Genomic DNA, 48,938 nt, shown 5'->3' with positions numbered 1-48,938 from the left:
TTTAGATAAAGATGCAGCAAGTTTTGTAGCTGGGTGGTTTAGTGATGTGGCATATAAAAGTAATTTTTTAGCAGCTGATAGAAATAACGATGGAGAAGTAGATAAAAAAGAAATTAATTATACTATAGGAGCATTTTCTTTATATATAGAGCCAACTAAAGATGGTTCAGGACAAGCTACTAAAGTTGCAAGTTATGTTCCAAGTCTTTTTGCTATCAATAAAGATAATGCAGGCAGTATTAGCAAAGCACTTGATAAAACTATTAGTATGGATAAAAATCTTGATGGTTATATAACAATTGCTGAAAAATATGATTTTAAAGATATTGTTTATGAATACGGAGTGTTTTTTGATGATCAACCTTTTATGAGTATTCCACTTCATAAACAAGCTGATGTTGATATAGCTGAAGAAGAAATTAAAAGAGTAAAAGAACAAGTCAAACTAAATAATATAATTGAAAAACTTAAAAAATCACAATCTTTAGATAATAACGAAAAAGAAATATTACAAAAATTTAATATCCAAAATATAAGCAATGAATTAAAAATAAGCGAAGATAAATTAAAAGATTTGATTAATAGCGATAAGCTGGGAGATTTTATATCTTATACAAAAGACTTCATAAATGAACTTAGCGACACAAAATTGCTTGATATAAAAGTCTAATTCAAATTCTTAAAAAATTTAAAAGAATTTGAATTAGGAATTAAGATTATTTTTGAGCTTCACGCCACTCGTTTAGCACTTTTACTTCTTCATCACTTAAAAATCCGCTAAATGCAGAAAATCCACTAAGTGAGTATGCAGGACAATTTATGCTTTCATAATTTTGTTTAGCTTGATTTAGTTCATAGCTAAATATTGAAAATACTCCTTTTACATCTAGTCCGTGTGATCTTGCTGCGCTTACTGCTGCTATACTAGAACCCCCACTTGAGATTAAATCTTCTAACACTACGCAAGTGCTTCCGTGCTTAAAGCTTCCTTCAATCATTTTTGCTCTTCCGTGGGTTTTGTTCTTTGATAAGATATAAATTAAAGGTTTGTTTAAAATATCAGCAACCCAAGCTCCGTGAGCAATAGCTCCTGTAGCTGTCGCTGCTATGTAATCAACATCTTTTACTTTTTCTTTAATTAGATTTGCTAAATGATTTGCTATTATTTTTCTTTCTTTTGGATAGCTAATTAATACACGATTATCACAATATATAGGGCTTTTAATACCGCTTGAATATGTGAAAAACTCTTTTGTATTAATAAAAATCGCTTCACAATCTTTTAAAATCTTTACAACTTCGCTAGCTACTTCTTTATTCATTTTCTTCTCCTTTTAAACATTGAAAATAAGCTCTAATAGGATTAGTGCTTTTTGTAATCATTCTACCAGCTACTATATAATCAATATTATTTTCTAGTGCAAATTTTGGCGTTGCAACTCTTGCTTGATCGTTTGCATCAGTGCCTTTAAATCTAATGCCAGGTGTAAGGCTTTTAAGTCCTTGAGATTTTACAAACTCTGCTTCATAAGCGCTACTTACTATGCCATCAAGACCTGCGATTTTGCAAATATTTGTGCGTTGCTTTACGCATTCGCTAATTGAACCATTAAATCCTAAATCGCTCTTAAACTCAGCTTCGCTAAAAGATGTAAGAACGCTTATTCCAAATAATTCGCACTTACTATCAAGTTCATTTTTAGCATTAACAGCTGCTTTTAAGGCTTTTTCGCCTGCAAAAGAATGAAGACTTAAAATATCTATATCGTTTTTTAAAAGCGTTTTAGTAGCGTTATAAATTGTATTTGGAATATCAATTAATTTTAAATCCAAAAATATTTTAAAACCTAAATCTTTAAGCTCTTTTAAAAAATCATTTCCTGCAGTGTAGTATTGCCACATACCAACTTTAAGATAAGGCATAACGCATTCATAATTATGCTCTTTTGCGTAATTTTGTAAATTATCAAATGAGATTTGTTTTACAAAATTTCTGCTCTCTTCTAAACTATCAAAATCTAAGGCAATTATTGTTTTCAATTTTTCTCCTTTAGTTGTAAAAACTTATCATATTTTAATTCTTTTAAACTTAGCATAATACAAAAACTTATAAGGTATAAAGCACTCAAAAATCCCATAACCACTACAACACTTCCGTATAAATCAAGTAATATTCCAATAATTACTGAGCTAAAGCCCCCAACAGCACGACCTGTGTTTATTATTAGATTATTTGCACTTGAGCTTACATTTGCAGGATATAAAATATTTACTAATGCACCATATCCAGCAAACATTCCATTGCTAAAAAATCCTATGATAAAACCTATTATTAAAAGCTCTGTGTAATTGCTAACTAAGCCAAATGAAAACACTAAAGCAGCTGAGCCTAATAAAAACACTGCATAACTAAGTCTTGGTCCAAATCTATCAAAAAACTTACCAAATACCCACATTCCAACGCTCATTCCAAAAATAGTGCTAACCATCCAATAACTTGCACTTGAGCTTGTTAGATTTAGGCTAGTTTGAGCCATTTTAGGAAGCCAGTTCATCATACCAAAATACCCTGCGATTTGAATACTTGCCATAATGCTTAGTGCAATGCTTAAATAAATATTGCTTTTAAATGCTTTAAGAAATTCTTGTTTGCTTGATTTTTGAATCGGTGCTTCATCAAGTTTTAAGCGAATTACAACTGCTAAAATAACAGGCACAAGACCGATTAAGAATAAATATCTCCAACCGAAAGCTAGCAGCATTCCTGCTAAGATTGCAGCCATTGCAGCACCGATTTGACCAAAAATAGCAATAATGCTTGAGTATTTCCCCATATTTTTATTGCCAAATTCATCTTTAATAAGACTCATTCCAATGCCGTATTCTCCACCAGCACCAAGTCCTGCTAAAACTCTAAATAAAATTAACCAATAATAAGTATTTGCGAAGAATATTAGCCCCGTTCCAACAGCAAAGAAAATAATTGAATATGAAAATACTTTAATCTTACCATATCTATCAGCTAAAAAACCAAATATAAGCCCACCTGCTAACATTGCTAAATTCGTTGCAGTTGAGATAAATCCAGCTTCTTTACCGCTAAGATTAAACTCATTCATAATAGAGCTAAGTGCATAAGCAATAAACATAATATCCATCATCTCAAGACACATTCCAAGAGCTGACGAAGTTATGATTGCAACTTGTCTTTTTGTATAATTTTTAAACATTTTTTACCTTTCTTATCGTGAGTTTTAGAAAAGTAAAAGGCCTTTGTTTTTCTAAGTTTCGCTTAAGCTTATTTTTAAGCACAAACTTTTTATTTTATCTTTTTTAAAATTAATTTTAGCTTAAAATTTATATTTTTTATAAAAAATCTTAAATTGTGTTTAATTTTTCTACATTTTTAAAAAAATCAATAAGAATTTGAATTCGGAATTAGATTTTTATAAATGCAATATTTTAAATAAGAACGCTAGTTTATATTAATAAGTAATAATTAAGCCATAAAAGGAGTTTAAGATGAAAAAATTTTTAAGTTTATTTGCAGCTGCTGCAATTCTTTCAACAAGTGCTTATGCAATAGGTGGTGCTAGTGGAGCAAAAACTGATTATACAAAACAAGGTAAAATAGGTGAGGTTGTAATGAACCCTTATAAAATCGCACCTCTTACTGCAGTAATTAAAAATGGTGGGTATAAATTAAGTGATGTTAGTGTTGAAATTGTTCCTAAGAAAAACGGAGTGCCTTTAAAATATAAAGTGGCTAATAAGTTTTTATTAACTCATGGTGGTATTCCTGTATTTGGACTTTATCCTGATTATTACAATACTGTAAAAGTTAGCTATACAAAAGAAGCAAACGGCAAAAGCGAAAGAATAGAAAATGAAGTATATGAAATGTATGCTAGTGCTGTTTATGTTGAGCCTAATGGACTAAAGTTTCAAAAATCAGCTTTATTTAGTGAAGCAAAGATTACCAAGGTAGATCCTGAGTTTAAAGATAGGCTTTATTTTGTAAATAATATTACAGAAAAAAGTGGAGCAGGCTCAAATGTAGTTTGGAATAATCCTACCGGTGGTGCTTTAGAATGGAATTATTATCCACAAAATTTCATAATAGATACAGCAGGTGATGTTCGCTGGTATATGTTCGCAAATCCTATTTATGATTTTGAACAACAATATAAAGCTGGTGTTATGATGGGCTTTAAGCAAGATACTGATGGTGCTTTAGTTTGGGGTTATGGTCAAAGATACGCAAAATACGATATTATGGGAAGAGAGATTTTCAATCGTCGTTTGCCTGCTAATTATGTTGATTACTCACATCAATTAGATGTAGCTGCTAATGGTAATTATTTTTTAAGGGTTGCTAGTGCAAATACCCTTCGCCCTGATGGTAAAAATGTTAGAACTGTAAGAGATGTTATTGTAGAAATTGATAGAGATGGCAATGTGGTTGATGATTTTAGACTTTACGAAATACTTGATCCATATAGAGATATAGCTTTAAAAGTTCTTGATCAAGGTGCAGTTTGTTTAAATATTGATGCAAATAAAGCAGGTCAAACCTTAAGTGCTGAAGAATTAGCTAAGCTTGATAGTAGCGATAAATTTGGAGATATTGTAGGAACTGGAGCAGGTAGAAACTGGGCTCATGTAAATAGTGTTAGCTATGATAAATTTGATGATAGCATTATAATTTCATCACGCCATCAAAATGCTATTGTAAAAATTGGTCGTGATAAAAAAATCAAATGGATTTTAGGCGCTCATAAAGGCTGGAAAGATGAGTTTAGAAAGTATTTATTACAACCTGTTGATAATAAAGGTAAAAAAATAGTTTGTGAAGATGATTATAGCAAATGCCCAGGATATGAAAATGATGAAGGCGGATTTGACTTTACATGGACACAACATACAGCTTATATAATTAATGAAATGAGCAAAAAAGGCATTACTTATATTACGGTATTTGATAATGGAGATAGCCGTGGTATGGAACAACCTGCATTTGCTACGCTAAAGTATTCTCGTGCTGTTGTTTATAAAATAGATGAGAAAAAAATGAGTGTAGAGCAAGTTTGGGAATATGGTAAGCAAAGAGGGCATGAGTGGTATAGTCCTGTAACATCTTTAACAAAATACAATGCTGATAAAAACTCAATTTTTACTTATTCGGCTACTGCAGGAGCTAATTTTGATTTAGCAAATGGTGCATTTACTTCTGCTCCAAGTCCTTATTTAATGGAGTTTAAGTATGGTTCAACAACTCCAAGTGTTGAAATTCAGTTAAAAGATACTACCGGTTATCAAGCTTGGCCTTTTGATTTAAACGAGGCTTTGAGTAAGTAATCATAATTTGATTTCGTATAATTACGAAATCAAATTCCTAATTCAAATTCTTAAAAAAATTTGTGGAATTTGAATTAGGAAATTAGAATTTGTTTTGAGTATCTTTTATTAAAATATTTAAGCGTTTTTCGTAATTTTTATAATCTTTTACCAAGTCTTTGTATAAGTCTAATTTATCATAATATTTTCTTCTTGATAAAAATAATGCTTGATTTGTTTTTTCTAACTCTTTTAAAACATCTTTTTCTTCTATTTTTTTAACCCAGTTAAATGCTTGAGTGATTTTCATCGGCATTAAAAACTCATCTTTTTTAACATATTTTCTAAAAGCATTTAAATCGTATAAAAATAAAGCTACTTCATCTTTATTGTTTTTATCAAGGACATAATTTACAAATTCTTTTGTTTTTTTAAGATAAGAATTAAGGAATTTTCTCTCATCTTCTTTTAGATTTCCTGCTAGTGTTTGTGCATATTTTTCACTTCTACTTGCGATTAGTAATAACATCATATGTTTTTTATCAATTAGGCTAAATTGTGATATTTGTATTCTATCTATGAATAAATCTAAATCAGAAAAAACTACGCCTTTATATAAATTATAAAATGTTGAAGAGATAATATTCTTTACTATATTTTCTAAGTTTAATACATTTTTTGATGCAGCTATGAAATTTGCTTGTTCTAATTCAACAAGTGCTAAGGAATTCTCCTTAGCAAACTTATTAAATTCATTTGAAAAATCTATAATTTCTTGCATTATTTATTCATTGAAATATAGCTATTTAAAGCACCTAAATATGCTTTAGCACTAGCTTTCATAGTGTCTAAATCAAGTCCGTGTCCAATAATAGCACGCTGACCTTCAAAACTAACCTTAACACTTACTTGAGCTAAGGCATCTTTACCTTTACTAACTGCATCAACCTTGTAATCAAGCAAGCTACCATTAACCTTACTTGCTCTATCAATTACTTTAAATACTGCATCAATCACGCCATCTCCAATAGCAGCTTCACGGATAGTTTCGCCATCGCATTCCATTGTAACTGCAGCAGTTGCAAGTGCTGATGAGCAATCGCTTACTTGAAGATTGATAAGCTTAAATTTCTCTTCAATTTTAATTTTATCAGCAGCCACAATAGCTATTAAATCATCATCAAACACTTCTTTTTTCTTATCGCAAAGGTCTTTAAACTCAGCAAATGCACGATTTAACTCTTCAGCTTCTAAGCTAAAGCCTAGCGCTTTTAATTTGTCATTAAATGCTGCTCTTCCGCTGTGTTTTCCTAAAACTAAATTATCTTGAACTAAACCAATATCACTAGCTTTCATGATTTCATAAGTTTCAGGGTGTTTTAATACTCCGTCTTGATGAATGCCACTTTCGTGAGAAAATGCGTTTTTACCTACGATTGCTTTATTTGGTTGTGGATTTACACCGATTATGTTTGATAATAATCTACTTGATGGATAGATTTCTTTATGATTTATAGTGGTGTAAAATTCTCCTAATTCATCAGCTCTAACCTTTAAAGCCATCACAACTTCTTCTAAAGCTGCATTTCCTGCACGCTCTCCTAAACCATTTAGCGTAACTTCAATTTGTCTAGCACCGCCTTTAATAGCAGCAAGTGTGTTTGCAGTAGCTAAGCCTAAGTCGTTGTGATTGTGTGCTGATACTATAAGCCTTCCTTTTGTATAATCACTTATTTCTTTAAATACCTTATATATTTCATCAGGTAATCTATATCCAACCGTATCAGGGATATTAAATGTTCTTGCACCTGCTTCATAGACTGCATCTGCCATTTCTTTTAAGAAATTTATATCACTTCTTAAAGCATCTTCACAAGAAAACTCAACATCTTCGCATAAGCTTTTTGCTAATTTTACATTTTTAACTGCAGTTGCTAAAACTTCTGCCGGAGTTTTTTTAAGCTTATATTCCATATGAATTGGGCTTGTTGCAATGAATGTATGAATGCGTTTTTTAGCTGCTGGCTCAAGTGCTTTACCTGCTTGAATAATATCATTTTCAACGCAGCGTGCAAGCGAACAAACGCTTGAGTTTTTAATAATTTGTGCGATTTTATTAATCGCTTCAAAATCACCTGGGCTAGATGCTGCAAAGCCAACTTCCATAACATCAACGCCTAAACGCTCAAGTGCTAAGGCTATTTGGATTTTTTCTTCTGTATTCATTGAAGCACCTGGGCTTTGCTCACCATCTCTTAAAGTTGTATCAAATATTATAATTCTTTCGCTCATTTTCTTTCCTTTAGTTTAATTTTAGTTATGTTTTAATGTGTGTATATTTTAATTTATTCTAAATCGCCCTTGCTTGGGCGAAGGAGTTCAAGGTAATATGTGCATCTATCATCAGATACTTTTTCTTGATATTTTTTATGTTGTTTTAAAAATTCTTGCATTAATTGTTTAAAATTACTAAAGCCATAGTTTTTAGCTTGAAAATCAGAGTATTTCTTTTGCATTAAAGAATTAATTACTGCATACTCAGCTCTATTTCTTTCATCTATTAGATTTTCAATTATTTGTTCTAATTCGTGCTTTTGTTCTTGTGGAATAGATTTTAATTTATCTTTATCATTTATTTTTGCTTTTTCATTATCTAAATAAAAAAACTCATTAAATGAATTAACATAAGATTTAATAGATTTACTTGTTCCTATTCCTATTGCTAATTTATTATTTTCTCTTAATTTTTGAACTAAACTTGTATAATCACTATCTCCCGAAACTATTACAAAAACATCAATTTGCTTTTCATAAAATATACTTAAAGCTTCGGTTGTAAGATACATATCAGATGAGTTTTTGCCTGATGAGGTTGAGAATTGTTGCATTGCAATAATACCATAATCAAATATTTTTTCACGCCAATTTTGGATATTTTCTTTACTCCAATCAGCATAAATTCTTTTAATAATAACATTGCCATAATTTGAAGCATAATCAAAAATGTCTTTAGCATATTTTGCAGGAACATTTTCAGCATCAATAAAAACTGCAACGCTATTATTTTCTAACATCTCATTCCTTTTTTATCTTTTTCGTGTAAAGATTATAAATTGCTCTTGATAAACCATAGATAACATAAGCACTCATAATTAATGTAAATATTTCTAAAGGAAACAAAAATATTAACGAGCATGCAAAAATTAAAACAATTAATGCTTTTAATATATTTGCTTTTTTAAATTCAATCTTTTTAAAACTAGGATATCTAACGTTGCTTACCATTAAAAATGATAATAAAAATGTAAGAAAAATTATGAAAATTCCCATAAAATGAGAACCATCACAATGGTGTTTATAAAACACTACCCAAACTCCTAAAACAACAGCTGCAGTTGGTATAGGAAGTCCTATAAATACTCTAGGATCATAAGTACCTGTGGTTACATTAAATCTTGCTAAGCGAATTGCTCCAAATATAATAAAAAGAGCCATAGCAAGTGAGCCAAGTCTTCCGTATTCTTGACCTAAATTAAAATAAAATAATATTGCAGGTGCTACACCAAAAGCTATAATATCAGCCAAGCTATCAAACTCAACACCAAATTTTGAAGCCGTATTTGTAAGTCTTGCAACTCTACCATCCATTCCATCGCATATTAAACTTACAATAATTAAAATCATAGCTTTATCATAATCACCTTTAATTGATGCAAGCATACTTAAAACTCCTAAAAAAATAGAAGCCGCTGTAAATAGATTAGGTAAAATATATGCTAGTTTATGAGAATTTTTTTCCATTTTTTATTCTCCAATTCTTGCTATATTAGAATTAGCCAAAATTTTATCTCCAACACCCACTAAAAGTGTGCTATTGTATGGCAAAATAATATCTATTAAGCCTACTGAGAAAAATCCTATCCTTTGACCTTTTAAAGCTTTATTTGTATTATATATTGATTTTATGCAGTATTTAGCAGGTTTAAAAATACAAGATATCTCTTCGTTAAAAGTAATTTTAGTAGCATTTGAATAAAAATTATCATTATATTTTAATCCATTAATTGCTTGCGTTTGAATATTATCTGATTTTATAACACTTCTTATTTCTGATGAGTTAAGAAATAAGCCGCAGTAAGTTTTATCTAAAGTTAATATTATTTTTTGATTTTCTTCATCTATATTAATTTCTATTACTTTTGCATCAATAGGACTTACTATATTATTAATATCATCATCTGTAATTTCTCTTTCTACTCTTTTATAAAATAAATGTAAAAAAACTAAAACTACAAAAAGCAAACAAGAAAAAGAAAAAATCCAAGTAAAAAGTATAAAAATTATCCAAGCTACTAAAACTATTCTTTTTCCACAATTTGCTATTAAATTCATTTTTCAATCTCACTTAATCTTGTTTCTAAGTTGTTTTCTACTTCGTAGTTTTTAATAATATCTCTTACCTCACTACCTTCAATAACTTCTTTTTCATAAAGTCTTTCAACCATAGTTTCAATGGCACCACTATATTGTTCTAATGTGGTAACTACGGCATTAAATCTTTCGTTTAGTAAATTTTTAACATATTCATCTAATTTTTGAGCCATATCATCTGAATAGTCTTTTATGGTTTGACCACCACCTAAGAATTGATTTCTTTGCTTTTCAAGAACCATAAGACCTGCAATATCACTCATTCCATACATTGAAACCATAGCTTTAATAATATCAGTTGCACGCTCTAAGTCATTGCTTGCACCAGTTGATATTTCTTTTATAAATACATGCTCAGCTGCACGACCACCCAAAAGAACATCAACTTCAGCGATTAATTCATGCTTTTGCATTAAGAATTTGTTTTCCTCAGGAGTATTTAAAGTGTATCCAAGTGCAGCTAAACCTCTAGGAATAACTGATACTTTTGTAACTTTTTTAGCACCTTTTGTAGTTTCTGCAATTAATGCGTGTCCGCATTCATGATAGGTTACTATTTTTTTCTCTTTATCGCTAATTCTTCTTGATTTTTTCTCAAGTCCAGCGATTGCACGCTCAACTGCTTCGGTCAAATCGCTTTGTTCTACTTCTTTTTTATTATTTCTACCTGCTAAAAGTGCTGCTTCATTGATTATGTTTGCTAAATCAGCTCCTGCAAGTCCAGCTGTAAGTCTTGCAATATCTTCAACTTTTACTTCTTTAGCAATTTTAACATCTTTCATGTGAACGCTTAAAATATCACATCTTCCTTTGAAATCAGGCTTATCAACTAATACTTGTCTATCAAAACGACCTGGTCTAAGTAATGCAGTATCTAATACTTCAGGTCTATTTGTAGCCGCTAGCACAATAACAGGACTTTCAGAACCAAAGCCGTCCATTTCTGCTAAAAGCTGGTTTAGAGTTTGTTCTCTTTCATCGTGTCCTCCCATGTGAGAGCCTGCAGCACGAGATTTACCAATAGCATCAATTTCATCTATAAATATAATTGCAGGAGCTTCTTTTTTTGCATTTTCAAACAAATCCCTTACACGACTAGCACCAACACCAACAAACATTTCAATAAAACTTGAACCCGAAACGCTAAAAAATGGAACTTCAGCTTCACCAGCTACTGCTTTTGCTAAAAGTGTTTTACCTGTTCCTGGAGGTCCTACTAATAATAAACCTTTTGGTATTTTTGCACCTAATTTAATGTATCTTTCTGGATATTTTAGAAAATCTACTATTTCTTTTACTTCTTCTTTTGCTTCTTCAACCCCAGCTACATCATCAAATTTAACTTTTGGCTTTTCTGAATTAACTAATTTTTTAGAATTGCCAATCCCTAGTATTCCACCACCCATTTTTTTTTGCATTCTGCTTGTAATAAAGCCCCATATTGCAAAAAATATAAAGATAGGAATAATCCAAGTAAATAATAAATTTGATAAAAAGTTATTTTCTGAATAAGAAGTATAATTTACATTTTTTTCATCTAGTAATGTAGTTAGATTTGAATCTCTTACTAGATTTGCTGTATAGTTTGTATTAAAATTACCACTACCCTTTATTTGAGTTTGTCCTATTTGAACTTTTGTAATTTCACCTGACTCTATTTTTTTCTTAAAGTCTGAATAGCTTATTTTATTATTGTTATCAGCTAATCCGCCTTCTTCAAAAAATAAAGAAAACGCACCGAATACCAATAGTGAAAAAATCAAAAATATTACTATTGGATTTTTGTTAGAATTCTTATTTTCATTATTATTCATTTTTCACCTTATAAACTAAAGTTAGCCAATCTCCTTTTAATTTTTCATCTACTAAACACAATGAAGAAAATTGACTTTTAATTCTTTCCGAATAAGTATTTAAAATACCAGAAAGAATTAAAACTCCGTTCTCATTTAGTCTTTTTATTAAATCATTTTTTATTATAAGTATTACATCAGCAATTATGTTAGCCACTACTAAATCATATTTTTTATTAGTTTTATCACAAGAGCCTTGCCATATATCGTTTAAGCTAAGATTATTTAGTTTAAAATTATTATTTGTACTAATTACTGCAAGCTCATCAGTATCACATGCATCAACGCTTAAACCATATTGAGCCATAACAAGAGATAAAATCCCACTACCACAGCCAACATCAAGCCCTGTTTTGCAATCTTTAGTGTATTTTTGTAAGAACTCAACACATGAATTTGTGCTTTCGTGATGACCTGAACCAAAAGCTAAAGCTGGATCTATTTTTAGATTAATACAACCAACTTTAGGCTCTTGCCAAGTAGTATGAATATATATATTATCTATTAGTATTGGTTTTATGTTCTTTTTATATTCGTCTATCCAATCTTTATTTTCTTTTTCGCTAAGAGAATAAGAAAGGTTTATGTTTAAATTACAATCATTAAGTCTTTGTTGTAATTCATCTAAAGCAAAAATTAAATCATCAAGACTTTTATCACTTCTTATTATTAATTCATTGTTTTTTTCTTCAACTGCATCAATATCAAATGCAAATACAAAATCACTAATAAACTCTAAATTATTCGTCTTAATAACTAATTCTTGATAAGTTTTTTGCATAATTATCCTAAAACATCTTCTAGTTTTTCTTTTAAAACTTGTGGAGTAAATGGTTTAACTATGTAGTTATTAACCCCAGCTTTTAATGCTGTAATAACTTCTGCTTTACCACCTTCGGTTGTTACCATGATAATAGGCATATCAGCATATTTTGCTTCTGCTCTTACTTTTTTAACAAGTTCAAGACCATTCATTTCAGGCATATTCCAGTCAGTTATTAAAACATCAATATCACTATTTGCACATAATAACCCCCAAGCTTCTACACCATGTTCTGCTTCTAAAACATCTTCATGACCTAATCTTTGTAAAGTATTTTTAATAATTCTTCTCATTGTAGAGCTATCATCTACCACTAATAATTTCACTTTAAAATCCTTTTAATATTATTTGATGGTGCGTTTAGCGAGACTTGAACTCGCACACCTGCTGGCACTACCCCCTCAAGATAGCGTGTCTACCAATTCCACCATAAACGCAAAAAAGGCTACCTATAAGTAGCCTAACTATTATAAAAATGGATTACCGTATAGTAATAATAATCCTATAACTAATACATAGATAACTTGTGCTTCAATTAATGCGATTGCAACGAACATTGTTGAAGTTAATTTACCACCTAGGCTTGGGTTTCTTGCGATTCCTGCAATTGTTGATGCAGCAACATTTCCCATACCAATAGCACCACCGAATGCTGCTATACCAAGTCCTATACCAGCAACTAGAACAGAATAAGCTTTAATAAGCCCTTCAGCACCTACTTCACTAGCATAAGTAAAGCCAGTTAAAGCAAATAATAAAAATAAAAACTTTTTCATAAAAGTCCCCTAAAATATATTTAATTTTCCTTTCGGATTGCGTATCCCCTACTAGAAAAATTATGGCTTATATTCTATTAAGCTAAAGTAAATAAATTAAGACCTAGCAAAAAAACTAAGTGTAGTGTTGCCGAATTTTTTACTTTTAAATAAAGTGTAATTTCCTGATTTAAATTCTACTTTGCTAGAATGCTCAATTATTACTATATCGCACCCTGAGTTTTCAAAAAGTTCTTGGATTTTAAGATAAACATCGCTAAAACCATCTCTTATATCAAATGGCGGGTCAAGATAAAGAATAGTTTTTTCATTTTTTAAGTTTTTAATGATTGTTGGTAAAAGCTTAAAAGTATCATCGTTAAATACTTCTATATTTAAATCTTTTGTATTTTTTAATGCACTTTTAAAAGCAGCTTTATCAATTTCTACCGCATAGGCTTTTTTAGCATAATTGCTAATCGCTTCTATTGCCATACTAGCACTTCCACCAAAGGCTTCTATAAAAATATACTCTCTTAATTCATCTCTTAAAACATTAAAAACACAAGATTTTACAATACTTTTTGTAGCTCTTGTTGTTTCTTTTGATGGATTTTCTAAGGCTTTTCCTTTTAAAAAGCCGCTTTGAACTCTTAAAACATTATTTTTCATACATTAATTGGATTAAATCATATTTGAATTTATTAAGTAAATTATCAAGTTTTTCTTCAAAACTTAAAACCTTATTATCATCTTGATTAATTGTGCTTGAAAACTCATATAAAGCTTCAATTAATTGCTCTTTGCTAAAAGGAAGCTTTAAATGAGCATTTTTAAAACCTATTATAAATTGAGGTTTTTTTGCGTGCATAAGTTTTTCGTCAGTTATTAAAAAATCGCAATCTTTTTTATTTACTAAATGTTCTTTTAAAAATAAAATCAAAGTTCGCTCTAACAAAACATCTTTACACGCAATAGATATTTTCATACTAAGCTAACCTTTAATTTATGATTTTTTAAACTTGCTGGAATAATTCCATGTGTTAATGAAATAAACTCAGCTGCGTGCAAAATATAAAAATCACTAAAATCTCTATTTGAAACTCTTTGTAATTCATTGCTTAAAGTATCAAACATTTTAAAGCTTGAACTATCAGCTACAACTAAAAAATCAGCTCCACTATCATAAGCATCTAAAACAATTTTTGCTGCTTTTTTATATGCTAATTCTTCGTCTAATTCTAAGTATCTAATTCCGTTTTCAAATTCTTGAGTTTCAAAATTAACTAATTTTGCCTTAGTTTTTGATAAAAAATGTAAAAACAAATCAATAGTAAAACCACGATAAACAGCAACGTTAAAACCATTAAAATCGTTTTTGATTTCTATATTTTGCAAATCTTGAATTACACAAGCTGTGTTTTTATAATTTTTCTTAGCATAATCAAGTAAGCTAACATCACAAATTAAGTTTGTTTCGCCCATACAAGCATCAAATTCTTTTTTATATTCGCTTGGTTTGTATTCTTGTTTTGTATATAAAGATTTTACATAAGTTTTTCTAAAATCACCTTGAAGTAGATTTGAAAAATTAAAATCATCATTAATTAAAGTTATCATCTAATCTCCTTTTGATGCTTTAAACTATTTTTAATTTCTTCGTAAATTTCGTAGTCTTTGTATAAAAATGGCTTTAAATTTACAGCATAATCAATTCCACCTTCTTCATCAAAAACAATATCTAAAATTTCTTTTCTTTTATCAGGATATTTTTCAAGAAGTTTTGCTGCAAAAACAAAAGCACTATCTCCTAAATAATTTTCATTATATTCACGAACATCACTTGCGTAATATAAAAATTTATAAGATTTATAAAGCTCAAAATCACTTTCATCACAAATATTTTTGAATTTTTCAAATACTTTTAAAAAGTCGTTATTATCGCACATTAAATCAAGCTTAGCTCTTTTTAAATCAATTGCACTTAGGCAAAAATCGTTTCCAAAAACTTTTAATAATTCAAAAATCTTTGTATCTAACGATAAAACCTTATTATCAATTCTTACAAACTCACTAGCACAAGGCATATTAAAATATCTATCTTGCTCTTTTACTAACTCTAAGACATTGTAAAGCGTAAAATCTTCATTACAATTTCTTAAATCAATTTCATAGGGTTTATAATAAAACTCATAATCCCTTGTTGCGTCAAATCTAAATACTCTTAAAATAAAACTTTTCATAACACTTCCTTTTTTACTAATTTATATCAAAAAAATGTTATAAATTATTAAAAGGATTTAATATGTATTTAAGAGCAAACACTCATTCAAAAATTGATGTTTATTTTTCTAAAAATTCAAATGATTTCGTAGTTCGTGAAATACCATTATATGAATTTAGTGGTTCTGGAGAACATTTGATTTTGCATATACAAAAAAAAGACTTAAGCACAAATGAATTGTTAAAAGACTTAAGCGCAGCAACTGGCGTAAAAGCAAGAGATTTTGGCTATGCAGGGCTTAAAGATAAGCAAGGATTAACTTTTCAATATATTTCAATGCCAAAAAAATATGAAAAAGAATTAGCAAATTTTTCTCATGAAAAATGCAAAATTATTGATACTTTTTTACACAATAACAAGTTAAAAATAGGGCATTTAAAAGGTAATTCATTTTTTATAAGATTAAAAAAAGTTAATAAAATTGATGCTTTAAAAATAGAGCAAGTTTTTAATAATATTAAAGAAAATGGCTTTCCAAATTATTTTGGCTATCAAAGATTTGGCAAAAATAATGATAATGCAAAAACAGGTTTGGAAATCTTAAAAAACGAATTAAGTTTTAAAAATAATAAGCTAAATAATTTTTTAATTTCTGCATTTCAAAGCGAATTATTTAATACTTATTTATCAAAAAGAATTGAGATTTCAAGATTTAGCAATGATTTTTCAAAACAAGAATTATTAGCACTTTATAAAGACAAAACCTTGGTAGATAATCTAAAAAAACAAAAACAATTTTTTAAATTATTTGATAATGAAATATACGAGCACTATCCTTATGGCAAGGTATTTAATGAGAATTTAGAAGAAGGTTTAAAAAGATTTTTAGCAAGAGATATTAGCCCTTCAGGAATAATCTTAGGAGCTAAACCTAAATTAAACGAAGGATTTTTAGGAGAAATTGAAAATAATATTTATAAAGATTATTTTGATTTACTAAAAACTCAAAATGGTTCTAGAAGATATTTATGGACTTACACAAGTAATGAAAAGCTAAATTATAATGAAGAACTAGCACAACTTAGCCTTGAGTTTAGTCTTCAAAAAGGCTCATACGCAACAGTAGTGCTAGATGAAATAATACACTTAGAAAGGAATGAAGAAATCTAAATCAAATTCCTATTTCAAATTCCTTGCAAAATCTTTGGAATTTGAATTAGGATTTTAAATATAAAACAAACTAAATTTTAGTGATATTCTAGACTTCAAAAACCAAATTCCTATTTTAAGATTTTAAAGAATTACGAAATTAGGAATTATTATTTGCAACTTAGATTGTATCTTAGTTTATAATCTGTAAAATGCTTTGGATAAGGGACATTTACTCTAAATGTTTTTGCAGTATTTTCGCTAATTATTCCATCTATTTCAAAATCATAAGAATAAGAATTTTGTAATTTTTTAAGTTTAAAAATACTTGTATGTTTGCTTGTATCAAATATACTTCCATCAACTTTTTTAACATTAAGATTCATAATTCTAACATTTAAATTACAAATTTTTAAAGGCACTTTGCCGTTATTATAAATTTGACCTTGAATTATTACATTGTTTTGTGATTTATAATCATCAACATTTCTTAACTCGCTTTTTTTAAGCACACCATCAAGAGTAAGTAAAACAGAATAGGTTAAAATCATCATAAACACAAAAAGTGTGAATGAAAATGTATATAGTTTTATTTTTTCTTTAAAAAAATAATATAGCAAATATTGAGCAAAAATATATATCACAAATCCTGCAAAAATTGTAAAAATATGAAAGCTTGATAAATACATATTACTCCTTTAAAAGCAAGTTATAAATGTGCTTATTGTATATTTTTTCACATTACTTGGTATTATTAAAAATGATTTTTCATAAGAATTAGCCGGTATATCTTTAAGAACGATTTCTATTGTTTTAATAGGCTTAAGAGTGTTTTTGATTAATACAAAATTATTTTTGCTAGGCTTTTTTATGCTAAATTTGATTTTGCATATTTTAAAATCTTTTTGAGATTTATTGTGGAGTTTAAAATCAAGAAAAATATTATCGCTAAATAATAATTTTTCGTTTTTAATAAACTCAAGTTCGGCAGGGCGATAGGTCATATTTATATAATTTTCACCCATAAAAAACAAAACAAATTCACTTATAATTCCAAAAATTATTAAAAACAATGAAAAAACCGGAAATCTTCTTAAAAATATAGCAAGTATTAAAATAATTATAAAAAACAAAAAGCAAAGCCCAAGAAGTATTAAATCTTGGGCGTAAAAATTAGCTAAATAAAAGCTTATCGAATCTAATATTTTTTGCATTAATTATTATAGCTTGTAGTTCTTTTAGTGCTTGCATTATCAAGCCAAATATTAGGAACTGCACCGCCAGGTGTTAAGAAAATCTTAGCATCGTTATTAACCTTTAAAGCTTCGTTAAATTGTCTTTGAGTTTCAATCTGCTTTAATTCTAATAATTCTTTGCTTATACTTTTTGCTATTTCTCTGTTTGCATAAGCTTGTGCATCTGCTTCTATTTTTTGAGCGTCTGCTTTACCTTGTGCTTCAATGATTGCTGCTTTTGCTATACCTTCTGCTAGAGCTGCTTTTTTAAGCGCTTCTTGATTTGCACGCTCAACTTCGTATTTTGTTCTTTCTGCTTCTTGTTTTGCGATTTGAACTTTTTCAATTTGCTCTTTTACATTAGTTGGCAAAATAATTCCACGAAGTTTAACGCTTTCAAGTAATACAGGTTTATTTGCTTGTGCGTCTACACTTTTTCTTGATTCAAGTTCAATTGCAGTTGCTATTTCATTACGCTTAACTGCTAGTTCTTCAGCTGTGTATTTACCGACAACGCTTCTTACAACTTCTAAAATAACAGGGTCAATTATTTTATTTTCCCAATCAAGTCCCCATTGAGCAATGGTTTGTGGTGCATTGCTTGCATCAAGGCGATATTGAACGGTAATATCAACTGATACAGGTAAGTTTCTTGCATCGGTTACTTTTATTGATTCTTTATTAATAATACTTTCTTTACCATAAGTTCTTTCGTTTGCACCTTCATAGCTTGCATAATTTATTTGTCTTACTTTAGTATCAATTATTAATACTTTTTGAAAATATGGGATTATGAAGTGAAAACCTGGTTGTAGTGCGATAGGATCATACTTACCAGTAGTTGATCTAATACCTACTTGACCTGAGTTAATTACAACGAATGGTTTTGAAATAGCGACAATTAAAAATATTACAATAGCAGCAATAATTACGCCATTAAATTTACCAAAGCCTTTAAAATTAAAATCAATATTAAAATCTGATTTTTTATTTTCATTTTTTTTATTTTTATTGAAATAATCATTCAAATCTGCTGGCATTTATACTCCTTATTTTTGATTAAAAAGGCATTTTACATTGTATAAGTTTATAATTAGAAAAGACTTTATAAAAGCATAGATTTGTTGGTAATTTGCTAAAGATTGTGTAGTTTAAATTCCTATTTCAAATTCTTGTAATTTTAGAGCGATTTAACGCTCTAAAATTAAATATAAGTTAGCCAAGAAGCGTATTTTTCATTTCTTCCATATACTATATCAAAGAACGCATCTTGGATTTTTTTAGTCATTGCACCACGAGAGCCATTTCCTATGATTCTGTGATCAAGCGAATTAATAGGTGTGATTTCTGCTGCAGTTCCTGTGAAGAATGCTTCATCGCAAACATAAATTTCATCTCTACTAATTCTTCTTCTTTCAACGCTAATTCCTAAGTCTTTAGCGATTTTTAATACTGAATCTTGAGTGATTGATTTTAGAGCATAATCATTTGGAGGTGTAATTAATACGCCATTTTTAACCATGAAAAAGCACTCGCCTGTGCCTTCTGCGATAAATCCTTCTTCATCACACATTAAAGCTTCTTCAAAACCTGAATTAATAGCTTCATATTTAGCCATCATTGAGTTTAGATAGTTTGCACTTGCTTTTGCTTTATTAAAGTTTGCTTTTGTGCTATTTCTCATTAAAGATGAGCAACATACTTTAATTCCTTTTTCTAATCCTTCTTCACCTAAATAAGCACCCCATTCCCAAGCAGCAATTCCAACTCTAACAGGAGCTTTTGCATGATAAATTCCCATAATTCCATCGCCTAAGAAAATTAAAGGGCGAATATAAGTATTTGAATTAAATTTATTTCTTCTTAATAATTCAATTTGAGCGTCTTCTAATTCTTTTTGAGAAAACGGAGGTGTAATAGCTGTTATTTTTGCACTTTCTAATAATCTTTTTGTGTGATCTTGTAATCTAAAAATAGCCATACCATTTTCAGTTTTATAAGCTCTAGTTCCTTCAAAAACAGCATTTGCATAATGTAAAGAATGAGTTAAAAAGTGAACTTTTGCATCAGCAAAATCAATAATTTGTCCATCCATCCAAATGTAATCAGCTTTAATTGCCATGACATATCCTTTAAATTAATATTTTTTGGGAAGTTTAACAGAATTTTCATAATAAGTATTTATTTTTTTCACATAGAATAAAAATTAATAAGGAGAAAAAATGGTAACTAATAAAAATTTTTATTTAAATAGAAGAAATTTCTTAAAATTAGGTGCAGGAACTTTAGTTTCAAGTAGTGCAATAGCTGAAGAATTAAGTAAAACAAATCTTGATTTAGTTCCTAGTGATAGTGAATATGCTTATAATTATGTTAATTTTTATGAATTTAGCACTAATAAAAGTGAATGCGTAAAACTAGCAAATAAGTCTAAATTAAATGATAAAGCAATTTCAATAGAGATTAGTGGTTTATGTGAAAATCCAATGACTTTAACTGATTTATCAGCTTTTAAAATTGTTGAAAGAGTTTATAGATTACGTTGTGTAGAAGCTTGGAGTATGAATTTACCTTGGCAAGGTTTTGAATTAAGAGAATTAATTAATCTTGCAAAACCTACAAAAGAAGCAAAATATGTAAAATTTACAAGCTTGTATGATCCTGATATATTTCCTGATCAAAGATTTAATGGAGTATTAGATTATCCTTATGTAGAAGGCCTAAGGCTTGATGAAGCAATGCATCCATTAACTCTGCTTGCAACCGGTCTTTATAAAGAAAAATTGAAAGCTCAAAATGGAGCTCCTATTCGCTTAGTTGTTCCTTGGAAATATGGATTTAAATATATTAAATCAATAGCAAAAATTGAATTTACAAAAGAACAACCTATTAGCTCATGGGAGAAATACAATCCTAAAGAATACGGATTTTATGCAAATGTAAATCCAAATGTTGCACATCCAAGATGGTCTCAAGCATCACATAGAGTTTTAGGTAGCTTTTTTAAAGAAGATACGCAAATGTTTAATGGTTATGAAGAAGAAGTTGGGTATTTATATAAAGATTTAGATTTAAGAAAGAATTTTTAATGATATTTACAATTAAAGTTCTTTTAGTTTTATTGTCTTTTGGATATTTTGCAGCATCTATTTTATTAGGTTATGATTTTGTAAAAGATATATATAAAGCAAGCGGACAACTTGCTTTAATATTTTTATTTTTAAGTATTATTTTGCCAAATAGATTTATCATTTTTGTTAAATTTTTTGGCAAATTATCTGGCTTTTATGCGATTTTGCATTTTTTAAATTTCATTATTTTAGATAATCAATTTGTATTAAAAGATTTGCTATATAACATACTAGCAATAAGAAATCTTTTAGGTTTTATAGCATTTGTTTTTATAGTTTTAATGTTTTTTAAAAAATATTTAAATTATTCTAATTTTGTGTTTTTATTACTTGCGTTTCACTATTCTTTGAGTGTTAAAATTCCTGAAACTTTGCATTATTTGGTTATATTTATTGCATTTTTATTGTTATTTAGGAGTAAAAGTGATATTCGGAAAAATTGATTATATTAATTTATTGCCTTTACATTTTTATTTAAAAAGCTCTAAATTGCCAAGTTATGTTAAAAAAAGCATTGAGTATAAAAAAAATGTTCCTGCTAAACTTAACAAAGCTTTAAATGAAAAAAGAATAGATTGTGCAATAATTTCAAGCATTGAAAGCAAGAAAAGTAAATATAAGAATTTAAATGTTGGTATTTGTGCTAATAAAAAAGTTTTAAGTGTCTTAGTAGAAAAAAACTCAACTCAAGAAAATGATAAAGAATCAGCAACTTCAAATGCTTTAGCAAAGGTGCTTGATTTAAAGGGTAGGGTGATTATCGGAGATAAAGCATTAAAAGAGTATGTAAAAACGCCTGAAAACTATATTGATATGTGCGAAAAGTGGTATGACTTAACCAAATTACCATTTATGTTTGCAAGGTTTTCAAGTGTTAAAAATCACAATCAAGCAAAAAAAATATTTAATGATTTCATAAAGCATAATTTAACTCCTAATCAAAGAATTAAAATACCTAATTACATTTTAGAGCATTTTTCTAACACTAGACAAATAAGTAAAGAAGATATAAAAAACTATTTAAATTACATATATTATAAAATAGGTAAAAAAGAATTAAAAGCTTTAAGAATTTATATTAGAAAGACAAAATATAGTGGCTAATTAAAGCCACTAATAATTATTTCTTTTTCTTTCCGCACTTACTTGTTTTGCAAGCTGTTGCAGCAACTTTGTCTTTTAACACGCTGCTAACTTTAAATTTAACAACTTTAGTTGCAGGAACTTTAATTTCTTTACCTGTGCTTGGAACTCTTGCAGTTCTTTCTGCTCTGTCAGCTGTTGAGAATGTTCCAAATCCGTTGAATGGAACTGATTCACCTTTTTCTAATGACTCTGTTAACGCTTCAATGAAAGCATTTACAGCTGTTGTAGCATCTTTTTTAGAAAAACCTGCTTTACCAGCAACAATTGAAATAAAATCCGCTTTAGTCATCTAAAACTCCTTAATATTGAATAAAAGCCCTATTCTACAATAAAAAATCAATAATTAGCTAAAAAATGGCAAAAAAATGTATGAAAAAGTAGTTTTTTGGATAATTTATAAAAAAAATATTTTTCTTTATATTCTTTTAAGCTAAGAAATATATAATTTGCGTTTTACTTTTAAAAGTGCTTAGGTAGCTCAGCTGGCTAGAGCGCTGGTCTCATAAGCCGGAGGTCGGGAGTTCGAGTCTCCCCCTAAGCACCATTTCAAAATCCTATTTCAAATTCTCTCAATCTTTTTTAGCTTTTTTACTAGGTTCATCGTTTAAAATAGAGCTTATTCTAATTCCGTTTAGATAAATTATCCAAGAAAAATAAACCCATATAAAAAAGAATAAAACAGCAGAAAAACTACCATAAATACTTGTATAAACTTGATTAAGAGATATATAAAATACAAATAATGATTTAAAAATACTCCAAATTAATGCAACTAAAAAGCTTACAAGTGCTATTTTTTTAGGGTTTAAGGTTTTGTTTATTGATATATGAAAGCATATAAAAAATAAAGCCCAAATTATTAAAAATGGCAAAATACCTAAAAAGTTAAATTTAATTCCTATTGCATCTATGTATTTTTGTATTTTATAGCTTAAATAAAAGCTAGTAAGTAAGCCTAGTGGTGCTAAGGTAATTAAAGACCAATATATGCTAAGTGATGAAAAAAAGCCTCTTTTTGCAGTATTGCTAATATGAGAAATCGTGTTTTCATAAGAATTAAAAAACATAAATAAAGCAAATACCATAGCAATAATTCCAGCAGCATCAAGCTTGGTGCTATTTTGTAAAAATTGTTCTATGTAGTTTATTGAATTTGCTTCTTGATTAGGCAAAATTATTCCTAAAATAAAATTATTAATTTGAGCGCTTTGTTCTTTAAAACTTGGCATATGTGCAAAGACAAAAAAACTAAGTGATAATATTGGAATAATGTTTAAAACACTATAAAAACTAAGAGAGCTTGCGTGCTGTAAAATGCCTTTATCGCTTACATTTACTATTGTTCTTAAGATATGTAAAATCTTTTTCATGTTAGTCCTAAATAAATAAAAAATATTAAGTTCAAACTTATAACAAAAATTGCTAAATACCTATGTAAAACAGCCAAAAAACTAAGAATTATATAAGTAATAAAATAAGCAAAATCAAGCTTAAAATTAATCGCATTCATTTTAAAATCTAAAAATATTAATAAGTATTTATCTAAAAAATCTCCACAATTAATTATATGCAAAAACAAAACCAAAGGATAAAAAATCACAAAAATTGGCGTTAAAATTATCCCAAATAATTGCTGAAAACTCAAAAGTGGGAAAAAGTATAAAACAGGTGCAACCATAGCAAAAAATGTGCTAAGCTCAAGACAAATTAATTTAAATAAATTATCAACTTTAAAATGATAAATAAACAAAAATATATAAAAAACTCCAAGACAAGAGAAGAAAAACCCAACATTAAACAAAAAACTAGGATTTATAGCAATGCAAACAAAAAAAGCTAAAAATAAATGAGCAAAACTAATAATTTTAATCGCTCTAATAATGAAATAAAATCCCAAAATAGCCATAACAAATGAGCGAAAATAGCTAGCAACTAGACCGATTTCATAAAAATATAAAGCAAGTATTATAAAAATGATTATTCCTAAATCAAAATGCATACTTCTATAAGGGAAAAATCGTTTTTGAAAATATTTATAAACAATAGAAAATATAAAGAAAAATATAGAATAAATAAGCCCTAAATGATAGCCTGATATTGCTAGTAAATGTGCAATTCCATAATAATTTACGCAATCTCGCAAATCCTTGCTAATACTTTTTGCAAAAAATAAAGCTCCAAAAAATTGTTTCATAGTTTCGTTTTCGTGCTGATTTATAAAGTATTTTACAAATGCGTTTTCGCTAATTTCATCTAATTCTTCTAAGGCATAGCTAGGTAAATAAAATCTAGTTTGTAAATATTCATAGAAGTTTAGTTTATCTTTGGCTGCAAATTTTAAGCTTATGTGATTTGAGTTTATTTTTGAATTTGTAGTTGTATAAATTAACACATCTTTATAAGCAAGCACTAAGACATAATAACTTTTATTGTTTTTTGTCTTTAGATAATTATTAGTGATTTTTAACTCATAACTATCTTGCTCTAAAAATTCGCAAAAATCTAAGAATTTTAAATGAACTTGCAAACAAAACAAAGCAATCAAACTTATAAAAATTACAAAATATAATTTTTTGCTAATTTTTAGAGTTCTTTTGCTTTTTATATTCATCACATAAATCAGTTAAAAAACAATTATTACATTCTGGCTTTCTAGCTTTGCAAATATATCTTCCAAACAAAACCATTCCTTTATGTAGTTTATCAAGGTCAGTTTTAAATAGTTTTGTAAGCTCTTTTGCACAATCATTTGGAGTATTTGCGTTTGAAATTTTTAATCTTTTGCTAACTCTAAAAATATGCGTATCAACAGCCATAACATTTGCACCTAAACTCTCGCATAAAACCACATTAGCTGTCTTTTCTCCAACCCCTGCAAGCTTTATAAGTTCTTCAAATTTCATAGGTATAATTCCTGAATGAAATTCCATAACACTTTTTGCCATTTTTATGAGATTTTCTGCTTTATTTTGATAAAAATTACAACTTTTAATAAGCTCTTTTAAGCTTATTAATTTTGCATTTGATAAGCTCTTTATATCAGGGTAATTGCTAAATAGACTAGGGGTGATTAGATTAACCCTACTATCAAGGCATTGAGCTGACAACATAACACAAACTAATAATTCATAATCATTATGAAAAATTAATTCACTTTTTGCATTCTTATAATTTTCTAAAAATCTTTTTTTAATTTCTTTTGCATCTTTTTTCATTTTCTTATCTTACTATTTTTTTACACAACATTTGTAAAATGATATATCAAATCAATTGAAAAAGGATGATATTATGAAAAAATTTTCATTAGTTCTAGCAGGACTTTTATGTGGTATGAGTTTAAATGCAGCAGTAGTTGCAACTTATAAAGGTGGAGAAATTACAAGCGATGATTTAGCTCCATATTTAGCACAATTTCAAATAAGTGATATTAATGCACTTCCAAAAGAAGCTAAAGAAGGTTTAATAAAAGATGTATTATCAAAAAGATTATTTGCTAAAGAAGCACAAAATTTAAAATTAGATAAAGACGCAAAATATCAAGCAGCTCTAAATAGTGCAAAAGAATTATTATTAGCTCAACAATATTTATTAAATAAATTTGAGAGCATTAAAGTAAGCGAAGCAGAAATTAAAAAATACTACAACGAACACTTAAATGATTTTAAAGTTCCAGAAGCAGTAAAAACTAAGCATATTTTAGTAAAAACTGAAGCAGAAGCAAAAGATATTATTAAGCAATTAAAAGGCTTAAAAGGTGATAAATTAGTTGCTAAATTTAGCGAATTAGCAAAAACTAAATCACTTGATAAAGGTTCAGGAGCAATGGGTGGAGATTTACCATATATGGGTGCAAATGAATTAGTTCCTGAGTATTTTAATGCAGCTAAAAAACTAAAAAAAGATGAGATTTCAGATGCTGTAAAATCTCAATTTGGTTTCCATGTAATTTTAGGTGAAGATTATAAAGCAAGCAGACAAGGAAGCTTACAAGAAGCAACACCATATATTGAAAATGGTTTAAAAAACGAAAAACATAAAGAATTAATCAAAAAAGAAGCTGAAAAATTAATCAATAATTCAGGCTTACAAGTTAAATAAGGAATAAAAATGGGTGTTTTAGATTTAGTAAAACCTGGCGTAATTTATGGTAAAGACTTAGAGCGTGTGTATGCGTATGCAAAAGAAAATAATTTTGCAATTCCTGCGGTAAATGTGGTAGGGACTAATTCTATAAACGCCGCATTAAAAGCAGCTAAGGCTGCTAATTCTCCTATTATTATTCAATTTAGTAATGGAGGAGCTAGTTTTTTTGCAGGTAAAGATTGTCCTAATTCAGCAACGCTTGGTGCAATTGCAGGTGCTAAATATGTTCATGAAGTTGCAGCTGCTTATGGTGTTGTTGCAATTTTGCATACTGATCATGCTGCTAAAAAGCTTTTACCTTGGATAGATGATTTAATCAAGGCTAATGAAGATTTTTATGCAATTCATAAAAAACCTTTATTTAGCTCTCATATGCTTGATTTAAGCGAAGAAAGTTTAGAAGAAAATATTGAAATATCATGTGAATATTTTAAGAAATTTAACGCTTTAGAAATTGGTATAGAAATTGAATTAGGTTGCACTGGTGGAGAAGAAGATGGTGTTGATAATACAAATATTGACAATGCTAGACTTTATACTCAACCAAGTGATGTTGCAAAAGCTCATAATGAGCTTAGCAAAATCGGAACAAATTATACAATAGCAGCAAGTTTTGGTAATGTTCATGGTGTTTATAAACCAGGCAATGTAAGACTTGAGCCAGTGATTTTGCATAATTGTCAAGAATATTTAGCAAAAGGACAAAAGCCACTTAATTTCGTATTTCACGGAGGAAGTGGTAGTGAAGCAGAAAAAATCACAGAAGCTATTAGCTATGGTGTAATCAAAATGAATATAGATACTGATACTCAGTGGGCGTTTTGGGATGGTGTTCGTGAATACGAAGCTAAAAATCATGGATATTTACAAGGACAAATCGGAAACCCTGAAGGTGAAGATAAGCCAAATAAAAAATATTATGACCCAAGAATGTGGCTACTTGCAGGTGAAAAATCTATGCAAGAACGCTTAATGCAAGCATTTAGCGAGTTAAATTGTATTAATAGGAATTAATTTGCGTAATTTAACAAATAAAAAGAAGAAAAGTGTATTTTCTTCTTTTTTGATTTTAATCTTTTTACCATCTTTAGTTTTTTTGTTAGCTGTTTTGGCTTATTTAAATATTTTACAACTTACTATGCCACTTCATACTATTATAATGTGTGGAGTATTGCTTTTATTTGCTATGTTTTTTGCACCACAAAACGAGTATTGTGTGTATGCAAAAATCAAAAAAAATTCAGATATTTTTGAAAGCGATTTAAAAGATTATATAAAAGAAAATTCTTTAAAAATTGATGAAGTAAATAAGGCAAATGCTAGTTTTGATGAGTTTTTTGATATTTATTTACATAAGTTAAAACCACTTTCATTTGGATATATTGCAAGTGCAGTTTTTCCTATGCTAGGGATTTTAGGAACTTTTATTAGTATTGCTATATCAATGCCAAATTTTAAGGTTGAAAATTCTTTTGCTTTAGAGGGAGAAATTACTTTATTATTAGGTGGAATTGCTACTGCTTTTTATGTTTCAATTTATGGGATTTTTCTTACTATTTGGTGGATGTTTTATTCAAGATTAGGCTTAGCAAAAATTAACGATTTTAAAGAAAATTATAAGTTTAATTCTAAAAAATATTTTTGGAGCAAAGAAGAATTACAAAGGCTAACTATTAAGAAAAATACTGACTTGTTTATAAGTAATAATGCTTTATTAAATAAGCTTTATGATAATGAGTTTTTCAAGGAATTAAGTAAGCTTCATCAAGAAAAATTATTAACATTTTCAGAATTATTTAAATCTTATGAAAAAATTGCTCTAGTTCATACAAGTTTAGCTCAAAAATCGCTTGATTTAAGCAATAAAAATAATGAAGAATTGCAAAAAAAATTAGATGAGTTTAAGAATAGAATAGAAAAAAGTGTAAATGATTTTGCAAAAATAAAAGATGAATTAGAAAATAAATTGCTAGATTTTAAAGATGCATATTTAGAAGAAAATCACGAGTTTAAAATAGTTGATGAACTAAAGGCTGATATTGAAAATCTTAGCAAAGAGGCTAATCAAGTATTAGATAAATTGCATAATGCGTAATAAAGATAATAATAATTTTTGGATAGTTTATGCTGATTTAATGGCAGGGCTTTTATTTGTCTTTATTTTGCTATTAAGTGCTATTGTTTTAAAGTATATTTTTACTCAAAATGAGCTTAAAAACGAGCAAAAACATTTAGATGAATCAAAGGCTTTAATTATTAGCAAAGATGAATTATTAAGCAGTTTAAATCAAGAGTTATCAAGGCTAAATATTGTTTTAAATGATGAATTAAACAAAAACAAAGAAGCAGATGAATATATAAAAGAGCTTTTATTTACTCTTGATGAAAACACAAAAAATAAAGATGAATTATTAAAAAATATTGATGAAAAAGATGCAAAGATTTTAATACTTTTAAAAAGCCTAGAAGATAATGAGCTTAAGATTAAAGATAAAGATAATAAATTAAATGAATTAGCAAATGAACTTAGTAATTTTAAGCTTGAATATAATAAATTAAAAAACAATAAAACAAGGCTAATTCAAGCCTTGCAAAATAAATTATCTAATGATATTTTAATCAATCTTAATTCAGGAAGCATAAGTTTAAATGCTAATATTTTGTTTGATAGTGCAGAGTTTAATATAAAAGATGATGCTAAAGCTGAACTTAAAAAGACTTTGAGTGATTATTTTGATGCGATTTTAAGCTCACCTGAAATCTTAGCTAATATTGATAGCATTATTATTGAAGGGCATACTGATAGCGTAGGCGGATTTACTTATAATCTTGAACTATCTCAAAAAAGAGCCTTGGAGATTATGAAGTTTATTAATTCATTTTATAAAGATAAAAGGCTAGAAAAATTACTAACTGCAGTTGGCAAAAGCTATAATGAATTAAGGTATAAAGATGGCGTAGAAGATAAACAAGCAAGCCGTAGAATTGAAATAAAATTACAATTTTCAAATGAAGCAGCGATTAAGGAATTTGAAAGCGTAATTACAAAGGATTTAGGTGAAAATAGCAATAATTAGACTAAGTGCAATGGGCGATATTTTTCATATGTTATGGCATATAAATTATATTAGACAAGCTTATCCTGATGCTAGAATTGATTTTTTTGTTGATTCAAGATTTTATTTTTTATTAGAAGGCTTGGTTTGGTTTGATAATGTTTATTCTTTGCCTTTAAAAAAATCTCCATTAAAAGCTTTAAAACAAATTAAAAATCTTAAAAAAACTTATGATATTAGCATTGATTATCAAGGAAGAATTAAATCGGCTTTTATTGCAAATTATTTAAGCTCTAATTCTTATGGCTATGCTAAAAACGGCTTAAGAGAAAAATTGGCTTTTCATTTTTATAAAAATCATTGCGACTGTGAGTATTTAGAAAATGTATATAAAAGAAGTCTTGAGCTTAGTAAATTTGCTTTAAAAGATTTAAAAATAAAAGAGATTAAATCAAGCGATGTTTTAATTTATAATGAAGAAAAAACGAATGCTTTATTAGAAAAAATAAAGCCTTTTATAAAAGATGATTTCATACTTTTACACAATGGCTCAAGTAAGATTAATAAAATGCTTCCTTTAGAAAAATTAATTAGTATTTGTTCAAATTCTGATTTTAAATTCTTGCTTGCTTGGGGCAATGAATGTGAGCTAAATAGAGCTAAAGAAATTGCTTTAAAATGCTCTAATGCTATTGTTTTGCCTAAAATATCTTTAAGTGAATTAGTATTTTTAAGTAAATACGCAAAGCTAATAATAGGAAATGATAGTGGGACAACCCATATTGCAGTAGTTTTAAATCGTCCTAATATCACCTTTTTAAATGAAAGCAATAAAAAACCAGCGAGTAGATTAATAAGCCCATTTGATATTCAGCATTATTTTTATAAATTTAGCGATGTTGATACAAAAGAAGTTGTAAAAATCATAGAAAAGGTGGTAAATAATTGAAAGAGTATTTATATATTTTCACATTTTATTTTTTTAATTTTTTATTAAAATTAATACCAAATAAATTATTAAAAATATTTGCAAATTTTATAGGTTTTATAGCTTTTAAATTAAACAAAAAACATAGAGCAATAATCTTAAAAAACTTAGAATATTTTTGCAAATTAGCAAAGCACCCACAAAGTTTAGAACTTACAAAAAGAGTTTATAAAAAGTTTGCTTACTATATTTTATCAATGGTAAAAAACCAAAACATAAGCAAAGAAAATTTATTAAAACAAATAAAATTATTTAAAAACGATGAGTATTTAAAAGAGCTTTTAGATAGGGGCGAAAAGATAGTATTTACTACAGCTCATTATGGTTATTGGGAGATTCTTCCTGCTGCAGTTGCGATTAAATATAATTGTAAAATTAATATTATAGGTCGTGCTTTAGCAAGTCCTAAAATCAATGCAATTCTTACAAAATATAGAGAAAAATTCGGCATAAAATTAATAGAAAAAACAAATGCTTTAAGACCTATGATAAAAGCTTTAAATAATCATGAATTAGTAGGAATTGTAAGCGATCAAGATGCACATATTAAAGAAAGTAGCGAGTTTTTACTATATGGCAAAAAGGTAACTCAAAGCAATGCTGCAAGTATAGTTGCTAAAAGATGTGAAGCATACTTATTGCCTGTTTATATTTATGAGATTAATGATGGATTTTGCATAGAGTTTTTTAAGCCATTAAATGCAAAAGAATTAAGCATAGAAGAGCTTAGTTTTTATCAACTTGAATGCACCAAAAAAATGTGGGAGAAAAATCCTAGCGAGTATTTTTGGTTTCACAAAAGATTTAAAACATTTTATAAGGATGAGTATTGAAAATATTTATATATTTACCAAATTGGCTTGGTGATGCAATAATGGCAGCAGGTGCAATCAATGCACTTATAAAAAAATTTCCTAATGCAAAAATTACTTTTTATGGAAGTTTTATTGCCTGTGAGATTTATAAAAACTTAGGCGAAATAATAGTAGAAAAAAAGGGCGAAAGGCTAAAACAAATAAAGAATTTAAAACAGGAATTTGATTTAGGAATTAGCTTTAAAGCAAGTATTTCATCTAAGGTGCTTTTGTTTATGTTAAAGGCTAAAAAGAAGTTTTATTTTAACGCCAATAAAAGCGATAACACTCATCAAGTTTTAAAATATTTTAATTTATTAAAAGAGCTTAATTTAGACGATAATCTAAACACTCAAATCCCTTATAAAAAATTAAAAACAAGAAAACTATTAGGCATAGCTGCAGGTGCAAAATATGGAGCAGCTAAGTGCTATGAGCCTAGTTATTTCGCACAAATTGCAAGCACTTTTAAAGACCATAAAATAATTCTTTTTGGCACAAAAAACGAAAGTGATATTTGTAATATCATTGAAGAAGAGCTTAAAAAATATAGTATAAAAGCAATTAATTTATGCGGAAAAACAGATATTAAAAAATTATGTCTTGCAGTATCTAGCCTTGATTATTTATTAGCAAATGATAGTGGGATTATGCATTTAGGGGCAAGTTACAATGTAAATGTATTAGCGTTTTTTGGACCTACTAATATTTACCAAACTTATCCATATTGTAAAAACGGAAAATTATTTTCATTAAAACTACCTTGCTCTCCTTGTGCAAAAAGAGTTTGCCCGCTTAAACATCATAAATGTATGAAAGATTTAACCCCAGAAATAGTCTTAAAAGAATTAAGATAAATCAAGTCCTAATTATAAAAAAGTAGTAATATCTTCTTAAAGGAGATATTATGAAGTTCAATACAATTTACGAGATTAAAGACTGGCAAGGCAATGCAAATGAACTAAAAATCACACCTATTTATGATGATGAAACAAACAAAGAAATACAAATAATTTTGCCAAAAGATAAGATTATGAAAGAACATAGTGCAAATGGCGTTATCGTTGTTCAAGTTTTAAAAGGCGAGATTGATTTTAGCGTAGAATCTAAAGTAATAAATCTAAAAGAATTAATGAGTATAAAATTAGCAAGTGGTGTAAAACATAGCTTATTAGCTAAGCAAGATAGCATAATTAGACTAAGTCTTGCAAAAAATGATAGTTTTGCAAGAGTTAAGAATGTAGAGATTATTTAAGTATTGAGTTTAATTTCTAAACTCAATACTAAAGCTTGAATTTGAACTAATCACATTAGTTGAATAAGTTCTAATTAAATCTTTTACATATTCATTATTTTGCTTGTTTTTATCAAGTTCAATTAATACTTCTCCGTTTGAAAGCTTATCTATTCTAGAATTATAATCGCTTTTAAAGGTAATTGCATTTATGATATTTACTAGGCTTTCTAAATAATAATGTCCTAAAGAGCTTTTTGTATTATATAATTCTTTTAATTTGCCCGTTTTATCAACATAATGCATATTTAAATCTTTTGCTTGTAGTTTGATATATTTAGCATTTTTTGGTGCTTTTAAATCTTTATAACTAGCGTTTGCAAATATGAAAGAATAGTCTTGATTTAGCAAATTGCTAACTCCATCTATTTTGATTTCGCTTGTTTTATCTATGCTAAATTCATTTGCCATAGGATTTGATACAGCTTTATTTGTTGGAGAATAGTTGTTTGTTTCATAAAATTTTGTATAGCCGATTTTTGTTATAAATTCTAAATCTTTTTCTTTAGCTAAATAATTTTTAGCAATATTGCTTAATTTATTATGAGTAATATTTACACTTTTATTTAATTCATCTAATTTGCTATCATAGGCTCTATTTAAAACACTTTTTGTAGCAACAAAATTCATTTTTATATTTTGATTGCTTATATTTATTGATTTTTCTTTTAATTTATTAGAATAAATTCTATATCTTTTAGCAGCATTTATGTCGTTATTATCTAAAAATCCTAAATCAAATTCTATATTAATATCATTAGGAAAATACTTATAAACTAATTTAGAACTATCGTTTATTCCGTGATTTTTAATAACAACAGGAAGCTCAAGAGAATGAGTAAAATCACAATTTAAGCCAACGCATTTACCTAAATCTGCTTCACTTTGTCCTATAACTTCATCACTAAACAAAACTGCATCTGAAAGATTATTTGAAGTTTTAATATCTTCTAATGCTTTTGTTGTATTGCTTTTAAAATCTATGTTAATTTCGTTTATTCTAATATTGCAAGAGATTTTGCCATGAGAATTAACCACATCAGAATAGCCATTTAAATGGCATTTTCCATTAGCTATATCGCTTCCTACGAAATCATTTTCTTTAAATGTTATTTTGCCTTGATTTGAGAATGGATATGCGATTTTAAGCTCTAATTCTCCTAAAGAATTAATCATAGCAGGGTTAATTTTGCTAACTTTATTAAAGTTTATATTTTCTAAATCAAACTCATATTCAGTGCCAAAAGAGTTTAAAACTTTTAATTTAGCAAGTTTTACGCCTAAATTATTAACTTTTAAGATTCTATTTTGAGTATCATAAATTGTTGCTTTTATCTTGCTTGTAGGAATATTTGCTTGAAAACTATCATCAACATTTACTTCAATATCTTCTAATTTAATTGCCGAAGGTCTTATCATAAAGGCTCTGCATACAGGCATAGACCTAGTTCTTCCTTGTGCATTTATTTCTTGATAGCAAATATCGTGCTTTCCTACGGTTGTATTTATAAACTCAATTACATAATCTCCAGTAGGAAGTCCATTACCATCTCCATCAGGATTTACAACATAATCTTTCAAACAGCCTGAAAAATCACATTTTTTATAAATAATTATTTTATTACTTTGCCCTGAGCTATGATTTACGCTATCAGTATTTGAGAAAAACTTAATTTTATTTTTAGTTGCAGTTTGAATTAATCCTATATAAACATCATCGCCAACTACTCTTGTATATGCTTCATTAGCAATTGCTGCTTTACCACTATCAAGTTCGCTTAGCATTGGTCTTAGCTCTTCACCAGGTTTTGGCTCGGTATTTTTAATCTTCCATATACTTCCAAAAACTAATTTTTTACTCTCTCCTATTTCATCATAAATAAAAGCGATTTTTGGTTTATTTATAGTGTTAAAAAACATTGCTAGATTATTGTTATCATAGATATTTTCTATTTCAATTTCTACAAGCATTATATCGCTAGTATTTAGCTTAAAATCTCTTATAAAAAATTCCATTTTGCTCATATTTATATAATCTAATAAGTTCTTTTTGCTTTCTAAGTCTATTTCATTTGTTTTTTCATAAGTATTGTTATTTCTTGTAAGATTTGTAAGTTTTACTTTGTAAGATATTTGATATTGTCTTATTTTAGACATATCAAAGGTTTTGTTATTTTTATAAATTGATTCTATTATTAATTCAGGATTTTTTGTATAGATTGGATATTTTGTATTATTTATAACACCTTCACCTTTTTTAAAAAAATCATATTTGCTATTAAAAGTGATTTTAACTGCATTAAAATCAGGATAAAAATTTTTAAAATTATCATTAGCTAAAAGTGTAAAAAAAGTAATAAATAATAATATTATTTTTCTCATATCATTCCTTGTTTTTAATTTTAAAATCTAAGATTATATTAAGTTAAATTTAATTTCTAAATTCCTATTTCAAATTCTTTTATTTTTAAAGAAAATTTAAATAGACTAAAAGCTCTTTGTTATTATGATTTTCTATACTAAAAGTATTTTTTAAAGCTTCGTTTAATGTGCCTATATTTAGGTATTTAAAAGAAAAATTATTTAGTTCATATTTTAAATTCTTTGAGCTAAATTTAGCTTTTTTATCAAGGCAAAATAATGATATTTGTTGCCCTTTATAAGTATTGCAAGTAAAACTTGAGTTTTTTATAAAAAACTCTCCATAATTTGTAATCATCTTTAAATTTACCTTTTTTTTAGAGCGATTTTTTAATTTAAAATATTGAAACAAAAGAGCAATATTTGCAATAAAATGATCATCTCTTTTACCACCAGCTCCAAGTATATAAATATTATTAAAATCCATTGATAGAGCGTATTTATAAGCTTTAGTTAAATCATTTGTATTTTGATTTTTTACTTTAATTATTTTTGCTTTTGTGTTTGTATTTTTGAAGCTATCTAAATCTCCTATTATTACATTAGGTTCAATTTTTAATTTTAAAAGTTCATTTGCAGCCCCATCACAAGCTATTAAAAAATCAGCATTTTTAAGATAATTTAGCGGTATTTCATGAGTGCAAAACTCACCATTAGCAAGGATTATGCAATTCATTTTATATCCTTTCTCCAAGAAAATAAATAATAAACTCCTAATACAAAAAACAAAATCATAAGCACAAGCATTGCTAAATTGCTAGAATTTTCAAGATAAAGCCTTGTCCAAATATAAATTGAAACAATATTTGAAATGCTTATATAAATATAATGATTTATTATTTTTTTTAAGCTTAAAATAGTTGCAATTAGCCCGCTTGCAAATATAAAGCTTTCAAGATAAACAAACCTTGAGCCTAAATCTTTTAAATGAAAAGAATAAATATAAGAAATAAAAATAATTAATATAAATATTAAGATTGATTTAAAAGGGCTTAATTTGCTTATATACACATTTTTTTTCCAAGAAAAAAACCCATAAATCATCATAGGAAAATAGCAAAATAAATAAAGATAAACTTCTCCAAAAAGTTTATTCAAATATGCAATATAAGCGTAAATTAAGGCATTAAATACACCTATAATAAAACAAAATTTATTCTTTACTCCCATAAACAAAACATAAGCAATTCCACTAAATAAAGCAAAGAAATTTAAAATATCGCTATTTGTAAAATAAGAAAAAATTAAACTAAAAATAAGTGAAGATAAAAGTAAAATCATAAATACTCCTTAATCAGCATTACCTGTCCAAGTTCAACGGGTCTAATCTCAGCTAAACGCACCCCATAAAATAAAAACTTAATTATATTATTAAAAATTAATAAACTTATTAATCAATTTATTTTATAATCACGCCTTTTAATTTACACCAATTTGGAGGTCAAAATGGCTTTGGATTCGGCAAGAAAAGCTGAAATTATCAGCAAATATGCAAGATTTGGTGGCGACACAGGTTCGTCTGAAGTTCAAATTGCTTTACTTACAGAAAGAATTGCAGTTTTAACAGAACACTTAAAAGTATTTAAGAAAGACTTTTCATCAAGACTAGGACTATTAAAATTAGTTGGTCAAAGAAAAAGACTTTTAAAATATTTAAAAGCTACAAAATATGATGTTTATGTTAAATTAATTAACGAGTTAAACATTAGAGATAAATAATTCTAAGCCCCTTTTTGGGGCAAAATATCATGATTTTATACGACAACTTAGAAGAAATTACCTACCTTGAAAAACTAGCAAATCGTTTAAGTTCTAAAGACATTGAATTAGTCTTAACAAACAACGATGAAATGCAAGAAATTAATAAAAATACAAGAAATATTGATAAAACTACTGATGTTTTAAGCTTTCCGCATGATAACACTTTTTTAGATACTAATTTCTTAGGCTCTTTGGTTATAAATATGCAATTAGCACAAGAAAAAGCAAATGAATTAGGTCATAGTTTAGAAGATGAGGTTTCGTTGCTGTTTATTCACGGAATGCTTCATTTATTAGGTTATGATCACGAAGTTGATAATGGAGAAATGAGAGAGCTTGAAATTAAATTAATTAATGAATTTAATTTACCTAATAGCCTTATTGTAAGAACTTTAGATTAAATCTTTTTTTGTAGAATGTCCGTTATTTCAATTTTTAAAGGATATTTTATGGAACAAAATGCGTTAATTCAATTCTTACCTTTAATCGTATTATTTGCGATTTTTTATTTTTTGATTATTCGCCCACAACAAAAACAAGCAAAAGCACATAAAGAAATGTTAAATGCGCTTACAAAAGGCGATAAGATAGTTACAAACGGCGGTTTAATCGTAGAAGTTGTAAAGGCTGAAGAAGATTATTTAAAAATCAGAATTAATGATGATGTTGTTGCGAAATTAGACAAAAATTTCGTAGCTAGAAAGTATGAAGATAAAATAGAGAAAGCTTCAAATAATGCGTAATCAAAAAACAAAAAGCATTACATATCGCTTTTATGTTTTAATATTTGTTACACTTTTTGGCGTATTACTAAGTATGCCAAGCTTTTTTGCAACGAAAGGACCTAAGATTAATTTAGGTCTTGACTTGCAAGGTGGTCTTCATATGCTTTTAGGTGTAGAGACAAATGAAGCTATCAAATCAAAAGTAAAATCAATCGCTTCAAGTATTAATTATTCTTTTAATAAAGAAAATATTTTAACTGATGGATTTAAAAGTGGTGATGGTGTAATACATTTTGAAATATTAGATAAAGATGATGCTGTTAAAGTAGATAAAATTTTAAAAGAATTAAAAGGCTTAAAAGTAGAAATTAATAATGCTTTTTATGAGATTAAATTAACTCCTGAAGAAGAGATACAAACTGCAAAATTTGCAATAGATCAAGCAGTAGAAACTATTAGAAATAGACTTGATTTATTTGGTCTTTCAGAGCCAACTGTTGCAAAACAAGGAGAAGATAAAATCCTAGTTGAAATTCCAGGCGTAAAAACTGCAGAAGATGAACAAAGAGCAAAAGATTTAATCGCAAAAGCAGCACATTTACAATTAATGGAAGTAGATAAAGCTAAAAGAGATCAAGGAAATATCTTAACAGCAGAAGAAGCTGCTAGTTATGGCGATATAATATTACCTGATGTAAAAGACAAAACTATTAAGTATGTTTTAAAAGAACTGCCTATTTTAGATGGCTCAATGTTAATTGATGCTAGAGTTGGTTTTTCGGATAAGACTGCTCAACCTGTGATTAATTTTACGCTTAATTCAGAAGGCGCAAAAATATTTGGAGACTTTACAGGCAAAAAAGTAGGTCATCAATTAGCTATTGTTTTAGATGGCAAAGTTTATTCAGCACCTAGAATTAATGAAAGAATAGGTGGTGGAAGCGGTCAAATTAGTGGAAATTTCACCGTTGAAGAAGCACATGATTTAGCAATTGCTTTAAGAAGTGGAGCTTTACTTGCACCTGTAAAATTATTAGAAAAAAGAAGTGTAGGACCTAGCTTAGGTGCTGATAGTATAGAGCAAAGTTTAGTGGCTTTATTAGGCGTATTTTTAATGATAGTTGTATTTATGGGAGTTTATTATGGAATTAGTGGTTTATTTGCCAATATTGCCTTAATTTCAAATATATTCTTATTAGTAGCTGTTATGGCGCTTTTTGGAGCTACACTAACACTTCCTGGAATGGCAGGTATTGTTTTAACCGTTGGTATGGCTGTTGATGCGAACGTTATTATTAATGAGCGTATTAGAGAATTAATTAGAGATGGGGTTAATTTAAAAGATGCTATAAATAATGGCTATCATAATGCTATGAGTGCTATTTTAGACTCTAACTTAACTACTTTAATTACAAGTGCTGCTTTATATGCTTATGGAACTGGAGCTATAAAAGGCTTTGCAGTAACTATGAGTATAGGAATAATTGCATCAATGATTACAGCAATTATTGGAACTCATGCTTTATTTGATTTATTTGCGAATCGTATTGAAAAAAGTGGCAATACAAGACTTTGGTTTGGTTATAGGAGAGTGTGATGCAAGTATTTACAAGTAGAAAAATTTATGATTTTATGAAACTTAGATTTGCATCTATTGGCTTATCTTTAGTTTTAGTTTTAGGTTCAATTATTTTATTATTTACACAAGGTCTAAATTATGGAATTGACTTTAGTGGTGGAACTTTAGTTCAAATTAAATATAATGACAAAAACGCTCCTTTAGATGAAATTCGCAATATTTTAAATCAAAATGAAGCTTTAAAAGGTGCTAGTGTTACTGAGTTTGGAAGTGCTAGTGAGATAGTTATTAGATTTTCAGCTTCAAGTGATAGTTTAGGAAAAGATATAGGTGATAGCATTGTAAAAATGCTTGAAAAAACTGGCGATATAGAATTAAGGCGTGTTGATATTGTTGGGCCAAAAGTAGGTGGAGAGTTAAGACAAAAGGGCTTAATGGCAATTTTGGTTTCATTTGCACTTATTTTAGTTTATATTGCAGTAAGATTTGAATGGCGTTTTGCTATGGCTGCAATTATTAGTGAAATTCACGATATTGTTATTGTTATGGGTGCAATTTCATTGTTTCAAATAGATGTTAATCTTGATACTTTAGCAGCAATTTTGACTGTTTTAGGATATTCGCTAAATGATACAATTATTATTTTTGATAGAATTCGTGAAAATATAAAAGAAAGCAAAAGCACTGATATTGGTAGCATAATAAATGAAAGTGTATCAGCAACCTTATCAAGAACTACTCTTACATCAGGAACTACTCTTTTTACGGTTTTAATTTTATTCTTTTATGGTGGAGATATGATTCATGGATTTTCACTTGCTTTAATAGTTGGTGTAATTGCAGGAACTCTAAGCTCAATTTTCGTTGCTAGCCCACTTTTAATGTGGTTTAATTTTAGCGTTAGTAATTATAGAGAAAAAGAGCTTGATAAAATTAGAAAAAAAGAAGAAAAAGAGCGCCTTCGTGCAATGTATGAAAAAGGACAATTATAATGGATTTTGGAAGAGTAATTCATATATTTTTTACATTAATGAGTTTAACTACTACTGCTGGATTTTTATACTATCAAAGTCCAGTGGCTTTATTTATAGCTGCGAGTATTAACTTAATATCTACTTTTTTAAAAATTGGAGTTAGAAATATTTTAAGTACAGAAATTTTTGCAAGTTCGCTTGTAACTGATGTGCATTTGATTATTGCTTTTGTTTTAACTCAAGTTTATGGAATGAGTATGAGTAGTTTAGTTTATAGCATGACAATAGGTGCTGTAATATCAAACGTATTTACATTAATTTTAGTATTAATTGAAGCTATAAAAAATAAAGATGAATTCTAAGGATTGAATATGTATAACGCAAAAGAAATAGAAAAAAAATGGCAAGAGATTTGGGATAAAGAAAATTATTACGAGCCAAGCACAGATTTTAGTAAAGAAAAAAAATATATTCTATCAATGTTTCCATATCCAAGTGGTAAAATCCACATGGGGCATGTAAGAAACTATGCAATAGGCGATGCTTTAGCAAGACATTATAGAATTGCAGGCTACAATGTTTTACACCCACTAGGTTTTGATAGCTTTGGAATGCCTGCTGAAAATGCAGCTATAAAATACGGACTTCATCCAAAAAAATGGACTTATGAAAATATTGATTATATGAAAAAAGAGCTTTATTCTTTAGGTTTTTCGTTTTCTAAGACTAGATTACTTGCTACAAGTGATGAAATTTATACTAAATTTGAGCAAGAAATATTTTCTAAAATGTATGAAGCAGGTCTTATTTATACTAAAAAAGCTAATGTGAATTGGTGTGATCATGATAAAACCGTTTTAGCAAACGAACAAGTTGAAGATGGTAAATGCTGGAGATGTGGTCATGAAGTTATTCAAAAATCTATGAATGGCTATTATGTAAAAATTACTGAGTATGCAGAAGAATTATTAAAAGATTTAAAATATTTAGAAGATAAATGGCCAAATCAAGTTTTAACCATGCAAGAAAACTGGATAGGCAAAAGTGATGGCTTGGAATTTGAATTAGGAATTAGCAGCGACAATAAAGAACTAGATGGTTTAAAATTTAGCGTATTTACTACCCGTGCTGATACTATTTATGGACTTTCTTATTTTGCTTTAGCACCTGAGCATGAAATAACTAAAAAAGTTTTAGATAGTGATTTAATTAGCGATGAAGATAAGGCAAAAATCAAATCAATGCAAAATATGAGTGCAAAAGCAAGAGCGCAAAGCGAAAAAGAAGGTGTATTTTTAGGAATTTATGCAATTCATCCACTAACAAAAGAAAAACTACCTGTATGGGTTGCTAATTTTGTTTTAGCTGATTATGGTAGTGGTGCTGTTATGGCAGTTCCTGCTCATGATGAAAGAGATTATGAGTTTGCTAAAAAATATAATTTAAATATTAAATATGTAATTAATAAAGATAGTATTTCACACAATGAGCCTTTTACTGAATATGGAGTTTTATTTGATTCAGATAAATACACAGGGCTTGATAGTGCAAGTGCAAGAGAGCAAATTGCAAAAGATTTTGAAAGCCTAAAAATAGGTAAAAAGATTATTAATTACAAGCTAAGAGATTGGGGGATTTCTCGCCAACGCTACTGGGGTGCTCCAATTCCTATTGTAAAATGTAAAGATTGTGGTAATGTTTTAGAGCGTAATTTACCTGTTGCATTGCCTGAAGATGTAGTTATAGATGGCGAAGGAAATCCATTAGAAAAACACCCTACATTTAAACAATGCAAATGCCCTAAATGTGGCAAAGACGCTATTAGGGAGAGCGATACCATGGATACTTTCTTTCAAAGCTCTTGGTATTTTGCAAGATTTGCGAGTAATCCCGCTAATTGGAATACAAAAGCAATTGATGAAGAAGCAAAATATTGGATGAATGTAGATCAATATATCGGCGGAATTGAGCATGCGATTTTACATTTACTTTATGCTAGATTTTTCCAAAAAGCTTTAAGAGATTTAGGATATTTAAATGTAAATGAACCATTTGAGCGCTTACTTACTCAAGGAATGGTATTAAAAGATGGTGCTAAGATGAGTAAGAGTAAAGGCAATACCGTTGATCCTGATTTAATTATTGAAAAATACGGAGCTGATACTGCAAGGCTTTTCATTTTATTTGCTGCACCACCACAAAAAGAACTTGAGTGGAATGATAGTGCGGTTGAGGGTGCTTATAGATTCTTAAATAGACTTTATGATAAAGCAAGTGGTATTAATGTAGTTGATTTTTCAAATATTAATCATGCAAATCTTAGCAAAGAGAATAAATTTGCAAGACTTAAAGTGTATGAAGCTTTAAAAAAGGCTGATGATGTATTTAATAAAACTTACGCATTTAATACTTTAATAGCTGCTTGTATGGAAAGCTTAAATGCTTTAAATAACGCAGATGATGATATGGTATTAAGTGAAGGTTTTGCTATAATTTTAAGCATTCTTGAGCCTATTATTCCGCATATTGCAAGTGAGTTAAGCGAAAAATTATTTAATAGAAAAAACATTAAAAACTATGAAATAAAAGAAGAAGTTTTCGTAAGTGATACAATTAAGCTTGGAATTAGTGTAAATGGTAAAAATAGAGCTGAAATTGAAGTAAGTGCGAGTGCAAGTAATGATGAAATTTTAGCTTTAGCTAAAGAAAAAGTAAGCAAGTGGCTAGAAGAAAAAACAATAGTAAAAGAAATTTATATTCCTAATAAATTAATTAATATTGTAATTAAATGAAAAATATATTTTTAATTTTTGTTTTATTTTTTTGTGCTTGTGGTTATGCTCCGTTAAACAAAGCCACAAGCTCTTCTTTAGGTGAAAGTGTTAATGTGGTTACTATAATTAATAAAGCTGAGCCTAAAGATAGTATTACGCTAAGCGATAATTTTACAAATTATTTAGAGCATTATATGCATAAAAGCATTAGTAAATATGCTGATAGCAAGATTGTTTTAAGGATTTTGAGTAGTGATTTTATCGCTTTATATTACGATGAGTTTGGATATGCTAAGAGTTATAAGGCTATTATTAGATTAGAATTTAATGTAACTTATAAAGATGGAAAAAATAAAAAAATCATAACTTCAGGCGAGCATATTTTTAATACAAATCAAATTAGTGTTTTAAGTGATGAGCAAAAAAGTAGAGCGATTAATCAAGCTAGCCAAAAGGCGTTTAACGAATTTGCTTTAAAGGTTATTATGTAGTTAATAATTAATTTTGTTTTGTTAGTATTGAGAAAAAATTTATAAAGAGTAAACATGTCTATTAATATTAATGTAATTGCTAAAGAAACTATCGTAGAGCTTACTAAAAGAAATCTTTTATTAACTCCTGAAAATTATTCAGAAGTATTTGATGAAGTAGCGAAAAAATACGGAAGAACTTCTCAAAATAGTGATAAAATCCAAAGCTATATTGCTAAATTAAACCCTATGTTAGCTCAAGATGTAAAAGGTAGAAATGTTAAAAGCTTAGAAGAATTGGTGGTATTTTTAATATCAAAAGCAAATGGTATTAAAGAAGATAATACAGATAAAAAAATCATCACAAATTATAGTATTTTATGCAGAAAACTATTTTCAATATTATCAAAAATACCAAATAAAGCTACAAAGCATCTAAGTGAAGAATCTTTAAATAAATTAAATAGTATTAATATAAGAACTTTAGAAGATTTAAAAAACGATTGGATCAATGTAGAAGATGATCAATTTGAATTAAATAACAAAATTCAGCATTTAGGCTTAAATGCAAGAGATGATTTTAAAGAGATTTTAGATGAGTTAGCATCAAAATTAGAAAAGAGCAATGCTGATTCAATTTGCGAAAATTTAGCTCCATCAGTGGCTTATTCGCTTACTCCATCTATTGCAAATTATGTAAATGAAGAAATTAATCAATTTTGTGAGAGCATAAGTGCAGAGCCACAAATCTTAGGAGCAAAGCAAATTGCTGAACAATTTAAAGATTTGATTAAAAAAAGAATTGATATAGATAGAGCAGAGATTTCAAGTTCAAATAAAGTATTAAATGATGTTTTAGAGCAAATCAGCGATAAAATAGTTAATATTTTAAATATGGCAACTAATTCTCAAGTAAAAGTTCAAGAGATTAAAAAAGAAATAGAAAGCATTAAAGCAGAAGATAGAGCAATGCAAGTAATTAAAGAAAAATTAATCGCTATCGTTGCTACTTTTGAAAAAGAAATTATAGACTTAAAAGAAAAAACAAAACAAGATGCAGATACTTTAGGTGAATTAAAAATTAAAGTTCAAGGATTAGAGCAAGAAATTAATAAATTAAGAGAAGAAACCCAAGTAGACTTTTTAACTCAACTTGCAAATAAAAGACAATTAGAAGAGCAATTAAAATTAGCAGAAGAGTCTTATGGTAGATATAATATTAATTACTCAATAGCTTTTTTTGATATAGACCACTTTAAAGTTATTAATGATACTTATGGACACGCAGCAGGCGATACAATACTTGCTAATTTGGGAAATATTATTTTAAATAATATAAGAAAACTAGATTGCGCAGGAAGATACGGCGGAGAAGAATTTATGGTAATTTTACCTCATGCTTCTATTGATGATGCTGTGAAATTTGCAGAAAAAATTAGAGTTCTAGTATCAGAGCAAAAGTTCTTATGTAAAGGTAAAACGATTAGCATAAGGGTAAGTGGCGGTGTAAGTGATAGAAAGAGTTATGATACTCAAGAGCAGTTTATTGAAGCTGTTGATAAGCTTTTATATGCTGCAAAAGATGCAGGTAGAAATAATATAAAAAGTGCAAGCAGAAAATAATCTTACAAGCTATTTAGATAATTTAGCTGAATTTTACGAAAAATTTGACCTTTTTAAGGCTCATAGATTTAAACATTTATTAGTATTTGATTACACTCAAAAAGTAGTTCAAATTCTAGGTACTAATGGTAAGGGAAGCACTGGAAGATACCTTGCTTTAATGCTTAGTAATAGTGGCTATAAAGTAGGGCATTTTATAAGCCCTCATATATTTTCTTATAAAGAGCGTTTTAGTATATACGAAAACTCAAATCCATTAGAAATTAATCTTGATATTGCTCATCAAATATTACAAAGCAAATTAAAAGAGCTAAATACTAAAGAAAGCCTTAGTTATTTTGAATATTTATGCTTTTTAGCACCTATTGTTTTTGCTGAGTGCGATTTCGTAGTGCTTGAAGCTGGACTTGGCGGTGAATACGATGCTACAAGTATTTTTAAAAGAGATTTATGTGTATTTACTCCTATTAGTATTGACCACGCTGATATTTTAGGCTCTAATTTAGATGATATTTATAGAACAAAAATCAAAGCAATGCAAAATGTAAATGTATTTGCAAATGATAATGAAATGATAAGAAAGGCAGTCATTCAAAAAGGCGTAAAAGCAAGTTTTTTAAAATACGATTATTCTAAATTATGTCTTGATGAAAGCGAGTTTTTAAAGCATAATTTTAGCTTAGCTCAACTTGCTTATTTTGAACTACTTAATCATTTTTATATAGGAAAAGCTATTAAATTAGATTTAAGAGCTAGATGTGAAAAACTAGCAAAAAATATAATCATTGATGTAGGGCATAACGGCGCAGCTGCAAAGAATTTGAAATCGGAATTACAAAAGCATTTTAATGGCAAAGTTAGTTTAATAGCTAATTTTTTTGCTAATAAAGATGTAAAAGATATATTACAAATTCTAAAGCCTTGCATTGATGAAGTTTTAATTTTTAATTACGAAAGCTCGCATAGAGCATTAGCTGATGTAAAAGGCATTTGCAAAGAGCTAGATATAAAATGTAATGATTTTTATAAGTTAGATGATAATAAATTTTATGCTGTATTTGGCTCTTTTGTTTTAGTAGAAAGGTTTTTAAAAGCTTATGCAAGCAAAATTATATGAATATTTATTAAAAAATAGCCCAAAAATAGTAGTTTGTGAAGATTTAAACGAGGCAAAAAGTCTTGCAAGTGTAGCCGAATTTTTAAACAAAAAAAGCTTTATTATGCCTGATTTTAGAGCTGATATTGGCGATGATTTACTCTCATTTACAATGGAGCTTTTTGATATTTCAAAGGTTTTGAGTGATTATTATGATTATGAAGATGAAAAGATTTTAATAATTCCTATTAATACTATTAAAAAGCCTTTACCTACAAAAGAAAATTTAAAATGTTTAGAAATTGAATTTGCAAGTAGAATTAATTTAAAAAATTTAGCAAAAGAGCTTTTAAGATTAAATTATACTTTAGTAGATATGGTGCAAAGCCCAGGGGAGTTTTGTATAGGGCATGAAAAAATAGATATTTTTTCTTTAAAATATGAAAATCCTATTAGGATTGTTTTATTTGATGATGAGGTTGAGAGCATTAAGTTTTTTGATGCAGCCACAGGACTTAGCTTTAAAGAAGAATTAGAAAAATGCTTAATTTTACCGATAATTTCAAGAGTTAGCGAAGATGAATTTGAAAAAATTAACGATGATATAAAAAACTCTGATGATAGTTTTAAAGATTATGAGAGCGTATTTTATTGGTATTTAAAATTGCATAATTATTTGGATTTTTCTTATGTTTGCATTAAAGAATTTGAAATAGGAAATGTAATTAGCAAAGCATTAAAATATCAAGATATGGTATTTATCCCTAGCAATGATTTTTTTAAATTAAACGAAAATAAAAAAATAAAACTTCTAGCAAGTAATGAAAATAAATTTTTAGAATTTAAGCTTGGGTCTAATGTAGAAAAAATTATTTCAAACGAAATTGTAAATATTAAAAGCGATGATGAATTAATAATAAGCCTTAATAAATACTATAAAAAAGAGAAAAAATATAAATCTAGTATAATCTTAGATGAATTAATTAAAAATGATTATGTAGTTCATGAGCGTTATGGAGTAGGCAGATTTTTAGGACTTGAATTAATAGAAAATGAAGGTAAAAAGCAAGAATTTATTGTGATTGAATATCAAAATGAAAATAAATTATTGCTACCTACTAGCTCACTTTATTTGCTTGATAAATATATTTCAAGTTCTATTCCTGAGCTTGATAAGTTAGGCAAAAATACCTTTGTAAAATTAAAAGAAAAGTTAAAAACAAAACTTCTAGCAATAGCAGGTGCGATAACTGAACTTGCAGCAAAAAGACAATTAATTGTGACAAAAGCTATTAAAAAGCCTTTAGAATATGAGCTTTTTAAGGCTAGTGCAGGGTTTAATCTAACAAGCGATCAAGAAAAAGCGTTAGATGAAATTTTTGCTGAATTAGCAAAAACAACTCCTATGGATAGGCTACTTAGTGCTGATGTTGGTTTTGGTAAAACTGAAGTTGCTATGCATGCAATATTTGCTTGTGTTAAAAGTGGCTTGAATGCTTTATTTTTCGTTCCAACCACGCTTTTATGCTCTCAGCATTATAAGACCTTAAAAAATCGCTTAGAGCCTTTTGGGATAAATGTATTTAGGCTTGATAGATTTTCAAATACTAAAAAAGCCATTATGAATACAAAAGAGCCTAAGGTTATAATAGGCACTCACTCGCTTTTATCTTTAGCGATTGATGATGTAGGATTAATAGTAATTGATGAAGAGCATAAATTTGGCGTAAAACAAAAAGAAAAATTAAAAGATATAAGTATAAAAGCTCATCAATTAAGCATGAGTGCAACTCCAATTCCAAGAACTCTAAATCAAGCTTTAAGCACGCTTAAAACATATTCGCAAATCCTAACTCCGCCAAATGATAGGCTAGATGTTAGAACCTTTGTAAAACCTTATGATGATGCTTTGATTAAAGAGGTTATTGCTAGAGAATTAAGGCGAGGAGGGCAGATTTTTTATATTCACAATCACATCGCTTCAATTGAGCATAAAAAGCGTTATTTAGAGAATTTATATCCTAATCTTAGGATTTTAGTATTGCATTCAAAAATTCCTGCAAATGAAGCAGAAGAAAAGCTTTTTGCTTATGAAGATAAAAAATATGATTTATTATTATGCACGAGCATTGTAGAAAGCGGAATTGATTTAGCTAATGCAAATACCATAATAGTAGAAAAATCAAATCATTTTGGAATAGCAGATTTACACCAACTTCGTGGCAGAGTAGGGCGTAGTAAGATTCAAGGATTTTGCTATTTTCTAGTAGATAATGAAGAAAATCTTAGCGAAGATTCAAAAAAACGGCTTTTAAGTTTAGCAAGTAATTCATATCTTGGAAGTGGTAGCACACTAGCGCAAATGGATTTAGAAATAAGAGGCGGTGGAAATCTCTTAGGAGCTGAGCAAAGCGGACATATAGAACAACTAGGCTATGCTTTATATATAAAAATGCTTGAAGCTGAAATCAATCGCTTAAGCAAAGGCAATGTTACAAAAGAGATAAAATACGAGCAAAAACTATTAGTAAATGCTTATATAAGTGATTATTTGGTGCCAAATGATAAGTTAAGATTATCGCTATATAGAAAGGTAAATGAGTGCGAAAATTTAGCTGAACTTAGTGCTTTAGAAGATAGTTTTAATGATAGATTTGGTAAGTTTGATAGCTATACTAAGAATTATTTTTCACTTATGGCGATTAAGATTTTATGTATTAAAAATAATTTTATTGAAGTTAGTAACTACGAGCAAAATATAAAATTATTAAAAGAAAACGATGAAAGAATTATTCTAAAAGCACCTAGTAAAAGCGATGAAGATATAATTGCAACTATTTTAAAATATCTTAATTCTTTAAGCTAAATTCCTAATTCAAATTCTTGTTAATTTTCGTGGAATTTGAAATAGGAATTTGGATTTTATCATAGTAAGTTTTTAAGATTAAAAGCTAAATTCCTAATTCAAATTCTTTCAACTAAAATAGTGTTAAATTTCTTCATCATTTATATAAATATTAAAGCTTTTTGGTTTGCTTATTTTTTTGATTGCTTCTTGAATGATGAAATTGTTTGTTTTCTTTTCTATATATAAAG

At 28.1% G+C, this 48,938-nt stretch carries 53 protein-coding genes and 2 tRNA genes (1 of these 55 only partly in view); 26 read left to right on the top strand and 29 right to left on the bottom strand.

Annotation, left to right across the window (positions count from 1 at the left end; all coding sequences use genetic code 11):
• A partial coding sequence (locus AVANS14531_RS03825; protein WP_336611385.1) for a hypothetical protein occupies positions 1–670 on the top strand: 670 nt, incomplete at its 5' end.
• A 46-nt stretch (positions 671–716) separates the two neighbouring features.
• Here AVANS14531_RS03825 and pyrE read toward each other — a convergent pair.
• From pyrE to AVANS14531_RS03810, 3 genes are read right to left on the bottom strand one after another with little or no spacing between them, the layout of a single operon-like run.
• Positions 717–1,322: an orotate phosphoribosyltransferase gene (pyrE, locus tag AVANS14531_RS03820; protein WP_336611384.1), complete on the bottom strand. Its 606-nt coding sequence runs from the start codon at positions 1,320–1,322 to the stop codon at positions 717–719.
• On the bottom strand, positions 1,315–2,040 hold the full coding sequence (gene pyrF / locus AVANS14531_RS03815; RefSeq protein ID WP_336611383.1) for an orotidine-5'-phosphate decarboxylase: 726 nt from the start codon (positions 2,038–2,040) through the stop codon (positions 1,315–1,317). The genes pyrE and pyrF overlap by 8 nt, the downstream gene beginning before the upstream one ends.
• Complete coding sequence (locus AVANS14531_RS03810) at positions 2,037–3,230, bottom strand: MFS transporter (protein WP_239817920.1); 1,194 nt, start codon at positions 3,228–3,230, stop codon at positions 2,037–2,039. Before AVANS14531_RS03810 ends, pyrF begins: the two co-directional genes overlap by 4 nt.
• A 292-nt stretch (positions 3,231–3,522) precedes the next feature.
• Between AVANS14531_RS03810 and AVANS14531_RS03805 the strand changes: the two genes are divergently transcribed.
• On the top strand, positions 3,523–5,358 hold the full coding sequence (locus AVANS14531_RS03805) for an aryl-sulfate sulfotransferase (RefSeq protein WP_336611382.1): 1,836 nt from the start codon (positions 3,523–3,525) through the stop codon (positions 5,356–5,358).
• An 82-nt stretch (positions 5,359–5,440) separates the two neighbouring features.
• Here AVANS14531_RS03805 and AVANS14531_RS03800 read toward each other — a convergent pair whose 3' ends face one another.
• The 14 genes from AVANS14531_RS03800 to AVANS14531_RS03735 form a co-directional block, all read right to left on the bottom strand.
• The gene (locus AVANS14531_RS03800) at positions 5,441–6,118 is read right to left on the bottom strand and encodes a hypothetical protein (RefSeq protein ID WP_336611381.1); all 678 of its coding nucleotides are present in this window, start codon (positions 6,116–6,118) and stop codon (positions 5,441–5,443) included.
• On the bottom strand, positions 6,118–7,629 hold the full coding sequence (locus tag AVANS14531_RS03795; RefSeq protein WP_336611380.1) for a 2-isopropylmalate synthase: 1,512 nt from the start codon (positions 7,627–7,629) through the stop codon (positions 6,118–6,120). The genes AVANS14531_RS03800 and AVANS14531_RS03795 overlap by 1 nt, the downstream gene beginning before the upstream one ends.
• Positions 7,630–7,682: 53 nt before the next feature.
• A complete protein-coding gene (locus tag AVANS14531_RS03790; RefSeq protein ID WP_239817927.1) occupies positions 7,683–8,411 on the bottom strand; it encodes an NYN domain-containing protein in 729 nt (242 codons plus the stop codon).
• Position 8,412: 1 nt separating this feature from the next.
• A complete protein-coding gene (pssA, locus tag AVANS14531_RS03785; RefSeq protein WP_239817928.1) occupies positions 8,413–9,138 on the bottom strand; it encodes a CDP-diacylglycerol--serine O-phosphatidyltransferase in 726 nt (241 codons plus the stop codon).
• Positions 9,139–9,141: 3 nt separating this feature from the next.
• The gene (locus AVANS14531_RS03780) at positions 9,142–9,729 is read right to left on the bottom strand and encodes a phosphatidylserine decarboxylase (protein ID WP_336611379.1); all 588 of its coding nucleotides are present in this window, start codon (positions 9,727–9,729) and stop codon (positions 9,142–9,144) included.
• A complete protein-coding gene (gene ftsH / locus AVANS14531_RS03775) occupies positions 9,726–11,582 on the bottom strand; it encodes an ATP-dependent zinc metalloprotease FtsH (RefSeq protein WP_336611378.1) in 1,857 nt (618 codons plus the stop codon). The genes AVANS14531_RS03780 and ftsH overlap by 4 nt, the downstream gene beginning before the upstream one ends.
• Positions 11,575–12,402 (bottom strand): 50S ribosomal protein L11 methyltransferase, encoded by an 828-nt coding sequence (locus tag AVANS14531_RS03770; protein WP_336611377.1) that lies wholly within the window; start codon positions 12,400–12,402, stop codon positions 11,575–11,577. The genes ftsH and AVANS14531_RS03770 overlap by 8 nt, the downstream gene beginning before the upstream one ends.
• 2 nt (positions 12,403–12,404) lie before the next feature.
• Positions 12,405–12,770, bottom strand: coding sequence for a chemotaxis response regulator CheY (locus AVANS14531_RS03765; protein ID WP_214115879.1), 366 nt, complete (start codon positions 12,768–12,770; stop codon positions 12,405–12,407).
• Positions 12,771–12,796: 26 nt separating this feature from the next.
• A tRNA-Leu gene (locus AVANS14531_RS03760) sits at positions 12,797–12,881 on the bottom strand.
• Between the two features lie 30 nt (positions 12,882–12,911).
• Positions 12,912–13,220, bottom strand: coding sequence for a F0F1 ATP synthase subunit C (locus tag AVANS14531_RS03755; RefSeq protein WP_239817932.1), 309 nt, complete (start codon positions 13,218–13,220; stop codon positions 12,912–12,914).
• A 96-nt stretch (positions 13,221–13,316) separates the two neighbouring features.
• Positions 13,317–13,871, bottom strand: a complete 555-nt coding sequence (locus tag AVANS14531_RS03750) for an RsmD family RNA methyltransferase (protein WP_336611376.1) — start codon at positions 13,869–13,871, stop codon at positions 13,317–13,319.
• Positions 13,861–14,187, bottom strand: a complete 327-nt coding sequence (locus tag AVANS14531_RS03745; RefSeq protein WP_239817934.1) for a hypothetical protein — start codon at positions 14,185–14,187, stop codon at positions 13,861–13,863. Before AVANS14531_RS03745 ends, AVANS14531_RS03750 begins: the two co-directional genes overlap by 11 nt.
• Entirely contained in the window at positions 14,184–14,819 is a 636-nt protein-coding gene (locus AVANS14531_RS03740) for an HdrB C-terminal domain-containing protein (protein WP_336611375.1), read from the bottom strand. The genes AVANS14531_RS03745 and AVANS14531_RS03740 overlap by 4 nt, the downstream gene beginning before the upstream one ends.
• Positions 14,816–15,442 (bottom strand): DUF5644 domain-containing protein, encoded by a 627-nt coding sequence (locus AVANS14531_RS03735; RefSeq protein WP_336611374.1) that lies wholly within the window; start codon positions 15,440–15,442, stop codon positions 14,816–14,818. Before AVANS14531_RS03735 ends, AVANS14531_RS03740 begins: the two co-directional genes overlap by 4 nt.
• Before the next feature lie 62 nt (positions 15,443–15,504).
• Between AVANS14531_RS03735 and truD the strand changes: the two genes are divergently transcribed.
• On the top strand, positions 15,505–16,593 hold the full coding sequence (truD, locus tag AVANS14531_RS03730; RefSeq protein WP_336611373.1) for a tRNA pseudouridine(13) synthase TruD: 1,089 nt from the start codon (positions 15,505–15,507) through the stop codon (positions 16,591–16,593).
• Between the two features lie 149 nt (positions 16,594–16,742).
• Here truD and AVANS14531_RS03725 read toward each other — a convergent pair whose 3' ends face one another.
• The 4 genes from AVANS14531_RS03725 to AVANS14531_RS03710 all read right to left on the bottom strand — a co-directional run bounded on the left by AVANS14531_RS03725 (position 16,743) and on the right by AVANS14531_RS03710 (position 19,929).
• Positions 16,743–17,261, bottom strand: a complete 519-nt coding sequence (locus AVANS14531_RS03725) for a DUF2393 family protein (protein WP_336611372.1) — start codon at positions 17,259–17,261, stop codon at positions 16,743–16,745.
• Between the two features lie 9 nt (positions 17,262–17,270).
• On the bottom strand, positions 17,271–17,786 hold the full coding sequence (locus AVANS14531_RS03720) for a DUF2393 family protein (protein WP_336611371.1): 516 nt from the start codon (positions 17,784–17,786) through the stop codon (positions 17,271–17,273).
• Positions 17,786–18,847, bottom strand: coding sequence for an SPFH domain-containing protein (locus tag AVANS14531_RS03715; RefSeq protein ID WP_336611370.1), 1,062 nt, complete (start codon positions 18,845–18,847; stop codon positions 17,786–17,788). The genes AVANS14531_RS03720 and AVANS14531_RS03715 overlap by 1 nt, the downstream gene beginning before the upstream one ends.
• Positions 18,848–19,011: 164 nt before the next feature.
• Positions 19,012–19,929 carry a branched-chain amino acid transaminase gene (locus AVANS14531_RS03710; protein WP_239817943.1) on the bottom strand — a complete coding sequence of 306 codons (918 nt, stop codon included), beginning with the start codon at positions 19,927–19,929 and terminating at the stop codon, positions 19,012–19,014.
• Between the two features lie 100 nt (positions 19,930–20,029).
• Here AVANS14531_RS03710 and msrP point away from each other — a divergent pair, with 100 nt between their 5' ends.
• The 3 genes from msrP to AVANS14531_RS03695 are packed head-to-tail and all read left to right on the top strand — an operon-like array spanning position 20,030 to position 22,042.
• A complete protein-coding gene (gene msrP, locus AVANS14531_RS03705; protein WP_336611369.1) occupies positions 20,030–20,896 on the top strand; it encodes a protein-methionine-sulfoxide reductase catalytic subunit MsrP in 867 nt (288 codons plus the stop codon).
• Positions 20,896–21,381 (top strand): hypothetical protein, encoded by a 486-nt coding sequence (locus tag AVANS14531_RS03700; protein WP_336611368.1) that lies wholly within the window; start codon positions 20,896–20,898, stop codon positions 21,379–21,381. Before msrP ends, AVANS14531_RS03700 begins: the two co-directional genes overlap by 1 nt.
• The gene (locus AVANS14531_RS03695) at positions 21,362–22,042 is read left to right on the top strand and encodes an MqnA/MqnD/SBP family protein (protein WP_336611367.1); all 681 of its coding nucleotides are present in this window, start codon (positions 21,362–21,364) and stop codon (positions 22,040–22,042) included. The genes AVANS14531_RS03700 and AVANS14531_RS03695 overlap by 20 nt, the downstream gene beginning before the upstream one ends.
• Positions 22,043–22,058: 16 nt before the next feature.
• On the opposite strand, the gene AVANS14531_RS03690 is transcribed toward AVANS14531_RS03695, so the two are convergent.
• Positions 22,059–22,373 (bottom strand): HU family DNA-binding protein, encoded by a 315-nt coding sequence (locus AVANS14531_RS03690; RefSeq protein WP_239817947.1) that lies wholly within the window; start codon positions 22,371–22,373, stop codon positions 22,059–22,061.
• Positions 22,374–22,551: 178 nt separating this feature from the next.
• Here AVANS14531_RS03690 and AVANS14531_RS03685 point away from each other — a divergent pair.
• Positions 22,552–22,628, top strand: a tRNA-Met gene (locus AVANS14531_RS03685).
• 25 nt (positions 22,629–22,653) lie between these two features.
• Here AVANS14531_RS03685 and AVANS14531_RS03680 read toward each other — a convergent pair.
• The 3 genes from AVANS14531_RS03680 to nth are packed head-to-tail and all read right to left on the bottom strand — an operon-like array spanning position 22,654 to position 25,299.
• On the bottom strand, positions 22,654–23,454 hold the full coding sequence (locus AVANS14531_RS03680) for a YihY family inner membrane protein (RefSeq protein ID WP_239817948.1): 801 nt from the start codon (positions 23,452–23,454) through the stop codon (positions 22,654–22,656).
• Entirely contained in the window at positions 23,451–24,695 is a 1,245-nt protein-coding gene (locus AVANS14531_RS03675) for a ComEC/Rec2 family competence protein (RefSeq protein ID WP_336611366.1), read from the bottom strand. Before AVANS14531_RS03675 ends, AVANS14531_RS03680 begins: the two co-directional genes overlap by 4 nt.
• The gene (gene nth, locus AVANS14531_RS03670) at positions 24,661–25,299 is read right to left on the bottom strand and encodes an endonuclease III (RefSeq protein ID WP_336611365.1); all 639 of its coding nucleotides are present in this window, start codon (positions 25,297–25,299) and stop codon (positions 24,661–24,663) included. The genes AVANS14531_RS03675 and nth overlap by 35 nt, the downstream gene beginning before the upstream one ends.
• A gap of 73 nt (positions 25,300–25,372) precedes the next feature.
• Between nth and AVANS14531_RS03665 the strand changes: the two genes are divergently transcribed.
• Genes AVANS14531_RS03665 through AVANS14531_RS03630 form a run of 8 tightly spaced genes read left to right on the top strand, consistent with a single transcriptional unit; the run spans position 25,373 to position 32,380 of the window.
• The gene (locus AVANS14531_RS03665) at positions 25,373–26,182 is read left to right on the top strand and encodes a peptidylprolyl isomerase (RefSeq protein WP_239817951.1); all 810 of its coding nucleotides are present in this window, start codon (positions 25,373–25,375) and stop codon (positions 26,180–26,182) included.
• 9 nt (positions 26,183–26,191) lie between these two features.
• Positions 26,192–27,241: a class II fructose-bisphosphate aldolase gene (gene fbaA / locus AVANS14531_RS03660; protein ID WP_336611364.1), complete on the top strand. Its 1,050-nt coding sequence runs from the start codon at positions 26,192–26,194 to the stop codon at positions 27,239–27,241.
• A 1-nt stretch (position 27,242) separates the two neighbouring features.
• Positions 27,243–28,322 carry a MotA/TolQ/ExbB proton channel family protein gene (locus AVANS14531_RS03655; protein ID WP_336611363.1) on the top strand — a complete coding sequence of 360 codons (1,080 nt, stop codon included), beginning with the start codon at positions 27,243–27,245 and terminating at the stop codon, positions 28,320–28,322.
• Complete coding sequence (locus AVANS14531_RS03650; RefSeq protein ID WP_336611362.1) at positions 28,315–29,304, top strand: OmpA family protein; 990 nt, start codon at positions 28,315–28,317, stop codon at positions 29,302–29,304. Before AVANS14531_RS03655 ends, AVANS14531_RS03650 begins: the two co-directional genes overlap by 8 nt.
• Positions 29,285–30,232, top strand: coding sequence for a glycosyltransferase family 9 protein (locus tag AVANS14531_RS03645; RefSeq protein WP_336611361.1), 948 nt, complete (start codon positions 29,285–29,287; stop codon positions 30,230–30,232). The genes AVANS14531_RS03650 and AVANS14531_RS03645 overlap by 20 nt, the downstream gene beginning before the upstream one ends.
• Positions 30,229–31,104, top strand: coding sequence for a lipid A biosynthesis lauroyl acyltransferase (locus AVANS14531_RS03640; protein WP_336611360.1), 876 nt, complete (start codon positions 30,229–30,231; stop codon positions 31,102–31,104). Before AVANS14531_RS03645 ends, AVANS14531_RS03640 begins: the two co-directional genes overlap by 4 nt.
• On the top strand, positions 31,101–31,982 hold the full coding sequence (locus AVANS14531_RS03635; RefSeq protein WP_336611359.1) for a glycosyltransferase family 9 protein: 882 nt from the start codon (positions 31,101–31,103) through the stop codon (positions 31,980–31,982). Before AVANS14531_RS03640 ends, AVANS14531_RS03635 begins: the two co-directional genes overlap by 4 nt.
• Positions 31,983–32,032: 50 nt before the next feature.
• A complete protein-coding gene (locus tag AVANS14531_RS03630; protein WP_336611358.1) occupies positions 32,033–32,380 on the top strand; it encodes a cupin domain-containing protein in 348 nt (115 codons plus the stop codon).
• A 9-nt stretch (positions 32,381–32,389) separates the two neighbouring features.
• On the opposite strand, the gene AVANS14531_RS03625 is transcribed toward AVANS14531_RS03630, so the two are convergent.
• The 3 genes from AVANS14531_RS03625 to pnuC all read right to left on the bottom strand — a co-directional run bounded on the left by AVANS14531_RS03625 (position 32,390) and on the right by pnuC (position 36,121).
• The gene (locus AVANS14531_RS03625; RefSeq protein ID WP_336611357.1) at positions 32,390–34,801 is read right to left on the bottom strand and encodes a hypothetical protein; all 2,412 of its coding nucleotides are present in this window, start codon (positions 34,799–34,801) and stop codon (positions 32,390–32,392) included.
• Between the two features lie 85 nt (positions 34,802–34,886).
• On the bottom strand, positions 34,887–35,516 hold the full coding sequence (locus tag AVANS14531_RS03620; protein ID WP_336611356.1) for a thiamine diphosphokinase: 630 nt from the start codon (positions 35,514–35,516) through the stop codon (positions 34,887–34,889).
• Positions 35,513–36,121 (bottom strand): nicotinamide riboside transporter PnuC, encoded by a 609-nt coding sequence (pnuC, locus tag AVANS14531_RS03615; protein ID WP_336611355.1) that lies wholly within the window; start codon positions 36,119–36,121, stop codon positions 35,513–35,515. Before pnuC ends, AVANS14531_RS03620 begins: the two co-directional genes overlap by 4 nt.
• A 165-nt stretch (positions 36,122–36,286) precedes the next feature.
• Here pnuC and rpsO point away from each other — a divergent pair, with 165 nt between their 5' ends.
• From rpsO to AVANS14531_RS03560, 11 genes are read left to right on the top strand one after another with little or no spacing between them, the layout of a single operon-like run.
• On the top strand, positions 36,287–36,559 hold the full coding sequence (rpsO, locus tag AVANS14531_RS03610) for a 30S ribosomal protein S15 (RefSeq protein ID WP_239817962.1): 273 nt from the start codon (positions 36,287–36,289) through the stop codon (positions 36,557–36,559).
• Between the two features lie 29 nt (positions 36,560–36,588).
• Positions 36,589–37,002: an rRNA maturation RNase YbeY gene (ybeY, locus tag AVANS14531_RS03605; protein WP_336611354.1), complete on the top strand. Its 414-nt coding sequence runs from the start codon at positions 36,589–36,591 to the stop codon at positions 37,000–37,002.
• A gap of 48 nt (positions 37,003–37,050) precedes the next feature.
• Entirely contained in the window at positions 37,051–37,344 is a 294-nt protein-coding gene (yajC, locus tag AVANS14531_RS03600; RefSeq protein WP_239817964.1) for a preprotein translocase subunit YajC, read from the top strand.
• Entirely contained in the window at positions 37,337–38,923 is a 1,587-nt protein-coding gene (gene secD / locus AVANS14531_RS03595) for a protein translocase subunit SecD (RefSeq protein ID WP_336611353.1), read from the top strand. The genes yajC and secD overlap by 8 nt, the downstream gene beginning before the upstream one ends.
• Positions 38,923–39,897 carry a protein translocase subunit SecF gene (gene secF / locus AVANS14531_RS03590; protein WP_239817966.1) on the top strand — a complete coding sequence of 325 codons (975 nt, stop codon included), beginning with the start codon at positions 38,923–38,925 and terminating at the stop codon, positions 39,895–39,897. Before secD ends, secF begins: the two co-directional genes overlap by 1 nt.
• Positions 39,897–40,241, top strand: a complete 345-nt coding sequence (locus AVANS14531_RS03585; protein ID WP_239817967.1) for a DUF6394 family protein — start codon at positions 39,897–39,899, stop codon at positions 40,239–40,241. The genes secF and AVANS14531_RS03585 overlap by 1 nt, the downstream gene beginning before the upstream one ends.
• 9 nt (positions 40,242–40,250) lie before the next feature.
• Positions 40,251–42,671, top strand: coding sequence for a leucine--tRNA ligase (leuS, locus tag AVANS14531_RS03580; RefSeq protein ID WP_336611352.1), 2,421 nt, complete (start codon positions 40,251–40,253; stop codon positions 42,669–42,671).
• Positions 42,668–43,144, top strand: coding sequence for an LPS assembly lipoprotein LptE (locus AVANS14531_RS03575; protein WP_239817969.1), 477 nt, complete (start codon positions 42,668–42,670; stop codon positions 43,142–43,144). The genes leuS and AVANS14531_RS03575 overlap by 4 nt, the downstream gene beginning before the upstream one ends.
• 54 nt (positions 43,145–43,198) lie before the next feature.
• A complete protein-coding gene (locus AVANS14531_RS03570) occupies positions 43,199–44,746 on the top strand; it encodes a GGDEF domain-containing protein (protein WP_239817970.1) in 1,548 nt (515 codons plus the stop codon).
• Entirely contained in the window at positions 44,730–45,863 is a 1,134-nt protein-coding gene (locus AVANS14531_RS03565) for a Mur ligase family protein (protein ID WP_336611351.1), read from the top strand. Before AVANS14531_RS03570 ends, AVANS14531_RS03565 begins: the two co-directional genes overlap by 17 nt.
• Positions 45,844–48,708 (top strand): DEAD/DEAH box helicase, encoded by a 2,865-nt coding sequence (locus AVANS14531_RS03560; protein ID WP_336611350.1) that lies wholly within the window; start codon positions 45,844–45,846, stop codon positions 48,706–48,708. The genes AVANS14531_RS03565 and AVANS14531_RS03560 overlap by 20 nt, the downstream gene beginning before the upstream one ends.
• Positions 48,709–48,831: 123 nt before the next feature.
• Here AVANS14531_RS03560 and AVANS14531_RS03555 read toward each other — a convergent pair whose 3' ends face one another.
• Positions 48,832–48,938, bottom strand: partial view of a Ppx/GppA phosphatase family protein gene (locus AVANS14531_RS03555; RefSeq protein ID WP_336611349.1) — the 3' portion only. It continues 1,351 nt past the right edge of the window; only the last 107 of its 1,458 coding nucleotides appear in the window; its start codon lies beyond the right edge, outside the window; it ends in the stop codon at positions 48,832–48,834.

The organism is Campylobacter sp. Cr9 (assembly GCF_020138295.1).
GTDB lineage: Bacteria > Campylobacterota > Campylobacteria > Campylobacterales > Campylobacteraceae > Campylobacter_E.
Note: the sequence above shows the minus strand (reverse complement) of the source record. Positions and strands in the feature narration are given on the sequence as shown.

What these genes read in the sequence shown, in the direction of transcription:
- pyrE (WP_336611384.1), bottom strand. Translation starts at nt 1,322, where the DNA reads ATGAATAAAGAAGTAGCTAGCGAAGTTGTAAAGATTTTAAAAGATTGT.
- AVANS14531_RS03810 (WP_239817920.1), bottom strand. Translation starts at nt 3,230, where the DNA reads ATGTTTAAAAATTATACAAAAAGACAAGTTGCAATCATAACTTCGTCA.
- AVANS14531_RS03805 (WP_336611382.1), top strand. Translation starts at nt 3,523, where the DNA reads ATGAAAAAATTTTTAAGTTTATTTGCAGCTGCTGCAATTCTTTCAACA.
- AVANS14531_RS03800 (WP_336611381.1), bottom strand. Translation starts at nt 6,118, where the DNA reads ATGCAAGAAATTATAGATTTTTCAAATGAATTTAATAAGTTTGCTAAG.
- AVANS14531_RS03795 (WP_336611380.1), bottom strand. Translation starts at nt 7,629, where the DNA reads ATGAGCGAAAGAATTATAATATTTGATACAACTTTAAGAGATGGTGAG.
- AVANS14531_RS03790 (WP_239817927.1), bottom strand. Translation starts at nt 8,411, where the DNA reads ATGTTAGAAAATAATAGCGTTGCAGTTTTTATTGATGCTGAAAATGTT.
- pssA (WP_239817928.1), bottom strand. Translation starts at nt 9,138, where the DNA reads ATGGAAAAAAATTCTCATAAACTAGCATATATTTTACCTAATCTATTT.
- AVANS14531_RS03780 (WP_336611379.1), bottom strand. Translation starts at nt 9,729, where the DNA reads ATGAATTTAATAGCAAATTGTGGAAAAAGAATAGTTTTAGTAGCTTGG.
- ftsH (WP_336611378.1), bottom strand. Translation starts at nt 11,582, where the DNA reads ATGAATAATAATGAAAATAAGAATTCTAACAAAAATCCAATAGTAATA.
- AVANS14531_RS03770 (WP_336611377.1), bottom strand. Translation starts at nt 12,402, where the DNA reads ATGCAAAAAACTTATCAAGAATTAGTTATTAAGACGAATAATTTAGAG.
- AVANS14531_RS03755 (WP_239817932.1), bottom strand. Translation starts at nt 13,220, where the DNA reads ATGAAAAAGTTTTTATTTTTATTATTTGCTTTAACTGGCTTTACTTAT.
- AVANS14531_RS03750 (WP_336611376.1), bottom strand. Translation starts at nt 13,871, where the DNA reads ATGAAAAATAATGTTTTAAGAGTTCAAAGCGGCTTTTTAAAAGGAAAA.
- AVANS14531_RS03745 (WP_239817934.1), bottom strand. Translation starts at nt 14,187, where the DNA reads ATGAAAATATCTATTGCGTGTAAAGATGTTTTGTTAGAGCGAACTTTG.
- AVANS14531_RS03740 (WP_336611375.1), bottom strand. Translation starts at nt 14,819, where the DNA reads ATGATAACTTTAATTAATGATGATTTTAATTTTTCAAATCTACTTCAA.
- AVANS14531_RS03735 (WP_336611374.1), bottom strand. Translation starts at nt 15,442, where the DNA reads ATGAAAAGTTTTATTTTAAGAGTATTTAGATTTGACGCAACAAGGGAT.
- truD (WP_336611373.1), top strand. Translation starts at nt 15,505, where the DNA reads ATGTATTTAAGAGCAAACACTCATTCAAAAATTGATGTTTATTTTTCT.
- AVANS14531_RS03725 (WP_336611372.1), bottom strand. Translation starts at nt 17,261, where the DNA reads ATGTATTTATCAAGCTTTCATATTTTTACAATTTTTGCAGGATTTGTG.
- AVANS14531_RS03720 (WP_336611371.1), bottom strand. Translation starts at nt 17,786, where the DNA reads ATGCAAAAAATATTAGATTCGATAAGCTTTTATTTAGCTAATTTTTAC.
- AVANS14531_RS03715 (WP_336611370.1), bottom strand. Translation starts at nt 18,847, where the DNA reads ATGCCAGCAGATTTGAATGATTATTTCAATAAAAATAAAAAAAATGAA.
- AVANS14531_RS03710 (WP_239817943.1), bottom strand. Translation starts at nt 19,929, where the DNA reads ATGGCAATTAAAGCTGATTACATTTGGATGGATGGACAAATTATTGAT.
- msrP (WP_336611369.1), top strand. Translation starts at nt 20,030, where the DNA reads ATGGTAACTAATAAAAATTTTTATTTAAATAGAAGAAATTTCTTAAAA.
- AVANS14531_RS03700 (WP_336611368.1), top strand. Translation starts at nt 20,896, where the DNA reads ATGATATTTACAATTAAAGTTCTTTTAGTTTTATTGTCTTTTGGATAT.
- AVANS14531_RS03690 (WP_239817947.1), bottom strand. Translation starts at nt 22,373, where the DNA reads ATGACTAAAGCGGATTTTATTTCAATTGTTGCTGGTAAAGCAGGTTTT.
- AVANS14531_RS03680 (WP_239817948.1), bottom strand. Translation starts at nt 23,454, where the DNA reads ATGAAAAAGATTTTACATATCTTAAGAACAATAGTAAATGTAAGCGAT.
- AVANS14531_RS03675 (WP_336611366.1), bottom strand. Translation starts at nt 24,695, where the DNA reads ATGAATATAAAAAGCAAAAGAACTCTAAAAATTAGCAAAAAATTATAT.
- nth (WP_336611365.1), bottom strand. Translation starts at nt 25,299, where the DNA reads ATGAAAAAAGATGCAAAAGAAATTAAAAAAAGATTTTTAGAAAATTAT.
- AVANS14531_RS03665 (WP_239817951.1), top strand. Translation starts at nt 25,373, where the DNA reads ATGAAAAAATTTTCATTAGTTCTAGCAGGACTTTTATGTGGTATGAGT.
- fbaA (WP_336611364.1), top strand. Translation starts at nt 26,192, where the DNA reads ATGGGTGTTTTAGATTTAGTAAAACCTGGCGTAATTTATGGTAAAGAC.
- AVANS14531_RS03650 (WP_336611362.1), top strand. Translation starts at nt 28,315, where the DNA reads ATGCGTAATAAAGATAATAATAATTTTTGGATAGTTTATGCTGATTTA.
- AVANS14531_RS03630 (WP_336611358.1), top strand. Translation starts at nt 32,033, where the DNA reads ATGAAGTTCAATACAATTTACGAGATTAAAGACTGGCAAGGCAATGCA.
- AVANS14531_RS03625 (WP_336611357.1), bottom strand. Translation starts at nt 34,801, where the DNA reads ATGAGAAAAATAATATTATTATTTATTACTTTTTTTACACTTTTAGCT.
- AVANS14531_RS03620 (WP_336611356.1), bottom strand. Translation starts at nt 35,516, where the DNA reads ATGAATTGCATAATCCTTGCTAATGGTGAGTTTTGCACTCATGAAATA.
- pnuC (WP_336611355.1), bottom strand. Translation starts at nt 36,121, where the DNA reads ATGATTTTACTTTTATCTTCACTTATTTTTAGTTTAATTTTTTCTTAT.
- rpsO (WP_239817962.1), top strand. Translation starts at nt 36,287, where the DNA reads ATGGCTTTGGATTCGGCAAGAAAAGCTGAAATTATCAGCAAATATGCA.
- ybeY (WP_336611354.1), top strand. Translation starts at nt 36,589, where the DNA reads ATGATTTTATACGACAACTTAGAAGAAATTACCTACCTTGAAAAACTA.
- yajC (WP_239817964.1), top strand. Translation starts at nt 37,051, where the DNA reads ATGGAACAAAATGCGTTAATTCAATTCTTACCTTTAATCGTATTATTT.
- secD (WP_336611353.1), top strand. Translation starts at nt 37,337, where the DNA reads ATGCGTAATCAAAAAACAAAAAGCATTACATATCGCTTTTATGTTTTA.
- secF (WP_239817966.1), top strand. Translation starts at nt 38,923, where the DNA reads ATGCAAGTATTTACAAGTAGAAAAATTTATGATTTTATGAAACTTAGA.
- AVANS14531_RS03585 (WP_239817967.1), top strand. Translation starts at nt 39,897, where the DNA reads ATGGATTTTGGAAGAGTAATTCATATATTTTTTACATTAATGAGTTTA.
- leuS (WP_336611352.1), top strand. Translation starts at nt 40,251, where the DNA reads ATGTATAACGCAAAAGAAATAGAAAAAAAATGGCAAGAGATTTGGGAT.
- AVANS14531_RS03575 (WP_239817969.1), top strand. Translation starts at nt 42,668, where the DNA reads ATGAAAAATATATTTTTAATTTTTGTTTTATTTTTTTGTGCTTGTGGT.
- AVANS14531_RS03570 (WP_239817970.1), top strand. Translation starts at nt 43,199, where the DNA reads ATGTCTATTAATATTAATGTAATTGCTAAAGAAACTATCGTAGAGCTT.
- AVANS14531_RS03560 (WP_336611350.1), top strand. Translation starts at nt 45,844, where the DNA reads ATGCAAGCAAAATTATATGAATATTTATTAAAAAATAGCCCAAAAATA.